This is a genomic window from Lacticaseibacillus daqingensis, from assembly GCF_003946115.1.
Taxonomy (GTDB): Bacteria; Bacillota; Bacilli; order Lactobacillales; family Lactobacillaceae; genus Lacticaseibacillus; species Lacticaseibacillus daqingensis.
In genome coordinates this window covers 283214-339786 of the sequence record NZ_RHOH01000002.1, presented here as the reverse complement: position 1 = coordinate 339786, position 56573 = coordinate 283214, and the positions used below count along the sequence as shown (strand labels likewise).

Below are 56573 nucleotides of genomic sequence, written 5' to 3'. Positions count from 1 at the left end.
GCACAAATGACCCGCAGTTGCGCGACCATAAACTGGCGTTGAATCAAATCCCGCTGCGCTGCTGTCAAGTCCGCGTGGTAATAGGCCGCCGCTACCCCCTGCGCCTGCAATCGCGCGCTCGTGGCCTCGGCGGTCGCCTTGCGGTCAAAATACACGATCACCGGCCCGGCCACCGCCTGCACAAGCGCGTCCAGCCGGGCGTCTTTGGCGTGCGCTGAACCAACGGTTTCCACGCCTAAAAACACGTTAGGCCGATCCACGGACGCGATCTGCATCAGGGGGTCACGCAACCCAAGCCCCTGCGTGATGTCGCGTTGCACCGCGGCCGGGGCCGTGGCGGTCAGTGCCAAAACGCTGCGCGGATTGAGCTGCTGAATCGCTGCGCCGAGCTGCAGGTACGCCGGGCGAAAGTCTGGGCCCCACTGCGAAATGCAGTGCGCTTCATCCACGACAAACAGGCTGAGCGGCACATGGGCCAACCGTTGCAATACGGCTGGCTTCATCAGGGTCTCCGGCGCCACGAACACAAACCGATAGCTCGCCAACTGCGCCAGCACCTGCGCCATATCCGCTGCGTCAAGGCGACTGGACAAGGCGACCACGCGTTTTTCGCCACTCGCCTGCAAACGCGCCACTTGGTCCTCCATCAAGGCCAGCAGGGGCTCCACCACCAGCACGGTGCCAGGCAGTAGCCGCCCTGGCAGCTGATAACACAGCGTTTTGCCGCTTCCCGTGGGCAGCACCCCCAACGCATCACGACCCGCCATGACCGCCGCGATCAGCGGTCGCTGCCCCGGCCGAAACGCGGTGAAGCCAAAGTGCGCCGTCAGCGCTTCGTCAAGCTCAGTCATTTGGCCACCTCCCTTGAAGCATCAAGATCTGAAACAACCGAACGGCAAAGAAATCGCTGGTCGGCACCGCCGCCAGCAACTTCTGATAGTCCTGTTCGTGCGGATCAGATTGGCCGGCGAGGGCTGCACGAACCGGTGCCGGGATCAATTGGGCGATGGGCGGCTGCCACCCCATGATCGTGGCGGCCAGTAGGTGTTCGTTGACTGTGCTGGGCTTCAGCCGTAACTGCGCCGCGATAGCAGCACGCGCCACGCCTTGGTCGGCCAGTGCTACCGCCTGATAGCTGCTGGGTGAAAAAAGCGCCACTGGCCCGCCCCACAAGGCGTTGAGCTGTGCCCACTCCGGGTGTGCCACCAACTGAGCGATCAACGCACTCACGGCGTCTAAGTCAGCCAAGTGCGCCGCCAGCCCGTCTGCGCGCGCATCCCCCACGAAGCCGTGCGCCACAAATCGCCGTGCGAGACGATCGGCCTGGGCCGTGGGCAGCGCCGCAAAAGCGGCTGTCAGTTCGGCAACGACCGCTTTGGCGTTCACGTGCCGGGTCCACTGACGCACGCGCTGTTGTGTGTGCCAATCATTCGTCACAGGCTGATACCGCCGGTTTTTGAACTGCGCCTCCGACAGGACCTGCACCGCCAAACTCAGCCGTTGATCAAAGGCCGAGGCGCCCCACTCAGCCCGAAAGGCCTGTGGCAACGGCACCCGCTGCCGAGCCTCAGCCTGCCGGGCTGGGTCAGTCAGCACGATACCGCTTGCTTGGCGGGCCACCGCCCGTTGCGCCACCAGCCGCGCCACCGCCGCCTGGTACTCATCGCGCCCCAAGTCGGGCAGCAGCTGCAGCCACTGCAACTGGTTGTGTTGAAGCGCAGAATACAGCGTCGACAGTGTTTTTTTGCCGGTCAAAAGCAGATAAACCGCCACTTCACGGCGGGGGTGCAAAGAGAAGAATTGAATCACCAAGTCGTCGAGCATGCGCGCCTCCTTTGAACTCGCTTTGACTTCTCATTATACGCCTTTGCCCCTCAGCGTCCACGGCCCCGGCGCACAAGGTGTATACTGAAGGGACTGATCCCTTCAAGGAGGTAAAGTATGCCACTATACGCCAAGGTCGACCGCGAGGCCTGCATCGCCTGCGGCCTGTGCCAGATGCTGGCACCGACGCTGTTTGATTACGATGCCGATGGGCTCGCCAGCTACACCCCCGATCACAACACCGGCACCACCCCACTGACTGGCGCGCAGGCGATCGTGTTCAGACGCGCCTACACGCGCTGTCCAACTGGCGCGATTCACCGCCAAGCCGCCCCATTTTCGTCCGATGAACCGTGATCATCACACCGACGTTGTCTGACGCTTCAGCCGGCTCACCGCACTGCGCGCAAAAAAAATCGCCGACCGCAGTCGACGATTTTTTTTGCGTTAACGCAGATGTGGCACTTGTGCCGCACGCTGTTGCTTTTCCAGCCACGGCATGAGCGCCTTGGCAAGGACGAAGAAGACCACCGACACCACGATCCCCTTGATCAGGTTGAATGGCACGACTCCGATCAGGACGTACTTCGTGGTGGACATGCCCAGCTGGAAGTTCATCATCGCCAGATACATCGGCATGATCAAGACCCAGTTCAGAAAGCTCATGATCACCGTCAAGCTGAGCGTCCCACCCAGCAGGCCCGTGATTTGGCGGCCGAGTGAGTTCTTGTTTTTCATCACCATCACCACCGGCCACATGAAGCCGCAACTGGCCACGAAGGACGCCGCGTCGCCGATCAAATTGATGACGCCACCACCCGTCAAAACATAATGCAACAGGCTGCGGACGAAGGCAACCATCACGCCGCCCACCGGCCCGTACAGCAAACCACCCAGCAGAACCGTCAGATCAGAGAGATCCAACTTCAAAAACGGAAAGGCCGGTAGAATCGGAAACGCAAGAAACATCTGCAACACGAAGCCAACTGCCGCCAGCAAGGCGACCCCAACCAACCGGTGCAACTTAGAACTTGACATGAAAAACCCTCCAAGTGGTTGCTTCAGAGGAGCAAAAAAAGACCCACTACCCCCGGGGAGATAATGAGCCTTCGTCTTGAATTCGAGTATTCAAAATAAAGCCCCATCTTCTTTATCTAGACTTTAACTATCGGTTCCGGAATCGCACCGGATCAGCCGCGTTGCCGCGGGTCGTGGACTTTCACCACCGGTCGGGAATTGCACCCTGCCCCTGAAGACGAACCAAGTTTATTTAATTACTCACTTATTGTAACCACCGACTCCTAGTGTGTCAAGCCCTTTTGTGCGAACGTTTTCAGCACCTGGATCTCGATCGGCTTCAACGGCCGGTGTTCTCCTGATTGCAGCCCCTCCAGCGTCAGTGGGCCGTACTCGGTTCGAGAGAGCTTCATCACGGGGAACCCGAGCGCCTGAAACATTTTTTTGACCTGGTGATTGATCCCTTGGTGAATGGTCAGGGCCACGATCGCGGTTTTTTTGGCCTTATCCGTGGAAATGATGGTGAAGCGCGCCGGGGCCAGCTTCTTGCCCGCCACCACGAGGCCGTCACGCATCGGCATCAGCTGCGCCCGGGTCGGGATCCCTTGCACCTTGGCCACATACTTCTTATCCACCTTAAAGCTGGGGTGCATCAGCATGTTGGCAAACTCACCGTCATTGGTCATCAAAAGTAATCCTGAGGTGTCATAGTCCAACCGGCCGACTGGATAAAGGTGTTCCTGAACGTCCTCAAAGTAATCCGTGACAACGGCACGCTTCTTGTCGTCCGTCACAGCGGTAATGACGCCGCGCGGCTTGTAGAACAGGAAGTAGCGCTTGCGCTCCTTGCCCAGCGGCACGCCGTCTACCAACACCTCATCGCGGTCGGTGACTTTAACGCCCATTTCGGTCACCACCACACCGTTCACTTCAACGTGGCCAGTGCGGATCAGATCCTCGGCGTGGCGACGGGAGGCGACCCCCGCGTTGGCGATCACCTTTTGGAGTCGTTCTTCATTCTGTTGTGGCATCTGTCTCTCCTTCTGTTGGGTCCAGTGCGGCATCAAAGTCCGCGAACAAGTCAACCTCTGCAGGGGCTTCGGCCTCACCCAACACGGGGAGGTCATCGAGTGTTTCCAGCCCGAAGTAATCGAGGAAAAATGGCGTCGTCGCGTACAAAATCGGGCGCCCCGGGGCCTCTTTACGCCCCGCTTCCTTGACCAGCCGCCGGGCGGCCAGCGTGGTCAAGGCGCCAGTGCTCTGCACCCCGCGCACCTCATCGATTTCGATGCGCGTGATCGGCTGCTGATAGGCAATGATGGCCAGCACTTCCAGCGCTGCCTGGGATAGCCCCTGCGCCGGGGGGCCAGCGAAGTACTTCTTGAGGGTTTCGCCGAACTCGGGCTTGGACACCAGGAAGTACCGCTCGTCGGACTGGCGCACGAGCAAGCCGCGGCTGGCGTCATCGGCCAAGGCCTGGCTGTATGTCGCCAACTGTTGGCGCATGGCGGCTGGGCTGATACCCAGCAGCTGGGCGAAGGTCTCCAGCGCAACCCCCGCCTCGCCGGCCGTATACAAAACGGCTTCGATCAACGGCTGCATCACGCCACCTCCTTCATCATCACAGTGATCGGCGCGAATGGCTCCGGCTGTTCGCACTCGATCTGATCGTTTTTCATTAACTCTAAAATGGCCAAAAACGTGGTCACCACGCCTTCCACCGTATGGGCGGCAATCAGCCGCTCAAAGTTGCAGGTGTGCCACCGGGCCAGCTCGGCCAGCACCTCGTTGATGCGTTCAGCGATCGAGATGGGCTCGGCCTCAATGTGCGCGATGGTTTGCGCCGTGGCCAGCTGCCGTTGCATCACTGCAGTCATTGCGGCGGTCAGGTCGCGAAGCTTGACCGCCCCAGGGCTCATTGGCACCTGCACATCCGCGCTCGGCAGCGTTTCGGGTTTGGCGTATGAGCGCGCCCGGGCCTGTTCGTAGGCCTTCAGGTCGCCAGCAGCCTCCTGGTACACCTGGTAAGTCAAGAGTTGGGCAACCAAGTCCGCGCGGGGATCCACATAATCGGTGTCCGCCGGTTCCTCAGGCGCGGCCTGTGGCAGCAACAGCTTACTCTTCAGCGCCATCAGGCTTGCCGCCATGACAAAATAATCACCAGCCACATCCAACCGCAAGTCCTGCATCTGGTGCAGATAGTCGAGGTATTGGCTAGTGATCTGAGCGATTGGAATGTCGTAGATATCCACTTCGTTGGTACGGATCAGGTGCCAGAGTAAATCCAGCGGCCCGGAAAAATCATTCAGCACGAGTGTCAGTGCCATTGGCAGTCTCTTTTCTCTGTTGATTAAACGCGGCAATCAGCGGGGCCGTCTCTAGCGTCCCCATCAGCTTGACGCCCGCGTACTGGGCCTGAAGGTCGCTGAGGACCGCGAACTGCGTTGCAGTATCCCGAAACGCAGGCGAAAGCGACAGGTGCCGGATCAGCACAAAGTCAGCCCCGGTTTCCACGCCCACCACGCCTTCAAAATCACCGCCGGCCGTTTCACGGTACAGGTACAGCAGGTGGGCGTTGTCTTCGGTGTACAGCTTGAGCTCCGTCTGCAAGTGATCCATGTCTTTCAGATCAGGGACAAACGACAGGAACCCCATTGCGATTTTGGCATAATCGTTCTTGTATTTTGTCAGCATCAAAAAAGCCTCCACAATTAACTACTCTCACCCGCTACGATACCATATGCACGCCGCGCCGGCAATCAGAACCGCTAGCCGCGCGGGTGCGTGGCGTGATACACCGCCACGATCTTCTTGTTGCTCAAGTGCGTGTAGATTTGCGTAGTACTGATATCGCTGTGGCCCAGCAGCTCCTGCACCACGCGCAAGTCCGCGCCGTTTTCGAGTAAGTGAGTCGCAAAGCTGTGGCGCAGGGTGTGCGGCGTCACGTTCTTCTGAATCCCCAGCGCTTCAATATAGGCCTTCAAGTTCTTCCAGATCCCTTGGCGGGTCAGTGGCCGCCCGTGGAAGTTCACAAACACAGTCGGCGGTGCGGGCTGCTTCGTCAGCTGAGGGCGAGCGGTGCTGAGGTACTGGCTCATCCAGGTGACCGCCTGTGGTGAGATCGGGACGATGCGTTCCTTGTCCCCCTTCCCCGTCACCTGTAACAAGTTCAGCGTCAAGTGAAGTTGGTCCAAGCGCAGGGTCACCACCTCCGACACCCGCAAGCCCGTGGCGTACATCAGTTCAAAAATGGCGCGATCGCGCAACCCCAGCGGCTTGGTCGTATCCGGTGCCGCCATCAGCCGGTCTATTTCGGTGCTCGACAGTGTCGCCGGCAGGTGCTGGGCTGGCTTCGGCGAATCGATCAGGGTCATTGGGTCGCTGGTGATAACGGTTTCCTGCATCAGGTAGCGATAAAAGCGGCGCATTGCGCTGATCATACGGCTCATGGAACTAGCCGCCTTCAGCGAGGTCTGCGCGCTCAAGAAGTCCTGAATGACAGCGAGCTCCTCGGGAAACGCTGCGAGTTGCTGGGTCGTCAACCAGGCAGCAAACTCGCGCAGGTCCTGCTGATAGCTGGCCTGCGTTGTGGCGGCCAGCCCCCGCTCCACATCCAAATAATGGCCGAAGTCTAAAATTAGCTCGTCCATGTGTCGCCTCCTAGTGCTCGAGCAACTCGGTGACCCCATCGTGCTGGCGAATCGCCTTGGCCTTCAGCAAGTGCCCCAACGCGCGCTTGAACGCGCCCTTGCTGATGCCAAAGGCTTGCTGGATCGCAGCTGGATCACTTTTGTCCGTGTACGGCATTTGGTGGTTCGGGCTGTGCTCGAGCACCGCCAGCACCATCGCCGCGTCATCCGAGATCGCTTCATAGGCGCGCGGCTTGAGCGACAGGTTCAGCGTGCCATCGTCGCGCACCCCGATCACGCGTGCGTGCACGACCTCACCCAAGCGTGGCTCCACTTCACGCTCATTCGGATGGATGAAACCCAGGTAAAAATCATCCGTCAGCACGTGCGTCCCCGCCATTTTCAGGCGGTACACCGTGGCAGTCACATCTTGGTTTTTCATCGCGGGCTTCGCGTGGTTGGCCACGGCTTGAATGATCGATTCATCCGCCAGATTTCCCCACAACCGGTGCTTCTTGTCGATCATCAGGTCGACCATCAGGCGATCGCCACGGGCCGGCCACAAGCGGCCCAGCTCTGGCAGCTGGTCAAGGGACACCACAATGTCCTTGTCCGGCAAGCCGATGTTCACAAACACCCCGAGGTCGCGCCGCACCTCAACTACCGTCCCAAAGGCGTAGTGGTCGTGGCCGATCGTCGGCAGCTTCGTGGTCAGCCGAGCGTTGCCTTGCGTGTTGTCGTACGCAAACCCGGTGAGGGGCGTGCCCACCGCCGGCGTGGTGTCAAACTCCGTGCCGTCGATGGCCATCGTGACCCCATCGTACTGTGCGAACACCTGCGTCTCATTGCTATCCGTGACCGTCGCTTCGACGATCTGACCGTTAAACTTCATACTTATCCTCCGTCCCTATTTCACAGGGAGTAAATTGAATACTGTCAGTAACACATACGTCATCCCGCTGGCGATCACGGGGCCGGCCGCGATGCCGCGCAGCAGCACCACCCCCATGATGGTGCCAAACACCAGCGCCACCGTCATCTCAGGACTTTGCGCCAAAAGCCCGACCCCCTTGGCAGACAGCACCGCCACGAGGACCCCCATGCTGATGGCGATCCATCCGGCCGGGCTGCGTAAGACGCGCGCCAGCTCCGCAAACCCGATCTCACCGGTGGCGATGGGTACCATGATAGCGGCTGAGATCACCGTGACCCCCCAATTGATGCCCTGGCCCTGCAGCAACTTCAGGACCGGGTGAAATGCGGGGATCAGCTTCAGCAGCATGACGGCCCCCACCCCGATCAGCAGGGATTGATTCTTCGCCAATGCGGCGATCACAAAAACCGCCCCCAAAAAAAACCAGCTTTCCATACGCACCCTCCTCAAAATTTCTCTATTCAGTCTACCCGAGTTGACATAAAAAAGCAATGCACGCCCTCAGCCGCCGGTCGCTGGCCACACAAAAAGACGCGCGGCAAGTCGCACGTCTTTTTGTGTTCAGTCAATGGTTTAAAGGGCGTTAGTCGCACCCTTGTAGATGATCCCACGACGGGAGTCAACCGTGATCACTTGACCATCGGTGATCGCGTCCAAGGCACCGGCCGCACCGACAACCACTGGAATGCCCATGGCGATCCCAACGACTGCGGCATGGCTCGTCAGCCCACCGTTTTCAACGACCAAAGCGGCCGCCTTTTCGATGGCTGGCAGGTAGTCCTTGTCCGTGGTCTTGACAACCAGGATGTCACCCTTTTGCATCTTCGCAGCAGCTTCCTGCGCGTTGGTGGCCAAAACAGCCTTCCCAACCGTAGATTCGTCGCCGACACCGGAGCCTTCAACCAGCTTGGAGCCGATCAGTTGAACCTTCATGACGTTGGTCGTCCCGGTTTCGCCCACTGGCACCCCGGCCGTGATCAGGATCAGGTCGCCTTCTTCCGCGAAGCCCAGTTCTTGGGCCTTCTTGGTGGCCAGGTCGAACATGTCATCGGTGGATTCTGGTGCATCGGCGATGATTGGGTAAACGCCCCAGTTGATCATCAGCCCCCGCTGGGTCTTCTCGTCGAACGTGATGGCAAGAATGTCAGCCTTTGGCCGGTACTTGCTGATCATGCGGGCCGTGAAGCCAGACTTGGTCGCCGCAACGATGGTCTTAACGCCCAAGTTGCGCGCGGTGTGGGCCACAGCCTGACCAACGGATTCCGTGATGTTCGCGTTGCTGTAGGCCTTGAGCGCAAAGGCGTCCTGGTCCTGCATCGCTTTTTCGGTGTACTCGTCGATCCGGGCCATTGCGGCAACGGATTCAACCGGGTAGTCCCCGTTGGCGGATTCGCCGGACAGCATCGTGGCATCGGTCCCATCAAAGACCGCGTTAGCCACGTCGTTCACTTCAGCACGCGTTGGCCGTGGGTTTTCCTGCATGGAGTCCAGCATCTGAGTGGCCGTGATCACCGGCTTGCCCAGCGCGTTGCACTTCTTGATCAGGGACTTTTGAACCAGTGGCACGTGTTCAAACGGAATTTCAACCCCCATGTCCCCACGGGCGATCATCAGACCATCGGAGACCTTAATGATGTCATCGAAGTTGTCGATCCCTTCTTGAGATTCGATCTTTGGGAAGATCTGGACGTTCAGGGCATCCTTTTCTTCGAGCAGTTCACGAATATCCAAGACGTCTTGCGGCTTCCGAACAAAGGAGGCTGCAATGAAGTTAATGCCGCTGTCCAGGCCGAAGCGGATGTCATCGGCATCCTTTTCGGTGATCCCAGGCAGGTTGATGGAGACGCCAGGGGCGTTCACCCCTTTACGGCTCCCAAGCAGACCATCGTTTTGAACGGTGGTCACCAGTTCGCGGTTGGCTTCGTCTTTTTCGGTGATCAAGACGTCGATCAACCCATCGTCAAACAGAACGTGGCCCCCAACGTGGGTGTCGTCGTAGAGCCCTGGGTAGGTCACGGCGACCTTGTCCTTGTTCCCGTCAAGGCTAGCATCCATCGAGATCCGCAGCACGTCGCCGGTGTGGAGTTCGATCTTGCCGTTGTCGGTTGCCTGAACGGTCGTGCGGATCTCCGCACCCTTCGTGTCAAGCATGATCCCAACCGTCTTGCCCGTGATCTTTTCGGCTTCATGCACCATGTTCATGCGTGACAGGTGTTCCTCATGGTCACCGTGGGAGAAGTTAAACCGGAATACGTTAGCCCCCGCCTCGATCAACTTAACGATGATGTCTGTTGTGTTACTTGCTGGTCCAAGCGTGCTAACGATCTTGGTCTTTTTCATAAATGAAATCGCTCCTTTGACAATTTTTTAATACCGACTTTAACGTCAGAATTAACTAAGTTAGTAGGACAGATCTTCCGCCAGGTCGTACAGGGAAAGCTCTGTCTCGTGCTTCGAGTTGAAGAGGTCTGTCATCGGGTGATTAACCAGTTGGTTGTTCTGGATCCCGATGGCCAAACCGCCCTTGCCTGCCATCAGTAGTTCAACGGCGTAGGCGCCCATCTTCGACGCCAAAACGCGGTCCTTAGCCGTTGGCCGCCCCCCACGTTGCACGTGGCCGAGGATAGTGGCACGCGTCTGGAAGTCGCCGTAAGCGTTGAGCTTCTTCGCGAATTCGTCGGCATGCATCACGCCTTCTGCCAGCACGATGATGGCGTGCTTTTGGCCGCGTTCGCGAGAGGACTTCAGCTTGTTGGCGACTGCTTCAACGTCGAATTCATGTTCAGGGATGATGACGTCAGAAGCGCCCCCAGCAACCCCGGCCCACAGCGCGATGTCGCCAGCACCACGGCCCATCACTTCCACGACGAAGGTCCGTTCGTGGGAAGCAGCGGTGTCGCGCAGCTTATCAATGGCGTCCAGTGCGGTGTTCACCGCAGTGTCAAACCCGATCGTGAAGTCCGTGTAAGGAATGTCGTTATCGATCGTCCCTGGCAGGCCGACCGCATTGTAACCGTGTTCGGTCAGGCGCAGGGCGCCATGGTAGGAGCCATCGCCACCGATCACGACCAGGGCGTCGATCCCGAATTTGTTCAGCTGTGCGATCCCCTTGAGTTGGGTCTCTTCCTCTGCAAATTCAGGGTAGCGTGCGGAGAAGAGCATGGTCCCCCCGCGGTTGATCACGTCGCTGACCGTCAAAGCGTCCATCTGGAAGATGTCGCCGGCAACCAGCCCAGCAAATCCGTAATTGATCCCGAAGACTTCAAGGCCTTCAGCCATCGCCTTGCGCGCAACGGCACGAACGGCTGCGTTCATGCCTGGTGCGTCGCCGCCACTGGTCATAATCCCAATGCGTTTCATCATTTCACCTCATGCGTTTTCTTTTAGGGACCATAATTGCCCCCAAATACTGATTAAGCATATCACTTTTCAGAAAAAAAGTCCCGTGCAAAGCCAAAAAAACCGTTTTTTCCTAGTGACCCGTCACACCTTGTACGACGGCATTCTCTTCCCCAACTAGACCACGGACTGCCGCCAAGAGTGCCGGGTCCAGGTCAACCCAGTAGGCTTTGGCCAACAGCACGCTTTCACGCGTCGCCGGGGCCACCGTGATCACCGGGGTAGCGCCGTGGTGCGCCGCCAACGCTTTCAGCAAGGTGGTCTTCACGGTGTCCGGCATTTCCGCGGGAAGGCGGATGAAGAGCTTCTGGGCTGGCAGGGCCGCCACTGCGGCTTCTGCGGTTGTCACTTGATTGGCGATCAGCTGAATCCCATCGCGGGATTCAGCACGGCCACTGACCACGATCACCGCGTTCGTCGCGAGGTCGGCGATCGTGGGGTAAAGCTTCGGAAACACGGTCACCGACAGTGTGCCGGTGGCGTCTTGACCATCGATGAAGGCCATCTCCTGCCCCTTTTTGGTCCGGATACGCTTGATTCGGCGCACTACCAGCACCACCGTGACAGTGCGCCCAGCAGTGACGGCCGTCGCCGTGGTGAGCGGGCGAAACGGCGCAAGCTGATTGACGTAGCGATCAACGGGATGGCCCGACAGGTACACACCCAGCACCGCTGCCTCTTGATCGAGTCGTTCGGTCGGCGCAAACTCCGGCACTGCCACCGGCTTAGGGGCCAATAGCGCGAACAGGCCGACATCGTTTCCTGAAAGTTTGACCGAGTCGATCAGTTCCCCCAAGTTGGCCAACGTCTGCGCCCGATTGGCATCAAACCGATCAAAGACGCCGGCATAGACCAATGGCGTGAAGGGTTCCGGTTTGAGCCATTTGGGATCGAGGCGCTGCATCAGCTCTTGCAAAGATTTGAACGGGCCGTTCGCCCGGGCTGCCAAAATCGCGTCCACGAAGTCTCGCCGCACCCCACTAATGGACAGGAGGCCAAAGCGCAACCCCTGCCCTTCAATGCGAAAGACGCGGCCCGACCGGTTGATGTCCGGCCCCAGCAGCGGCACATGGCGGGCTTTGAGTTCCACCACGTACTGCCGCAGTTTTGCGGTGTTGCTCAGGCTCGCATTCATCAGCGCCGCGTAAAAGGCGGTGGGGTAATGTTCCTTGATGTACGCCAGCCAAAAGGCGATCTTGGAGTAGGCCACAGAGTGGCTCCGGTTGAAGCCGTAGTGCGCGAACTGCTCGATGTATGCGTACACCGTGGTGGCGGTCGCCTCATCGTACCCTTTTTGCTTCGCCCCTTGGATGAAGCGCACGCGCTCCCGCTCGATGACGGCCTGTTTCTTCTTGGACATCGCGCGCCGCAGCAAGTCCGCTTCGCCAAGGCTCAGGCCCCCCATGACGCTGGCCACCTGCATGACCTGCTCCTGATACACCAGCACCCCGTACGTCGAATTGAGGATCGGTTCAAGCGCCGGCACGGGGTAGGTGATGGGCGCCTGGCCATTCTTGCGGGCGATGAACGTGTCGATCTGCTCCATCGGCCCTGGCCGGTACAGCGCGTTGACCGCCACCACGTCCTCAAACCGCGTCGGCTTCATTCGGCGCAGCACGCTTCGGATGCCATTGCTTTCGAACTGGAACACGCCGTTTGTGTCGCCGCGGGCAAACAGCGCGAGGGTCGCCGCGTCGTCCAGTGGGATCTGCTTGGGGTCAAACGGCTTGCCGGTTTGGCGCGTGATCGACGCGGCGGCGCTGGCCAAAATACTCAGGTTGCGCAGCCCCAGAAAGTCCATCTTGAGCAATCCTAGCGCTTCCACGTCACCCATCGGCACTTGCGTCTGCGCGATGCCATCACCACCGTCCTGCAGCGCCACGGTGTCCGTCAGCGGTTCCTGCGCCAGCACGATCCCGGCTGCGTGCGTGGAGTCGTGCCGCGGCAGGCCCTCAATGGCCAAGGCCGTGCTGAACAACGCACGGTGGTCATCCGCGTCTTTGACCAAGTTCTGCAGCGCCTGCGATTGATCGTAGGCCGTTTTCAGATCAATGTGAAATTGGTTGGGGATCGCGGCGCTCCACTTGTTGCTTTCGAACTGACTGAGCCCGAACACCCGTGCACAGTCTCGCAACGCCTGCTTAGCGCCAAACGTCCCGAAGGTGATGATCTGCGCCATGTGCTCGGCCCCGTAGCGGTCGTGCACGTACTGAATCAGCTCGCCGCGGCGGTTATCGGGAATGTCGAGGTCGATATCCGGCATGTTCGCGCGCGCCGGGTTCAGGAACCGTTCAAACAGCAGGTCGTACTGCAGGGGGTCCACTTCGGTGATCGCGAGCGCGTAGGACACCAGCGCCCCCGCGGCGGAACCCCGCCCCGGCCCCGTCATGATGCCCACCTCATGGGCATGGTTCATCACGTCCCAGACCACTAAGAAGTAATCGGCGAAGCCCATCTTGTCGATCACGCCCAACTCATAGGTCAAGCGTTCGGTGTAAGCCGCAGGCACCGGCTGACCAGCAAAGCGCGCCGTCAATCCGACCGTGGCCAGGTCAGCCAAGTAGGCGGGCGCCGATTGTGCGGTGGGCACCGGATAGTGCGGCAGCTGCGGCTGACGAAAGGCGATGGTGGCCGCCGCGCGCGCCACTAAGGCGGCTTGATTCGCCAGCGCGGCGTCCAGCCCTGCCGCTTGGTAAGGCGCGGCGGCAGTGTCTGGCGGGGTCAGCCAGTCGGTCCCCGCATCCATCAGCGCCGGATCACGCAAGTTAAGCTGCGTGCCGGCACCGATGGCCTGCAGCGCTTTTTGCGTGAACGCATCGGTCGGGTCTTGGTAGCTGACGCGATCCATGGCGATCAGCGGCAAGTTTTGCGCGGCGGCCACCGCCGGCAAGGCGCTGCCGATCGCCACAGGTTCAAGTCCCACCGCAAGAGTCGCCGGCGCTTTGGCGGCAAAGCCCGCCGCGTACTGGGCCAAATCGCCGTGAACTGCCGCAAAATCTGCCTGAAGTAGCGTGCTGCTCGGTAGCAAGACCGCTAACCCCGTGAACTGCGGTAACGCCGCCAGCGCCGGTGGTGTCTCGGCCAGCTTGATCGCGCTGGACAACCGCAGGAGCTGGTGGTACCCCGCCGTTGTCTCCGCAATCAGCACCGCGGTGGCGTCGGGCAACGCCAGCCGCATCCCCAACAGTGGCTTGATGCCCGCTGCCGTCGCTTGCCGATAAAAGTCGACCACCCCGTACATCACGTTCGTATCGGTCAGGGCGATCGCCGAAAAACCGCGCTGCTTGGCGGTTGTAACGATGCTTTGAATCGTCAGCGGGCTTTGCAGCAGGCTGAAGCTACTTTGAACTTGTAAATGCGTAAACATGATTGGCCACCTCACTTTCATTATACCTGAACCCAGCCCCCCCTGCAGGCCCTTCACCCCTGCGGTTTGTGGTTGCAATTCCCGTTGGCCGTGTTAAGATGTCTATGAAAAGAGGGATTCTATGCGCTATATTGTCACAATGGTGTGGGGTGTTCTGCTGGGCGAGGTCGTAGGCTTCTTAGTCAGCGCCTTGGCCGGCGGCACCTTCGACCCCATCTTAAGTATGTATGCCGGGTTGGCCTTTGCCGTCATCCTGTTCATCATGCCAGTTATCATGAAGCACTTCGACCCCGAAGCAAGCAAAAAAGCGTGATCGCGATCACGCTTTTTATTTTGCGCTAGAATGGGGTCGTCCCACTCGCAAGGGAGCCGAGACATAATTAACGGCCCAAGGAGCCACGACGATTCTAGGACAGTACGAGACGAAAAGCGGTTTTAGCCGCTTATTCAATTATTTCGTGATGTAAATGTACAGCGCCGTCGTGGAGAAGCCGACGTCGAACTTTACCCCGTGGCTCGTGATGGTGTCGATCGTCGTCGAGCTGCTGTCCTTATCCGACGTGGCTTTTTGAAAGGCCGTGCCGACCTTCTTGGCGTCCGCACCCACCGCGTTGGCGAGCAGGCCAAACTGGGTGGCAAACTGCGCCTGCAGTTTTTTGGTCTTCATGGCCTTGATCGGCACGATCTCGGTGATCCCCATCAACTGACCCGCCTGCACGTTCAAGCGCACGGTGCCCGCCGCAGATTTCAGGACCTGCTTGAGCCCCGTGACGGACGCCGGCAGCTGCTGGACCTTCGTCTGTTTCTGCGCCGTTGCCATGGCAGCAGCGAGCGCTTGCTGCTGCTGGGCGGCCGCAAGCTTCTCGGCTGGGCTCAGCTTGCTGATATCCACGCTTTGCGCCTGCTTGAGCTGGGCCTGTGTTTCGGCCGGCAGCGCCATCGCCACCACGGCTTGGTTGTAGGCCTTCGCGACCGCCGAATAGGTGCCAAGCGACTTGGCCGCCTGGACCGTCACGCGGTGGGTCAGGTCGCCTGCCTTCAGCGTCACTGTCTGGGCCTTGGGCGCCACTGGGACGCTGACCACAAAACTATCCCCGCTCACCTTCACCGTCCCGGTTGCGGCGGGCGCCTGATACCGCACCTGCTGAGTCCCCTTAGCGGTGCCCTTGATGACGGCCACCATGCCGGTTTGCTTGTAGGTCGTCTTGCCGGTCGTCAGGCTTTGGCCACACCCTGCCAGCATCAAAAGACTGCCCAGTGCCAGCGTTAACTTTCCAATCTGTTTCATATGTTCAACATCCTTGTCTTAGGTTTTCCGCCGGTTCCGTGAACCGATCACGCAACCCAAGTCTACGCGCCACCGAAACGCCTTGGCAAGGCAAAAGTGACTGAGTGTCACATTTAGGCCTGCACCCGAAAGTTGTCGTCGGTCGTGGCCGTGATCACCGGATTGGCGCGCAGGTAGTCGGCGATCAGCTCGGTCATATCCTTTTGGTTCTCCCGGATCACCTTGCTGGGGTCAAACATGGCAAAGTTGCCCCCACCCGCTGCCCGGTACTGATTGACGGTCACTTCGAGCTGGTCAGTTGCCTTCACCGGTGCCCCGTGATACACCAAGCGCGTCACGCGCTGGCCTACCGGTTGCGTGATATCCAACGTGTAGTCGATGCCATCGTACATGTCGTAGTTGTAATGCTGGGGCTTAGGTTCGGCAAAGCGCGGCGTCACCATCAGCTGACCCGCGTCATCCAGGCTGAAGTACTCAGCGTCTTGCTCCAAGGCCGCCTTGAGGTCGGCCCCGGAAAGCGCCATGACGGCCAGGGTATTGGGGTAAATGTAGTTCGTGACGACATCGCGCATTGTGATCAGCGCCCCAAAGCCGCGCCCCTCGTTATTGAACAGCGCCGTCCCCGCAATGTCCGTGCCGGTGGCCGCCTGCTGAACGCAATTGATGAATTCGATGTAGGGATGCTCCCGCAACCGGGCCGCTGCCGGGTCCTGAATCGTCATGTCCCCAGTCACCCGGCCCAGTGGCGCATCCAGCCAGTCTTCCACCGCGGCACTGGTCTCAGCTACCGTGTTAAGAACGGCTGGCGTGGCTGACGCGGCTGCGGTCGCCGCCAAGGCCGCAGTGGCCGCCGTCACGTGCACGCCTTGGTCATCGCGCGCCAGCGTCAGGGTGATGACGCCAACGTTGGCGCCGCGATAGCCCGGCTGATTGACCGGCACCCCGTTCACCACGCCTGCCAGCTCCCGGTGCTGGTGGCCGGTGATCAATGCGTCCACGCCGGGCACCTGGGTCAGCGCATAGGCCACGTTTTCGCCGGTCAGCGCCTCTGTTGGCGCGCCGGTTTCAAGGTCCCGCTCAAAGCCGCCGTGGTACGCGACCACCACGACATCCGCGAGCTCATGCAGACGTGGCACCCACCGCTTGGCCGTTTCGACCACATCCGCGAAGGTCAGCCCCGCAATGTTGGCGTGACCCTCCCAGTGCGGGATGTAAGCCGTCGTCAGCCCCAGCACCGCCACCGTCACGCCGGCGCGCACGAACAACTGGTACGGCTGGCCGAACGCAGGCTGACCGGCCGCCAGAATGTTCGCGCATAAAATGGGGTAGTCAAGCGTGGCAATGGCGGCTTTGAGGTAGTCACTGCCGTAGTTGAACTCGTGGTTGCCGATGATCCCGGCATCATAGCCGACCGTGTTGTAGGCCGCCGTTTCAAGCGCCGGCTGGGTTTTCACCCGCGCGGCGTAATACGCCAGCGGCGACCCCTGAAGGAAGTCGCCGTTTTCGATCGTCAACACCGGCCCGGTGGCGGCCTGCTTCAACTGGTCGATAACGGTCTTGGCCTTGCTCAGCGAAAACGGCAGATCCATGTCGCGCTGCACGTAATTGGTTGGGGTGATAAACCCGTGGGTGTCACTGGTGGAAAGTAGTGTGAGTTGCATGTTAATCCTTCTTCTTGGCGGTTGGGATCGCGGTTGGGCGCGTCATCTGGGTCATCGCCTCAACCAGCATTTTTTGGAGCACAGCGTTGATGGCCAGATTGACCATCGCATTTTGAATATTGGTCGTGTCAGCCTTGTTGACCTTGTTGATCAAAACGGTGCCCGTGAAGTCCGAGTTCACCTGCTGCACCGCGCCGATGAACGCGAGTATGAAGGCGTCAAAGGCCTGCTGCTTCTCGCGCCCGCGCAACTGATAGTCGATGCCGCTGGCGATCGTGTCCAGCGCAAACACCGGCTTGAGCATCGCAATGACCAAAATGTTGGCGATCTGCCCCTTGTGGTACTTCTTCTTGATGGGGCTGGTGATCACCCCTTTTTTGACATAGTTGTTGACCATGGTCGGTGTCAGCTCATCCAGCCCCAGCGGGGTAATGATCTCGTTGACGAACTGCACGACTTGATCCATATACAGATCAAACTGCGGCAAGTCTGTCCAACGCGGCAATTGCGCCTGCTGTAAGCGGGCCAGGTACGCGGTAAAAATCTCTTCTTCAGCCATAACGATCCCTCCTTCCCTCAGTATACCACGAGAGCTGGTCCTCGAAACCAGCAAATCCGGTCAGCGGCAAACAAATAGCCCCACACATGGTGTAGGACTACCTGGGTTACGCGTTAGCGTCTGACTTCTTGACCACTTGGGCGCCTTTGTAGAAGCCCTTTGGAGAAACGTGGTGAGATACGCGGTATTCGCCGGTCGTTGCGTCGAATTGCAGGTTAGGCACATTCAACTTGATGTGACCGCGGCGCATACGCTTCTTGGTTTTTGAAGTTCTGCGTGCTGGAACTGCCATGAGCGGAAAACCCCTTTGTTTTAGATTTCTTTTCTACTATACCGGACATCCCAGAAATTGCAAGGCAAAATCCGCGTCCGATGCCTTGGGTAGCGAACTACCACAGCACGTCTTATCTTACTAAAAAACTGGCGTCAAGGCAAGACCTTAACAGGAGATTTTTGTCAGGCCGGCGGATTCGCGGCACTCGTGAAGGTCAGCTGGCCGGCTGTCACGCCGATAGTGACGGTGCTTTGCGGCAGGATGGTGCCGGCGATCAGCTGCTTGGCCAGCGGCGTTTCCACCGCGGTCGTGATCAGACGCTGCAACGGCCGCGCGCCGTACGCCGGCTCATAGCCCTTGTGTGCCAGCCACTCCTGGGCCGCCGGCGTCACGGTCAGCGTGATGTCCTGCTGGCTCAGGCGCGCGCCAAGGCGGTCGAGGTCCTTGACCGCGATCTGTTCTACATCTTCAAGGCGCAGCGGGTTGAAAAGGATGATGTCATCGATGCGGTTCAGGAACTCCGGCTTGAAGTGCCCCCGGATCAGTTGCATTACCTGATCCTTCACCGTGTCACTGACCGTTCCGGTAGCCGCTACCCCATCCAGCAAGACATCAGAGCCGAGGTTGGAGGTCATGATGATGATGGTGTTCTTAAAATCCACCGTCCGGCCCTGGCTGTCCGTCAGCCGCCCGTCATCGAGCACCTGCAGAAGGATGTTGAAGACATCGGGGTGCGCCTTTTCGATCTCATCCAGCAACACAATGGTGTACGGGTTGCGACGCACCGCTTCGGTCAGCTGGCCGCCTTCCTCGTACCCGACGTAGCCCGGCGCAGCCCCGACCAACCGCGACACGCTGATCTTGTCCATGTACTCGGACATATCCAGGCGCACCATGTGCTTTTCGGCGTCAAACAGCGAGGCGGCAAGCGTCTTGGCCAGCTCAGTTTTCCCCACCCCAGTCGGGCCGAGGAATAAGAAGCTTCCCAGCGGGCGGCTCGGGTCCTGCAGACCGGCGCGGGACCGCAGCACGGCATCGGCCACTGCACTGACCGCCGCGTCTTGGCCGATCACCCGCTCGTGCAAGTGGTCGGCGAGGTGCATCAGCTTTTCGCGGTCCCCTTCGACGAGCTTGGCGACCGGAATACCGGTTTGCCGGGAAATGACGGCCGCGATCTCATTTTCTGTCACGCTTTCTTGCACCAGCCAGCTCGCGGGCCGCTCACTGGCCTCTAAGTCCTTGAGTTCCTTCTCCAGCGCAGGGATCGTGCCATGCTGAAGGCGGGCGGCGGTTTCCAGATCGTACTTAGCCTGCGCGTCTTCCAGCGCGTGCTTCGCCTGATCGATTGCCGCCTTCTTCTCGTTCAACGTTGCGATATCGTGCTTCTCTGCGTCCCATTGCGCCTTCAGTCGGCTGGTTTCTTCTTTGAGGTCGGCCAGCTCCTGTTGCAGTTGGCTCAGCCGCTTGGCCGACGCGGGATCGCTTTCCTTGGTCAGTGCCGCCGCCTCGATTTCCAGTTGCATCTGCCGGCGCAAGGCGACATCAAGCTCAGTGGGCCGGGAGTTCATTTCAACGTTGATGTTGGCACTTGCCTCATCCACCAGATCGATGGCCTTGTCCGGCAGAAAGCGGTCCGTGATGTAGCGATCCGACAGCGTGGCGGCGGCCACCAGAGCGTTGTCGTGAATGCGCACGCCGTGAAACAGCTCAAAGCGCTCCTTGAGCCCGCGCAGGATCGAGATCGTGTCCGCCACGGTCGGCTCCTGCACCAGCACCCGCTGGAAGCGGCGCTCCAGGGCTTTATCTTTTTCGATGTTCTCGCGGTACTCGTCCAGCGTTGTGGCGCCGATCAGGTGCAGCTCGCCGCGTGCCAGCATTGGCTTGAGCAGGTTGCCGGCGTCCATCGCGCCTTCCGCCTTGCCGGCCCCCACGATGGTGTGGATCTCATCAATGAAGAGAATGATTTGACCTTCTGACGCCTTAACTTCCTTCAGGACCGCCTTCAGCCGCTCCTCAAACTCACCACGGTACTTGGCGCCGGCAAGCAGACTGCCCATATCCAGGCTGATGATTGTTTTATTTTTCAGGTTGTCGGGGACATCCTGGCGCACAATGCGCTGGGCCAGCCCCTCCACGATGGCCGTCTTGCCGACCCCGGGCTCCCCGATCAGCACCGGATTATTCTTGGTCTTACGCGACAGAATCCGAATAACGTTGCGGATCTCCTCATCCCGCCCAATGATCGGGTCCATCTTGCCACTGCGCGCCGCCTTCACCAGATCGGTGCCGTACTTCTTGAGGCTTTGGTAGGTGTTCTCCGCCGTCTTTGAGGTGACCCTGGCCCCACCGCGCACCTTGTCGACCACCGCCGCCAGCTGCTTTTGGGTCAGTCCGCTTGCGGTCAGGAACTTGGTGATCGGGTTGTACTGCTGGTCAAACAGGGCCAAAAGCACCGCCTCGGTGGCGATGTACGTGTCCCCCAGCTGCGCTTGCACCTTCCCCGCCGCTTGGATCAGCTGATACAGCGGCTGACTCAAATTCTGGCCGTAACTAGCGGCACCTTCTACCACCGGCTCGGCCTCAAGCGCCTGATCGATCGCCGCGGTCAACCCGTCCAGGTTCACGCCAGCTTCCTTGAACAGTGACGTCGCAAAGCTATTGGGTTGCACCATCGCCTTCAGCAGGTGCGGAATGTCGACCTCTTGGTGATGCCGGACACTGGCGATCTGTTGCGCCGCGCCAAGCGCATCGCTCACGGCCTGAGTAAACTGCTCTGGATTCATCCTGATTCCTCCATTTCTAGCGGCAGGTCACCCTGCCGATCCGCTAGCTTCATCTTACCAAGTCGGCTTTGGTCAGTAAAGGTCAACGTCGCCTGCGCTCCCAAAATCGGGCGCAGGACCGAGCCGTAAAAACGCCCGCCGTTGGCCGGCGGGCGTTGGGGTTACTTAGATTCATCGGGCGTTGGTGCTGAAGTCTCGGCCTTAGCCGCCAGTTGCGCCTTGAGCGATGCAATTTCTTCGCTTGCCTGCTTCGTTGCCGTCGCAATTGCGTCTTCTTGCGCCTGCGTCAGCTGCTGGTTCTCGGCTTCTAAAGCCTTGAGTTGCTTGTGCGTCTTGGCGAGGCTTGCAGTTGAGACCAGCAACGTGACCAGTGCACCAAGGAGCAGGCACACGACGATCACCACGATCAGCGGCCACTGAAATGCGGCGCCAAAGAAGTTCACCGCGACCGGTTGCCCGTTCAGCAGAGCGAAGATAATAACGATCAGGGCAAGGACCAGCCCCACAATTAAACGTTGTTGATTTTTCATCGGCTTTCCCTACTTTCGATTGAAGATACCGCCAGCCAGCCAGTCGCCCACGTGTGGGGCCAACGTATAAAAGGTCGCGCCCACGCTCATCAGCCACGGCGCGTTGATCTCACGCACCGGGTGGTTGAAGCTGTCCACGATGCGCGCGGCAAGCTTGACCGGATCCAGCACGATCCAGTTGACGCGCTTGAGGTAATCGTTCGCCTCCGCCACGCTGAAGAAAGCCGTGTCGATTGGGCCCGGGCAGACGGTGGTCACGCGGACCCCAAACGGTTTGAGCTCCAGGCGTAACCCGTTGCTGTACCCGACTACCGCAAACTTGGTGGCGGAGTAGACAGCCGACTTCGGGGTCGCCATTTTGCCCGCCATCGAGGCGATGTTGATGATGTGCCCGCGCCGGCGCGCCACCATCTGCCGGCCAATCAGCTGCGTCATGTACATCGTGCCCAGCACGTTGACGCGCATCATCCGCTCCACGGTAGTCATCGAAGTCGCCAGCGCATCCTCGAAATGGCCAAACCCGGCCGCGTTGACCAAGACGTCGACCGCCCCGACCTCACGCGCGATGCGCGCCACAACCGCCTCGATGGCCACCGGATCGGCGACGTCACACACGTACGCGTAGGCGGGCTGCCCGGACAGTGCCGTGGCTTCTGCCTGCGCCGCCAGCAGTTTGTCCTGACGCCGCGCTAGGAACACCACCGTGGCACCGCGCTTGGCGGCGGTTAACCCGATGGCCCGGCCGAGGCCACTTGAGCCGCCTGTGACAACGACAATCTGATTCGCAAGACTCGACATTTCACACGCTCCTTTACTTGACGAATGGAATCACGATCTCCTCGAGGTCGCGTACCACATGGGTGTTAGCAAAAATCTTCTGGGCACTGGCCTGCAGCTGCATCACCGCGCGCCCGACATAGCGCGCCGAAATGTGGTTCAACAGCAGCTGGTGTGCCCCGGCCGCCTTGGCCAGCTTGGCCGCCTGCAGGTTGGTGGCGTGGTAATACTGGCGCGCCAGCTTCGCCTCGTCCGGGCCAAAGGTGGCCTCATGCACCATCACCGTTGCATCCTTCGCCAACGCGAGGGTTTCGTCGGTCGCCCGGGTGTCGCCAAAAATCGCAACGGTTCGGCCCGGCTGTGCGGCCCCAATGAAGTCCTGCCCGGCAAATGTGCGACCGTCTGGCAAGGTGATGACCTCACCGCGCTTGAGCTGCGCGTACAAGGGGCCGGCAGGGATCCCCGCGGCCCGCACCTTATCGATCAACAGCTCGCCGGGGTGCGCCTTTTCCTCGATGCGATAACCCAGGCTGGTGATGCGGTGGGTCAAGTGACCAAAGCTGACGCGGAACGTCGCATCGTCAAAGATGACCCCGGGGGTTTCCAGCAACACGAAGTTCAACTTGTACGGTAACCGGGTCTGCGTGACCTGCAGGCTGGTGCGCACAAAGCGCTCGATCCCACTTGGGCCATAAATGGTCAGAGGCGCCTCGCCACCTTGGTTCGCCCGACTCGCCAAGAAGCCCGGCAAGCCGAAGATGTGATCCCCATGCAGGTGAGTCAAGAAGATCTTAGTGACCTTACGGGGCCGAATGGTGGTTTGCAAAATTTGGTGTTGGGTCCCTTCACCGCAGTCAAACAACCAGACCTCATTGCGTTCGTCCAGCAGTTTCAGCGCCAGACTGGAAACGTTGCGCGTTTTGGATGGCGAGCCCGCGCCGGTGCCCAAAAATAAAAGTTCCATTTGCGTTTCTTCCTCACTATGCATGCGAACATGCAGACTACGGCTAAGTGTACCACATTTACGCCCCCAGCTGGGACCATCCCGGCCCAAACCAAAGGCGCCCTGGCATAAGCCGGACGCCTTGGGATCACTTCAGGTGCTGAACGATTTGGTTGACCACCAGCGCCGCGTAGTACTTATTCCCGGTCGGATTCATGTGCACCTGATCGTCATAGAACCACTCCGCATGCGCATCGGCCACGCCACACCAGTCAATGATCGTCAGGTTACTGTACCGCTTCGCCGCCGTATCCAGCAACTGATTCACCGCGTTTTGCCACGGCCGTGTTGGCACATGCGCGTTGATCCAAAACACCTGGCGATCCGTTCCCACGGCGGTCATCACCTGATCCAGTTGGTTCGTGGTGAACGCCCCGTTCGTCCCTGAGCCGATCACAACCACTTTGGCCAGCGCACCACTTTGCGCGTAGCCTTGGATCAGATCAAGCCCTTGATACATCTGGCGGGAAATGCCGGCATCGATGTACGCGTGCGGGAGCAGTTCGGCCAGCGTTGGCTTCGCATCTAGCATGACGGAATCGCCCACCGCAGTCACCGTGAGGCCCTGGGCCACCGTCAACGCCGCCGTGTCGATGCCATAGGCGGTGTACGCGCTGACGGCCTCAGGCAGCGTTGCGGCCGAAGACTGACTCGCCGCACTGGCCGCCGACTTCGAGCTGGCCGCGCGACTCGACTGGTCAGCCGCGATCCGCCGCTTGATCGTCGCCAGGCTGGCCTTGTCGTCCGCCGCCGTAGCTTCATTCGCACGTAAGGCTTTGGCAACCGCACTGTCGTTGGCCTGATCTTTGACACCGGGGGCGAGAAACAGTGCGACCGTCCCCAACCCCAGCACCATCAGGAGCACTGCGCGGCCCGTCACCCGCGGCCAAGTCCACTGTGCCGGGCGCAGATGCCACTGCCGATGCGCGATGGGTTGCTCCAAGAAGCGGTACGACAGCGCACTGATCGCCAGGATCAACGCCACCTCGATCACGGGGTACAACACCGGATGGGCGGCAACGTTGCGCACGCCCACCTCCCAAAGGATCATGACGGGAAACTGGTACAGGTAGATGCCGTAACTGCGCGCCCCCACCCAGTGAAAGGCGCGATTGGTGAACAGCTTCCCCCACAACGTTGCGGGGGAAGCGACCACGGCAACCAACACCGTGGTCGCACAGGTGAAGGCAAACATCCCGCCTTCATACACGACGTCCCCCTGCGCATTCAGGCTCAGCAGTCCCCACACCAGTGCCAGTGCCGCCAGCGTGCCCGCCGCATCCAGAAACCACCGCGCAGAACGACTCAAGTTCACCGCCAGCCGGTCGCTGGGCCAGACAAACGCCAGTGCCGCCCCCAGCAACAGGGCAAACGCCCGTGTGTCCGTTCCATAATAAAGCCGACTGGGATCGGCCGCAGGGTGCAGCGCACAGAGCACCGCCATCCAGATGGCACTGGCCAACGCCAACCCCAACGTAACGCCCAGCGCCCGGGTACGCTTGCCCCCCCGGCGCATCAGTAGCAGAAACAGCACCGGCCAGAGCAGGTAAAACTGCCCCTCGATCGAAAGCGTCCACAGGTGTGTGAACGGGGACTCGTTATTGGCAAAACGATCAAAGTACGACTGGCCATTGGCAATTTGCCACCAGTTGTAGGTGAACGTCAGGTTGGTCAAAACGATCTTGTGAAAGTTTGCCAGCAACTGGCGCGCAAACAGGACCATGAGCGCCCCGGTACCGAACAGCACCGCAACAAGCGCCGGGTATAGCCGGCGCACCCGCCGGCCCCAAAATGCCCGTAACGACAGGCGACCGGTCTGCGCGTACTCCCGCAAAAAACCATCCGTCAGCAGGTACCCCGAGATGACCATAAAAATCAGCACCCCAAGGTAACCGCCGCGAAACAGTTCCGGCCGCAGGTGATACAGGATCACACCGATCACGCCGAGGGTGCGCAGCCCATCAAAGCCGCCGATATAACGCCTTGATGTCGTTGTCTGACTTGCCATGTCAGTTTCCTCCCGCCGCCAAGGTTGGCGTCAGTTATTCCACGAACTCGAAGGTGAAGTCATCAATTGCCACGAGGTCCCCGGTTTCCGCCCCGGCTTCCCGCAGCGCATCGTCTACACCAAGGCTCCGCAGTTGCCGGGCAAACCGAATCGCGCCGTCATCGTGGTCCAGGTTGGCCATCTTGAACAGCCGCTCGACCTTAGCGCCACCGAGAATAAAGGTGCCGTCCGCATCGCGCGTCACTTGAACCTCTTCTGGCTTTGGCGCAAAGGTGTAGGTCGCTGAATCCAGCGCCTTGGACTTCGGTGTGAAGACTGGCGCACTCGCCAGGGCTTTGGCCGTATCCTGCATCAGCTGTTGCACGCCGGTGTGCGTAATGCTGGAGATCGCGTACAGGTCAGCTTCGGCCACTCCTTCGGCCAGCACGGCCGCTTTGAACGCCGCGAAGCGCTCCTGGGCCCCTGGCATGTCCATCTTGGTCGCCACGACCAGCTGCGGCCGCGACAGAATGGTCGGGTCATACGACTCAAGCTCCGTGCGAATCTGGTGGTAATCTTCCAGCGGATCACGGCCGTTGTCCGGGTCCATCTCCACTAAATGAAGAATGACCCGCGTGCGTTCAACGTGGCGCAGGAACTGGAAGCCCAGTCCGACCCCATTGCTGGCGCCTTCGATCAAGCCCGGGAGATCCGCCATCACAAAATCGGTGCCGTCTGCCAACTGCACCATCCCCAAATTCGGCACCAGCGTGGTGAACTGGTAGGCCGCAATTTTGGGCTTTGCCTTGGTGACCACAGACAACAGGGTGGACTTGCCCACCGACGGAAAACCGACGAGGCCGACATCCGCCAGCACCTTCAGCTCCAGGGTAACGAACCGATGCTGGCCGGGTTCCCCGTTTTCGGCAATTTCCGGTGCGGTGTTTTTAGGGGAGACAAAATGGACGTTGCCGCGGCCGCCGCGGCCGCCGCGGGCCACCACCAGCTCCTCGCCGGGGTGCGTCAGGTCCCCGACCTCTTCATGGGTATCCGCGTCAAAAACGGTCGTCCCGGCCGGTACCGCCAGCCGGACGTCTTCGGCCCCGCGCCCGTACATCTGCTTGCCCTGACCGTTACCGCCCGCCTTCGCCTTGAAGTGGCGCTGATAACGAAAGTCCATCAGGGTGCGCAGGCCCGCATCCACATAAAAGATGATCGAGCCCCCTTTACCGCCGTCACCACCGGCAGGGCCACCGAACGGCACGAACTTTTCGTGCCGGAACGCCACCATCCCATCGCCGCCTTTACCGGCCTGTACTTCTACTGTCACTTGATCGACAAACATTGCGTCCTCCTTGGTTGACTCGGGTCAAAACATAGTCTTCCTATTGTACGGGTCATGCGCGCAAAATGCAACGCGACTGTTGCGATCATTATACCAATTTTCACCGCTGGATGCGCGGTGCCCGGAACCCGGCGTGAAAATTAATCTTTTTCCATGAAAAGATAATTATTACCTTTCACTCATCCCCCATTTCGGCTAGTATTTACTCATGACACGACAGCTTCTTTAGTCGGTTAAGGGGGGAAACTAACATGGCACATTGGCACTCACGCGCACTCGCCGAGCTTTTGTGCACGCTCACGATCGGCAGATTTGCCTGGGCCGCACTGAAACCGCAAACGCCGCAAACTGCGGCGTACACGTTGGACGACCAACAGATTCGGTATACGGGCCAGGTCTTCAAGGACCAGTTCAGCGGCACGGGCACTCTCACTTTCAAAAATGGGGATCGCTACACGGGGCACTTCAAGGCTGGCCGCTTCAACGGGGAAGGCACCTTCACCTCACACTCAGGCTGGCAATACCAGGGTCACTTTAAGGCTGGCGCCGTTTCAGGGGCGGGAGTTTTGACCACCGCCAAGCATCAGACATATCGGGGGACATTTGCAAATGGGCAATACCGTCAAGCACACACATCAACGCATTAAGTGGTTCAGTCTGGTGCGCATCACCGGGCTGGTGCTGGTGCTCACTTATCACTTCTTTCAGACCAGTTTTACCGGTGGGTTCATCGGCGTGGACGTTTTTTTCACCTTTTCAGGCTTCCTGATCACCAGCCTGATGGTGGACGAGTTCGTCCGCGCTGACCACTTCGCCCTGTTGGCGTTTTACAAGCGCCGCTTCTACCGGATCGTCCCGCCGCTTGTCTTGGCTGTCTTACTGGTCGTGCCGTTCACGTTTCTGGTGGGGCCCGATTTCATCACCGGCCTTGGCAAGCAGATCGCGGCGGCCCTCGGCTTCGTCACGAACTACTTCGAAATCAACACAGGCGGGAGCTACGAGACGCATTTTATCCCCCACCTGTTCGTGCACACCTGGTCATTAGCCGTTGAGATGCACTTTTACCTCATTTGGGGGGTGCTGGTCTTCGGCCTCTCCCAGTGCGTGCGCCACTTCGGCGGTCGGCGCAGTGCCCAAGCGGCCTCCTTCCGCAGCAGCATCGCCTTGTTCGCCCTCATTCTGAGCATTGCAAGCTACCTGACCCTAGTGATCCGGGCCAACGGTTTGCACGAATTTTCGCCGGTGTACTTCGCGACGGTGACGCATTCATTTCCATTCTTCATCGGCGCGTTTCTGGCCACGCTGACCGGGATCAACACGCAGCCGGCCGCCTTCACGCGCTTCAGTGCCCGGTGGACCGCTTCGACCGCGGCCTTGGTAATGGGGATCAGCGCGCTGGGGTTACTCGGCTTAGGCTTGACCCTGAAGTTCGACCAGCTAATCACCTACCGCTTCGGCATGCTTGCCGCCGTCCTACTAGCCTGCCTCATGATCCTGGCCGCCCGGATTCTCCACGATCACACTAAGACGTTGCGCGAGCCAAAAGTCGTCAGTTTTCTCGCGGACACCTCCTACAGCCTCTACCTGTACCATTGGCCACTGTACGTGGTATTTGCCCACACCATGCCCCACACACTGGCCGTCATCGCGACGGTGGGGCTGGGCCTTTTGTTCTCCGCCTTGTCTTACTATCTGATCGAGCCCACACTGGCCGGCCGCAAGGGGCATCTGTTTGCCCGCCTGGTCACCTGGCCTCAAATTGCGCCGGCCGTGCTCACACTGGCGGCCGTGTTAAGCCTGACGACAGTCTGGCGCGTGCACGCGGCCCCCACCATGTCACACCTCGAGCAAACGCTCTGGATCGGTAGCTTGTATCAGGACCAAGATCAGCTTTACGATGCCGACCGAGCCGTCATGGCGGTCCACCAACCCAAGCCCAAAGCCGTGACGCAAACCACGGCCCCTACCGTCACGGATTACCGCGCCTACGCACACAAAAGCACGGCGGCCAAGCATCACATTCCCGCTGGGGTCTCCATCATCGGCGATTCCGTCACACTCGGCACCAGGCGCTACCTCGGCCCCCATGTGGCGGATTCAAGCATTGATGCCGCCGGCGAGCGCACAATGAACCTCGCCTACGATGTCATGATGGCGCAACAAAAAGCGAATACGTTGCGCGAATTCGTCGTCATTTGCATCGGCACGAACGCGCTAGACGATTACGCCGAACAGCTCAACAAAGTGCTCAATGATCTCGCCCCCGGCCACAAGCTCGTGTTGATGACCCCGTACAATGGTCAGGCCGGGCCGACTTGGAACTCCACCAAGCTGGGCGAGTTGGAGCGCACCCTGCCCGCCAGCTACAAGTGGCTCACCATCGCAGACTGGGGCAAAATTGCGCCGCAACACCCGCATGTATTCCAAGGTACCGATGGCGTTCACTTCGGCGGCCACGATGACGGTGATGTCTTGTACGCTCAGGTCATCAATCAGGCCCTGATCGAAGCGGCCAAGAAACCCGCCAAGAAATAACCACCGACAAAAATGAGGCTGAGACGAAAAGCGGTTTTAGCCCAGAATATACGCAAGGCCTCCTGCAAAACCCGAACTTAGGTTTTGTGGGAGGCCTTGCGTATACGGCTAGGGCGTCGCTTTTCGTCTCGTACTGTCCTAGAATAGTCGCGGCTCATTCTTGGGCCGTTAATTATGTCTCGGCCCCATTTTTATCCGTGCGCGGTCAGCCGCGCACCATCCTGAAGCCGCTCCACGGTGTCAGGTAGTCAAGCAAGAAGGCCTCGTCGGGGTGAATGTGGCCAACCACATTGACGCGTCCATCGTTCGGCATTGCCTGTAGCGCGATCTGGGTTTCCCCTTTGTACTGACCGAACCCATTGTTATCGATCAGTACGTCCCCGCGCGTGATCGGTTGCGTATTGTGCGCCGGAAAATCCCGTTCGGCGTACTTGACCCGCGTCTGCGTGCTACGCAACAGGTACTCGCTGCGGTCCCCACGATAGCTATGCGGGTTATCAAACAGCAGCTCTTGCTCCAGTGCAGTGCTGTCCGCGGCCGGCACCACCCGCAGCGCTGGATACGGCGCCACGAAGGCCTCGTGCGCCGCCTTTAACTCTGCCTCACTCGCATAAGCGTTCCCGATGATCACATCGTTGATGTTGTCCATCAACTGGTAATGCTTCACCTGTGTCGCCAACGGCAGGCTGCGGTGACTTTCGAGCGTGCACAGCCCGTCTTGGGTCGGCCACGGGCCAAAGGTCGCCGCCTGCGAGTTGACGAACGCGGCCGTATTCAAGTTGTAGCGGGTGTACATCGCCGTTGCCAGGTCAAAGAACTGCTGCCCCAGGCCCGAGAAGCGGTGGGGGTAAAAGTTGTGCGACCCCAGCAGATTGTCACGATTGGGTGAAAACGACATGATGTTGTCGATATAGTGTGTCCCCTGCGACATGTTGACTTCGATCTTGATGCCGCATGGATTGCGCGTCATCTTCGCCTCTTCGGCACCAGTGAAGCCCAGATCCAACCGGACGCCCCAGGCCCCTAGGTCATGGAAGAAGGACAGGTCGTCGTAAGTGACCCCCAGCTGATCAAACAGCGCCGGGTTAATGTCGACCATCACTTCCATGCCAAGTGCGTTGGCGTGCGTGATCACGCGCTTGAAGCTGGCCACCACGGCGTCTTTATCGCCTTTGATTTCGAGCAGTGAGGTAAACACGCGCTTGAAGCCGTACGTCGCGGCCAAGTCGAGATACGCCGCGTCTTTTTCAAATGTTGAACGTTCTGGATAAACGGAAACACCAAGTTTTCCCATGAATCAATTCCCCCTTTACCGTTCCAGTCTAGCATAGCGGTTCAGCTCAATGAAAGGGGTTTCTCTAGATTTGTAGGAACAATTTATGAATTGTTCGCACCAATCAACCCACACAACTTTTTTGACTGTTTTTGAACGTTTTAGGTTGATTGTGGATGGTTTTGGCGTATAATTCAAATCGAGGTGATGGAAATGCTTACAGAAGAACGGCAGCGCTACATCAAAACCGCCCTGACCCAGCAACCGATCGTGACCGCCAAAGACCTGATGACGGCGCTTCAAGCGTCGGAGTCCACGATTCGGCGCGATCTTGCCGAGCTTGAGGCCAGCGGCGTGCTTCGCCGGATTCATGGCGGCGCCGAGCGCCTGTCACAGCCGCAAAGCGAACCCAGTGTTCAGGAAAAGGCCACGCAGGCGCTTCAAGAGAAACAATGGATCGCCCAAGCCGCAGCAGCGATGATCGCCCCGCACAGCACCCTGTTTTTGGATGCCGGCACGACCACAGCCCAGCTGATCCCGCTGCTGCAAGACTTGGCGGTGACGGTGGTGACCACCGGCGTCGACAACGCAAGCCAGCTGGCCGACTACGGCATTCCCACGCACATGCCCGGTGGGCGCATCAAAGCGGCCACCAAGGCCACCGTGGGCGCCAGCACCGTGGCTGCCCTTGAGACCCTACACTTTGACATCGCCTTCATCGGGACCAACGGCGTGCATCCCAAGTTTGGCCTGACCACGCCGGATGCCGAAGAGGCGCAAGTGAAAAGAGCCGTCATCGCCCACGCCCGTCAAACCGTGATCCTGGCAGATCCCGCCAAGTTCGGGCAGGTCAGCTTCGCCCAATTTGCGCCGCTGACCACCGGCCTTTTGCTCACCACCAGCCTGGCCGGGCTTTCCCCTGACTACGCCGCGCATTCCAACATTCAGGAGGTCCACCCTTGATCTATTCAATCACCCTTAACCCGTCCATCGACTACGTGGTCACCCTCGATCAGCTACAGCTCGGCCAGGTCAACCGCCTGGCGACTGCCGTCAAACTCCCGGGAGGCAAAGGCATCAACGTCAGCCGCATTCTGCAGGCGCTGGCGCTGCCAACCACCGCGCTGGGGTTCGTCGGCGGCTTCACCGGCCAGTTCATTGAAGCCGAGCTGACGGCCCGCGGCCTGGCCCACGCCTTCACCCCGATCGCGGCAGACACGCGCATCAACGTCAAGCTCAAAGGCGAAGCGGAAACCGAGCTCAACGCGCCGGGGCCACACGTCATCGAGGCTGAGCAAGCCGCATTCTGTCAGGCGCTACAAGACCAGTTGTGCCCCGGGGATGTCGTCGTGATGGCCGGTAGCCTCCCAACCGGCCTGCCCGTCAGCTTCTACCGCGACTTGATCCCGATGATCCGCGCGGCGCACGCCGACTTTGTCATCGACACCACCGGGCAGGCCTTGCTGGAGACGCTGAGCCAACACCCGCTGGTCGTGAAGCCGAACCACCATGAGCTGGCCGCCCTGTTCAACGTGCCAGAATACCCCGACCTGCCCAGCATTGTTGCGGCCGGCCGAGACCTGCTGACGCGCGGCGCCCAGCATGTGCTGGTGTCCATGGCCGGCAAAGGCGCCTTGATGATCACCCCAGAACACGCCTACCACGGGACCGTGCCGGCCGGGCAGGTCGTCAACTCAGTGGGCGCCGGCGATTCCATGCTGGCCGGCTTCACCGGCACGCTGACCCGCACCGGGGATGCGCTGGAAGCGTTCAAAGTCGGGATCGCGTGCGGTAGCGCAACTGCCTTCACGCAGGACCTGGCCACCCGCGCGCAGATCGACGCAGTTTATCACACAATCAGTTTGGAGGAGATCTAATGGATATTCGTGACCTGTTACGCCCAGAAGTGATGATCATGGCTTTGGCGGCCCACGACAAGGCCGGGGCCATCGACGAAATGGTGCAAAAATACGCCGACACCGGAGTCATCACTGATGCCACGCTGTACAAACAAGACATCTTGCGCCGCGAAAGTGAGTCCACCACCGGCATTGGGGACGGTATCGCCATGCCGCACGCCAAGGACGCCGCGGTCACGCGCCCAACCGTGCTTTTCGCCAAAAGCGCCGCTGGGGTCGACTTCGACGCGCTGGATGGCCAGCCGGTCCACCTGTTCTTCATGATCGCCGCTCCGGAAGGCGCCAATAATACGCACCTCGCCGCCCTCGCCGCGCTGTCTTCCCTCCTGATCGAGCCCCAGCTGGTCGCGGCCCTGAAAGAGGCGCAGACGCCGGAACAAGTTGTCCAGCTGTTCACCGCGGCTCAAGCCGCCAAGGACGCAAAGGACGCCGCAGCCGCAACACCCGCCCCGACTCAGGCGGCTTCCTCCGACCAACCGTTCATCGTCGCGGTCACGGCCTGCCCCACCGGCATCGCGCACACCTACATGGCCGAGGCCGCGCTGAAGGAAACCGCCGAGAAAATGGGCGTCGCGATCAAGGTCGAAACCAACGGGTCTGAAGGCGTTAAGCACCGCCTGAGTGCGGTAGACATCGAACGCGCTGTCGGGGTCATCATCGCCGCCGACAAGAAAGTCGACATGCCGCGGTTTGCAGGCAAGCACCTGCTGAACCGGCCGGTCATTGATGGCATCAAAAAACCCGCCGAACTGATTCAGGCCACGCTTGAGAAACAGGGGCCGCTGTACCAAGCCGACGGGGCCCCCGCCAGCACCGAGCCGACTCAAAAGGGCCTGTGGAACCGCATCTACCAGGACCTGATGAACGGCGTGTCCAACATGTTACCGTTCGTCGTGGGCGGCGGGATCATCATGGCGCTGTCCTTCATCTTCGAAAATGCCTTCGGGGCCAAGTCCATGGCCTTCACCTTCACCAACAACCTCGGCAACTACGCCTTCAGTTTTCTCGTTCCGGTACTCGCTGCCTATATCGCGGTATCCATCGGCGACCGACCAGCCCTGATGCCCGGGTTTGTCGGCGGCTACATGGCGACGCTTGCCACCGCTTCGGTGGTGCACGCGCAAAATCCGGCCGGCTTCATCGGTGGGCTCGCCGCGGGGTTCATCGCCGGTTGGCTGATCGTCGGGCTCAAGAAGCTACTCGCCCCGATGCCGCACAGCCTGGATGGGCTCAAAACCATCCTGATCTATCCGGTCATCGGGCTCGCCTTGATGGGCCTGATCATGTTCTTTGCGGTCAACCCGCTGTTTGCTGCCCTCAACGGCGCGCTGATCAACTTCTTGGAAGGCATGGGCACCGGTAACGCCATTCTTGTCGGCGTCATCCTCGCCGCGATGATGAGCATCGACATGGGCGGCCCCTTCAACAAGGCGGCGTACACCTTTGCCATCGGGATCTACCAGGCCTCTAACTTCACCGACGGCCGCTGGATGGCCGCGGTCATGATCGGGGGAATGATCCCGCCGCTGGCCATTGCCATCGCGTCCACCTTCTTTCCTGCCAAGTTCACCGCCACGGAACGCAACTCTGGCCTGTCCAACTACGTGCTCGGGCTGACCTTCATCACGGAAGGCGCCATTCCGTTTGCTGCCACCGATCCGGTGCACGTCATCGGCAGCTCGGTCATCGGCAGCGCCATCGCCGGTGGGCTAACTCAGGTCTTCGGCGTGAACGTGCCCGCCCCACACGGCGGCATCGTCGCCTTGGCGCTCACGAACCAGAAGCTGGGCTTCATCGTCAGCCTGCTGGTCGGCGCCATCATCGCCGGCGTCTTGCTCGGCCTGTGGCGGCCAGCGGCGCAACAGGACTAACGCAAACGGCAGCGCGCAAATAAACGGCGGCGGTAGCACTCCTCAATGGGGCGATCGCCGCCGTTTTAGTCGCCGCCGGGAACGCTTGCGATCATCGCCGCTTTGGCGCTCGGTTTAGGTACACTTTTGCGCCAAAGTTGGTATACTGAAGGGGAAACACACTGAAGGGAGCGCTGACATTTGGATGCCACTCGCTACGAAAAACTGACCGACCATGAGGCGGCCGGCCGTAAATACTTTATCGATCACTGGTTGAGCGAGACGCTGATCGTCTCCTCGGGGGACTACCACTTCGCCGACCTGAACGGCCTGATCGCGCTTGAGCCGGATGACACCGTGGTGGGCCTCATCACCTTCGCGATCCACGGCAACGCCATGGCGATCGTGAGCCTCAACAGCGTCCGCGGTGGCCGCGGCATCGGCAAGCGGCTGTTGGCCCTGGCGGAGAACCGCGCCCGCATGATCGGCCTCACCAAGATGGATGTCTCCGTCATGAATGATAACCTGCAGGCGCTCGGCTTTTTCCAGCGCCAGGGCTACCGCCTGACCAAGATCATCCGCGGCTCCATCGACATCGCGCGGCAGCGCAAACCCGAGATTCCCTTCATCGGCGCAGATGACATTCCCTTGCACGATGAGGTGCTGATGTCCAAGCTGCTGGTGCAACCCAAGTAACCGGCCACGCAAACATGCGCCCAACTGACGATAACGTCAATTGGGCGCATGTTTGGCTTACGGTCAAAGCGAGAGCTTGATCGCCTGGGCCGTGGTTTTGCTGATCCCCAACGCCGTCAGCTCCTCGAGGCTGGCCGCCTTGATGTGCGGAATCGTTTTGAACTCCCGCAAGAGCTTCGTGCGCGTCTTGGGGCCGACGCCCTGGATCGTTTCCAGCCGGCTGGCCAGCGAGTTCTTATTGTGCAGCTGCCGGTGGAACGTGATGGCGAAGCGGTGCACCTCGTCTTGGATCCGCGTCAGCAGGAAGAAGCCCTGCGACTGCGGGTCCAGGTTGATCGGGGTGTCATCATCGCCGAACAGCAGCGCCGCGGTTTGGTGCTTATCGTTTTTGACCATCCCCGCCACCGGAATATCGAGGTTCAGCTCGTTTTCCAGCACGTCTTTGACCGCATTCATTTCAATGGCGCCACCGTCCATCAGGATCAGATCTGGCAGTGGGGCATTCTCCTTCAACAGGCGCGTGTAGCGGCGGCGAATCACCTCGCGCGTGTTCGCGTCTTCGTTGGCGCTGTGGTGGTCTTCGGCGGCGGCCAGCTTATACTTGCGGTAGTTGGTTTTGGCTGCCTGCCCATCGACAAAAGACACCATCGCAGACACCGGCTCCGCGCCCTGAATGTGGCTGTGGTCGAAGGCCTCGATCGTGTGGCCAAACGGCAGACCGAGGGCAGCAAACAGCTCCGCTTGCGCCCCCACGGTGGTCCGGTTATCCAGCTCCATCAGCCGGAACTTCTCCTCCAGCTTGATCTTCGCGTTCTTGTGCGCCAGTTCCATCAGTTGCCGCTTCTCACCGCGCTGTGGGGTCCGCACCGGTAGCCCCAGCACGGATTCCAGCAGCGCGTTGTCCAGCCCGGCCGGCACCAAGACCTCCTTGGGCCGGACATTGTTCTTGCGGTCGTAAAACTGCAGGATGAACGTTTCAAACTCTTCAGCCGTCGAATTGACGATCGGAAACAGCCGGGACTCGCGCTTCATCAGCCGCGCCTGGCGAATGAAGAAGACCTGGATCGATAACCAGCCCTTATCCATGTAAAAATTGAAGATGTCGCGCTGCGTCTTATCCGTTGAAATGATCTTTTGCTTCTCGACCGTCACATCGATGTAGTGCAGCTGGTCGCGCAACTCGGCGGCGCGCTCGAACTCGAGGTGTTCGGCGGCCGTCTGCATCTTGTGGGTCAGCTCGCGAGTCACTTTGCCCGTGTTGCCGTCCAAGAAGCTGCGGATCTTGGCGATCTGCGCGGCGTACTCCGCCTCAGGCACCGTGCGCCAGCAGGGGCCCAGGCACTGCCCCATGTGGTAGTACAGGCACGGCCGCCCCTGGAACCCGTTGCAGCGCCGCAGCGGGTAGACCTTTTGGAGGAAGTGCATGGTTTCTTGTGCGGCGTAGACGTTCGGATACGGCCCGAAGTAATAGGCCCCGTCCTTGCGAATGTCACCGGTGATCAAGATCTTGGGGTCGCGCTCGTTGGTGATCTTGATGTACGGGTAACCGGTCCCCTTCTTCAGCTTGATATTGTAGTACGGCTGCCACTTCTGGATCAGTGTGATCTCAAGTAGAAAGGCCTCCTTGTCCGAGCTCGTGACGATGTAGTCAAAGTCCGCGATTTCGGCAACGAGCTTGGCGGTTTTGCCATCGTGACTGCTTTTGAAGTACGAGCGCACCCGATTCTTGAGGTTCTTGGCTTTACCGACGTAGATGATCTTCCCGTTCAGGTTCTTCATCTGGTAACACCCCGGCAGATCGGGGAGCAAGGCCAGCTTGTGTTCAATGTGTTCCGATGCCACGCGCGTGACCTCCTTTCAAAACAAACGTTCGCCCTCTATTGTACTGATGTTCTAGCCCCCCTGCAAGCACCAGCGACCGCACCGCCGAGCAGACTCAAGCGCGCGTCGCACCAGACCCCGACGGCCCTGAGCCGCCCTGCCCTTTTCACGAGAAACAAAAACGACCTGTCAGAAATCGACAGGTCGCGAGTCGGCAGCGCCTTATTGGGCCAGCACCTTGCTCAAGAAGTCCTTAGTGCGCGCTTCCTTCGGCGCGGTGAAGATCTGCTCCGGGTCGCCTTTTTCGGCAATGATCCCCTGGTCCATGAACCACACCTGATCTGCCACTTCACGGGCGAAGCCCATTTCGTGGGTGACCACGACCATGGTCATCCCAGACTTGGCGAGGTCTTGCATGACCTTCAGCACTTCCCCGACCATTTCAGGGTCCAGCGCACTGGTGGGCTCATCAAACAGCATCACGTCAGGCTCCATGGCCAGCGCGCGGGCGATGGCCACACGCTGCATCTGACCCCCAGACAGACTCGCCGGGTAAGCGTCGGCCTTGTCCGCCAGACCGACCTGCGCAAGCAACTTCTGGGCCTTCGCCGTTGCGTTCGCATCACTGGTGGCCTTGACTTTCATCGGGGCCAGCTTGATGTTTTCCAGGACGGTCATGTTCGGGAACAGGTTGAACTGCTGGAACACCATGCCCATCTTTTCGCGCACGGCGTCGAGCTGCTTTTCAGACAGGCCGACCAGGTTGGTGCCTTCAAATTCGATCTCGCCACTGGTCGGTTGGTTCAGCAGATTCAGGCTGCGCAAGAAGGTGGACTTCCCACCGCCAGACGCCCCGATCACAACGATGACGTCGCCTTGGTTGATGGTTTCGGTAATGTCGTTCAGCACGACATTATCGCCGAACTTCTTCACGAGGTGGTTGATTTGAATCAATGGCTTACTCATGTTTCATCTTCCTTTCAAAGTGACCGAGCAGTTTGGACAGCCCGAATGTGAGGACAAAGTAAATGACCATGGCGACAACGATCGGCTGAACGCCTTTGTACGTCGCGGTTTGAACGACTTTCAGCTGGTAGATCAGGTCCGTCACCCCGATGATGGAGACAATGGAGGACTCCTTGATCAGGGAAATGAATTCGTTGCCCAGCGCCGGCCAGATGTTCTTGATCGCCTGCGGCAGGATGACGCTTTGCATCGTGTCTCGCTGCGACAGCCCCAGCGAGCGCGCCGCCTCAGTTTGACCGGCCGGAATGCTTTCGATCCCCCCGCGGATGATCTCGGCGACGTAGGCCCCGGAGTTCAGGGCCACCGCGATGATCCCGGCGATCAGCGCCGGAATGTCAATGAACATCCCGATACCGAAGTAGACGAACATCACCTGGATCATCAGTGGCGTGCCGCGGACGAACTCGATGTACGCCACGGCCAAGGCTTTAAGCACCTTCACGTGCCCGAGGCGCATCAGGGCGAGCAGCGTCCCTAGCGCAACCCCGATGACCACGGCCACGGCCGTGATCAGCAACGTGTAGCCGATCCCTTTGGCAAAGAAGCGCCAGTAGTGGAACATGGAAGTGTTGGCCGTGTTTTGGGTCATGTACTTGCCGGCAGTCTTCATGTAGGACTTGATCAGGCCTTGTTTCTTGATCTCGGCAATCGACTGGTTGGCCTGGGCCACCAAGGCGTCAGCACCCTTGGCAAACCCGATGGCCTGCCCGTTTTCCTCAGGATCCAGCGACCAGCCGGATTTGATCAGCGCCAGCTGCGAATCGTTTTGCACGTACGCGGTGGCCACCGGTTCCTCGGCAACGACCCCTTCCACCTTGTGCGACTTCAGGGCCAAGATGAGGTCGGTCACCTTGGTCAGCCCCAAGAGCTTGGAGTCCGTCATCTTTTCCTTGACCAAGTCGGCCTGCATGGACCCGGTTTGGGCCCCCACCTGCTTGCCGACAAAGGACTCTGCGCTCTTGTACAGCTTAGCGTCTGCCTTGTTGACGATGATGTCCTGGTTGGCGGTGTAGTAGATGGTGGAAAAATCCACGCTTTGCTTCCGCTCCGCCGTTGGAGTCATGGCGCTCAGCACCATATCGACCTTGCCGGTTTGCAACCCGACCAGTAGTGAGTCAAAGTCCATCTGTTTGATGACTAATTTGACGCCCATGTCGGCCGCGATCTTCTTCGCAATTTCAACGTCGATCCCAACAACTTTGTTCTTCCCGTTCTCATTCACCAAAAACTCGTATGGCGCGTAGTCTGGGCTGGTCCCCATCACCAGGGTGCCTTTGGCCTTAACTTTTTGCAGGCTGTCATCCGCTGCATGGACCGGTGTGGCCGCGGCGGTAAAAGCAGCGGCGAACCCGAGGATCATCAGCATGACCCAGCGCAAGTACTTCTTCATTTGTATAACGTCCCCCTGACAATTTATCATGCTTTAAACAATACACCCTGATTTATTTTTATGCAAGTAATATTCAATTATTTTCAGTCTTGGTTGCCACTGCCCGCAGCCGTCGCCAAATGCGCGCGTGCATGCTATAATGCGAGCAGTTAGTGGCATCCGCCACCGGACAAGGAGATGAACCCAATGGCATTGAAAGTGAATACCAAAAACGACTGGGGCGAGATGTTCGACAAGTTCGCCACCATGCCGGAAGTCGAAAAAAAGGCGGCGGGCGGCCCGGACCCGAAAAAGCAGCCGGACCAGGCCAAGCCAGCCGCACAACCCGCCAAAAAAGACTAGTCACACAAAAACGCCGCCCGCCTCAGCAATTCGAGACGGGCGGTATTTTTGGCGCCTAAAGCTTCACGTTCGGGTACTTCTTCTTGAGTGTCGTCAGGTTCGCCTGTGCCACATCCTCCAGCGGAATATCCGCCCACAGCGCGATCTGCGAGAGGTACCACAGCACATCCCCGAGATCCGCCTTGAGGGCTTCCTTGTCGAGATCATAGCCCTGGAAGGTGTACTTCTTAATGCGGTCCACGACCTTGCCGCCGTCTGAGGCCAGCCCAAGCGTCAAATTCGTCAGCACATTTTCGTTGCCGGCCAATGTCTTATTGGCCTGTTGTTGATAGGTGTTCAGCTCCACGTTTAATCCTCCACTTTCGACTCACCGGTCACGCCGGCGGTTGTTTCCAGCCACTGCCAAACCTGCGCCTTGCCCTCGCCGGTTTCTGCTGAGAACAGCACCAGCTCATCGGTTTGATTGAGATCCAGCGTCTTTTTGATCTGGTTAATGGTCTGCGCCCGCTTTGCGCGGCTGGTCTTGTCGACCTTCGTACCGACGACCAGCACCTTGATGTTGAAGTACTTCAGGTACTGGTACATGCTGACATCATCTTCACTCGGGGCGTGGCGGCTGTCGACCAGTAGCACGGCGCCGCGCAACGGCTTGCGCGTGCTCAGGTACTCCTCGATCATCGCCGCAAACTTCATGCGCGCGGCCTTGGAGACCTTGGCGTACCCGTAACCGGGCACATCAACAAAGTACAGCTTGGCTTCGATGTCATAAAAATTCAGCGTCTGGGTCTTCCCCGGCACGCTGGACGTCCGCGCCATGCTCTTGCGGTCGATCAACCGGTTGATGAGGCTCGACTTGCCAACATTACTGCGGCCGACAAAGGTGATTTCCGGATACGCGGTGGTGGGATACTGCGCAGCACTGGCCGCACTAATTTCTAGGTCAACTTGATTCACTTTCACGGGGGCTTCCCCTCCTTAACTGCATTTAGTTTATCATAGAATGCCTGACATGGGGGCCATCGGTCGCATTACAATTCTGTGGCGCGCCCAAAAAAAGAAGCTGCCAAGCAGCTCCTTAACGGTCTCCTATGAGGCTTTGCGGCCATCCGCCAGCTCCATCTCTGGGCTCCCAGTACCGTCAACGGCGGCCTTGGTCACGATCGCCTTCTTGACCTCTGGCCGACTCGGCAAGTCGAACATTAGGTCCTGCATCACGGCTTCAATGATCGAGCGCAGGCCACGGGCACCCGTGTCGCGCTCGATCGCCTTGTGGGCGATCGCGTGCAAGGCAGGGCTCGTAAACTCAAGCGCCGTGTCATCGAGACTCAGCAGCTTCTGGTACTGCTTCACCAGCGCATTCTTGGGCTCGGTCAGGATCTTGACCAGATCGTTCTCAGTCAGCTTTTCGAGCGCTGCGATAATCGGGATCCGGCCGATGAACTCAGGGATGATCCCGAACTTCATCAAGTCTTCCGGCACGATCTGCTGCATCACTGACTTGTCGGCATCGTAACCCGTTTCAGGGGTGCTGGCACCAAACCCGATGGTCTTCTCGCCCATGCGGTTCTTCACGATCGTCTCAATGCCGTCAAAGGCCCCCCCGACGATGAACAGGATATTCGTGGTGTCGATCTGAATGAACTCCTGTTGCGGGTGCTTACGCCCACCCTGTGGTGGCACGTTAGCGATCGTGCCTTCGAGAATCTTCAGCAGGGCCTGCTGGACCCCTTCACCGGACACGTCCCGTGTGATCGAGACGTTCTCCGACTTTTTGGCGATCTTATCGATTTCATCGATGTAAACGATCCCCTTCTCGGCGCGTTCAACATCGTAGTCCGCGTTTTGCAGGAGCTTCAATAGAATGTTCTCGACGTCTTCGCCGACATAGCCGGCCTCAGTCAGGGTCGTGGCATCCGCAATGGCAAACGGTACGTTCAGGATCCGCGCCAGGCTCTGGGCCAGGAAGGTCTTCCCAGAACCCGTCGGCCCGATCAGGGCGATGTTGGACTTTTGCAGCTCCGTCTCGCCTTCCTCGGCCACTTCCATCTGGTTGACCCGCTTGTAGTGGTTGTACACGGCCACGGCCAGCGCGCGCTTGGCCGCGTCTTGACCAATCACATAATCGTTCAGGATACTGAGGATCTCGGCTGGCTTTGGCACTTCAAGCTGATTTTGGGCCGCCTCTTCCTTGAACTCAGAATCGATGATCTCTTTGCACAGGTCGATACATTCATTACAAATATATACCCCAGGGCCAGCAACGATTTTCTTCACCTGGTCTTGCGACTTGCCGCAAAACGAGCAGGTCACTGGACCGGTGGTTTCAACGTTGTCAAACATGTTTAAGCACCCCTTCTTGTTCCCTCAATGATACCAAAGATAGGCCGGTTTGCCTATCAGACTTGGTCTAGCCTATCATACTGGCGCAAGGGGTGCAAGCCACCGCCTGCGCCCCTGATCGCGACTCGATTGCCCGCCTCGGGCCAAACCAAAGAAGCGCCACCCACGAAGGGTGACGCTTCTTTGAGTCAGCACGTCCGCGCCGACCGTGAACGCCTTTAAGCTTCCTTGGCGGCGTCCGTGATGATCTTGATGGCCTTCTTCACGCCGATATCGTGCTTCAGCATGTCGTCAGAAAGCGCACGCCGAACGGCACTCTCTTCCATGTTGTACTCGCCGGCCAGATCCTTGATCTCAGCGTTGATTTCATCCTCGCTTGGTTCGATCTTTTCAGCGGCCACGATGGCTTCAAGCACCAGGTTTGTCTTGACGCGGGTCTCGGCATTCGCCGCGAACTGCTTCTTCAAGTCATCTTCACTGGTCCCTGTCAGCTGGAAGTACATCTGTGGGTTGATACCCTGTTGCTGCATGTTGCCCATGTACTGGTCGTACTGGTTTTGCGTCTCGGTGTCGACCATCGCTTGCGGGATCTCTTCGATCGTGGCGTTCTCAACCGCCTTCGCAATGGCTTGTTCCTGCAACGCGTCCTCAGCGGCTTCGACCTTCTTTTGCTGCAGGTCAGACTTGATCTTCAGCTTCAGTTCGTCGAGCGTGTCCACGTCTTCATCGAGGTCCTTAGCAAAATCATCGTCCAGTTCAGGCAATTCCTTACCCTTGACTTCGTGGATGGTGGTCTTGAATTCGGCTTCCTTGCCTGCCAGATCCTTGGCTTGGTAGTCTTCTGGGAAGGTGACCTTGACCGTCACGTCCTCGTCTGCCTTGTGGCCCACAAGCTGGTCTTCAAAGCCTGGGATGAAGGAACCGGAGCCCAATTCAAGGGCGTAGTTCTTTGCGGAACCGCCTTCGAATTCTTCCCCGTCAACCGTCCCCACGTAATCGATGGTGACAGTATCGCCGGTTTCAGCGGCTGCGTCTTCCTTCAAAACCAATTCAGCCTGGCCTTCACGCTTGGTTTCAAGTTCCTTGGCCACTTCTTCATCGGTCACATCACGGTCTTGCTTATCAACCGTCAGGCCCTTGTAGTCACCGAGCGTTACTTCTGGCTTAACGGTCACTTCGGCCGTGATGACCCAAGGCTTGCCTTCATCCATGGATTCGATGTCGATCTTTGGCTGGTCCACTGGTTCGATCCCAGCTTCATCAACCGCAGCCTCGTAGCTAGTTGGCAACAGGATGTTCAGGGCATCTTCGTACAGGGCGGATTCGCCGTACATCCGGTTGAAAACCGTGCGGGACACGTGGCCCTTCCGGAACCCTGGAACGTTCAGGTTCTTCTTGACACGGTCGAACGCTTTGCTCAAGCCTTCTTTGATTTTGTCTTGTTCGATTTCAAAGGTCAAAACACCGGTGTTGGTGTCTTTCTTTTCCCATTTTGCAGCCATGCTGTACCTCCGACATAAGTTTTCGCAATTCGTATTGCATACCTGTCCATGATACTAGAAATGCCGCGCATTGTAAACGACCGCCAAGGGTTTTTACTTTGCAACCCATCGCGACACCCACCGGCCACTAGATCAGGCCAAAGTGGCGCAGGCCCTGCGCGATGCCGTCCGCATCATTGGTGCCCGTGATGTACGCGGCATGGGCCTTGGCCGCATCGCTCCCATTGCCCATCACAATCGGGTGGGCCAACTGGTCCAGCATTTCCAAGTCATTCAGCGCATCACCGAAGCCATACGTCGGGACCCCGGCCAGCGCCGCATGCTGCAGCAGGTGCGCGATGCCGCTGCGCTTTGAGACCCCCGCGCGCATGGTGTCTAGCCCGTAGTGCGAGTTGCGCACGAAGGTCAGTGTCTCGGCAAACGCCTGCTGGTACAATGCATCGCGGTCGCGGTTAAAGACAAACATAAAGTTGATGGCGCGCTGGTCGGCCCAAGTCGCCGTGACGGCTGGCGTTAGGCCCTGCGCCCGGTATGCTGCCCGCGTCTCCGGTGACGGCTGCGATACGCCGCACGCTTGTGGCGTGTACCAAGCAATCGGATCGCCTTGCGCCGTCGCAAAGTCACTCACCGCTTGCACCGTGCGTTGTGGCACCACCTCATTGACCAGCGTTCGTCCCCGGTACTGCACATTGCTCCCATTGGCGCTGACCACCGTATCAATGCCGGTCAGCGCCAGTAGTGGCTGAATTGCAAACAGGCTTTTGCCCGTCGCAATCACCGGGAGGATCTCGTTGGCCTGCAGTTGCTTGATCGCGGCGAGCGCACTCGGCTGCACCTGCTGGCGTGACGTCAATAACGTTCCCCCAAGATCAAAAAAGACAATGGCTTGTGTCATCAGATCGCTTCCTTTCCCTCGTCCATCCTAGCTACCGACACGCGCTTTTTCAACCGAAACGCAAAAAAACACTCCCGAGGGAGTGTTTTTGCGTGCACGTGTCAGTCTTAGTCGAGGATTTCGGAAACGACACCGGCACCAACGGTACGGCCACCTTCACGAACGGTGAACTTGGTACCCTTTTCGATTGCGACAGGGCTAATCATGTCGACTTCGAAGGTCACGTTATCGCCAGGCATAACCATTTCAACGCCTTCTGGCAGCTGGATAACGCCCGTAACGTCCGTTGTGTGGAAGTAGAACTGAGGACGGTAGTTGGAGAAGAATGGCGTGTGACGGCCACCTTCGTCCTTGCTCAGAACATAAACTTCACCCTTAAACTTGGAGTGGGTTTCGATGGAACCTGGCTTAGCCAAAACTTGGCCACGTTCGATCTGGTCGCGGGCAACCCCACGAAGCAGAACCCCAACGTTATCGCCGGCTTCACCCAAGTCAAGCGTCTTACGGAACATTTCAAGCCCAGTAACGGTGGACTTAACGATTTCTTCCTTCAGACCAACGATGGCAACTTCATCGCCAACCTTAACGGTCCCACGGTCGATACGACCGGAAGCAACGGTCCCACGGCCAGTGATGGTGAAGACATCTTCAACAGGCATCAGGAAAGGCTTGTCGGTGTCACGAACTGGGGTTGGGATGTATTCGTCAACCGTGTCCATGAGTTCTTCGATGACCTTACGCTGTTCAGCGTCGCCTTCAAGTGCCTTGAGGGCGGAACCGCGGAGAACAGGAATGTCGTCACCAGGGAAATCGTATTCGGACAAGAGTTCACGAACTTCCATTTCGACAAGGTCGGTCAGCTCTTCGTCGTCCACGAGGTCGGTCTTGTTCAGGAAGACGATCAGGTAGTCAACACCAACCTGGCGAGCCAGAAGGATGTGTTCGCGCGTCTGTGGCATTGGGCCGTCAGTCGCGGCAACAACCAAGATCGCACCGTCCATCTGAGCCGCACCGGTGATCATGTTCTTAACGTAGTCCGCGTGCCCTGGCGCATCGATGTGAGCGTAGTGGCGCTTTTCGGTTTCGTATTCAACGTGGGCGGTGTTGATGGTGATACCACGTTCCTTTTCTTCCGGAGCAGCATCGATGGATGCGTAGTCTTGCGCCTTGGCAAGGCCCTTTTCTGCAAGTACGGAAGTGATCGCCGCGGTCAGGGTAGTCTTACCGTGGTCAACGTGCCCGATCGTACCAATGTTTACGTGGGGCTTAGTGCGTTCATAGTGTTCTTTTTCAGCCATGAAAAAACGAACCTCCTGTATATTTTCGTAAAGACGCAAAGCCAAGACCCTGCAATCCTTTACGTTCTAGTGTACTACATTTAAGCCAAAATACCAAAGTAAATATTTCGGCTGGAAATGAATTCCGAAAATGATTATATCGAGAATCCATCACTTTGTAAACCGGCAACGTCAACTTTTTTCCCTTTACACTAAAAAGCCGTCATTTCGCCATATTCATCAATTGCGCCGTCTGGTTGGCTAACCAAGTGAACAAGTCGCGCTCGGCTGGTGTCACCGCGTCCCCTGTTTTGTTCAGGTAGCTGGTGGCGAAGTGTTTCGGGTCCGGGATCACCTGGTCGATGAAGGGATACAGATAGCCCAGCTCGAAGCGAAGCACCTCAACCGTGGCCCGCATCAGCTCTGGATCGTTCAAGCCGATTTGCAACTGCACTTGGTTCAACACCTGCAGTAAGGTGGGGTCGTTCAAAACGCCTGGCAGCGCACTCGGCGTCACCGTGCCGCTCGTTGCGTAACCGATCACCGTCACCGGTGTCTGATCATCCACCGCAGTCAGCGCGTCAAGCAGGCTGATGCGGATCGCGGGATGAACGTCCGGATCGGTCAAGTTGGGCCGGGCTGCCGCCATCATCTCAGTCCGCGGCAGTCGTCCGATCGTATTGATCAATTGCTCCTGCTTTTGCGGCTCAAATCCGCCGAGGTGGCGCAGCTCACGCGCAATATCGGCGATGGCCGCGGCGTTCGCCGTTCGGTCGGCCGCCTCAGCGGCAACGATCCGGGCCTTGAGCGCTGAGGCGGCAGCGGGCCTCACGTGGTGCAAGACTGCCCACGCAAACCGGTAGTCCGGTAAGGCCAAGAGAATGTCGAACAGCAGCGAGGTACCGGCTTCATCTGCCAGAAAATCTTCCATAAACTGGCTAACGTACGGCACCGCAGCCCGCGGCTGATGTAGCCCGGCGTACGCCTGTGTCAGTGGCAGGGCCACCTCAAAGGCCGGCGTCAGCTTGAACGCCTTTTCGAGGTGCGCGACCGCACTCGCATAATTTTGTTGCTTCAGCGCCTGCAACCCCACCGTCAAGTGGCGATTACCATTATTCGGCAACGCAACGATTTTTCCCATGATGTCCCCTCGCTTCCACATTGTGCCTTAATCATACCAAAAACGGCACCCGAAGATGCCGCTTCCATTCAAATCTGTCGGTCTTTCCGGTTAAGCCTTACTGTCGCTTCGCACTGTTCTGGTTCACTTCCATGATGACCGGCAGGATCACCGGCCGACGCTTTGTCTGGTCAAACAAGAAGCGACTCAGATCATCGCGGACGCTTTGCTTCAGCGTGCTCCAATCGAACTCTTTGTTGTCGAGGTTCTTTTGGACCGTCGCCGCCACCAGGTTACCCGCCTCGGTCAGCAAGTCCTTGGCCGTCTTCGCGTAAACGAACCCGCGGCTTTGAATCTTTGGCTTGGCCACAATGCGCTTCTTCTTGCGGTCGATGGTGACCACCGCAATGAAGATCCCATCCTCGGCCAGCATCTTGCGGTCACGCAAGACGATGTTGCCGATGTCGCCGACGCCGATCCCGTCGATCATCGTGTTCCCGGCGTCCACATGGCCGGCGTTGTACATCTTACCCTTTTCGTAGCTCAAAATATCGCCGATGTTCGGGATCAGGATGTGGTCGTACGGTAACCCCGTTTCGTGCGCGATCTCAGCATGCGCGGCGAGCAAGCGGTATTCGCCCTGCACCGGAATCACATAACGCGGCCGCAACAAGTTGATCATCAGTTGCAGGTCGGGCTTGTTCGCATGGCCAGAGGCGTGAAGGTCATCGCCGATCGCCTTGACCTCACCGCCGGCCCGGTAAATCATGTCACGCGTCTTCGCTGCCATGGTTTCCATCGCGTGCGAGATCGATGTCGTGATGAACACGAGGTCCCCTTCGTGGATGTGAATCAGACGGTGCTTATTCGTTGCCATGCGCTGCAGGGACTTAAGGGGCTCACCCATCCGGCCGGTTTCAAGGATGACGACCTTGTCATCATCGAGAGTCCGTAACTCCTTGGTGGTGGCCAGGATATCCTCGGATGGTAACACGATGTCCTTCAATCGAATGGCCGTCTTCACGACCCGCTCGACCTCTCGGCCCGTCAGCACCACGCGCCGGTCGTTCTTCGCCGCGGCATTCAGCACCTGCTGAATGCGCTCGATGTTCGACGCAACGCTGGCCACGATGATCCGCCCGTTGTGGTACTTGAAGGCTTCTTCAATGTAGGTGTAGATCTCGTGCTCGCTGGCGTTTTGGTACGGGGACTCCGCATTGGTGGAATCGGACAGCAACGCCAACACCTTGCGATCCCCGATCTTGGCCAGCCGCGACAGGTCTGAGCTGTACTGCGGCGCAGCGCTTTGGTCAAACTTAAAGTCCCCGGTGTACACCACTGCCCCATTCGGGGTATCAATAACGATCCCCAATGATCCCGGGATACTGTGAGTCGTTGGGAAGAAGGAGACTTTGATCTTGCCAAACTCGACGACCGACTTGGCCGTCACAACGTGAAAGTCCTTGAACTTCTTGGCCTTCGGGTTGCTGGTCATGTTCAGCTTCGCCAGCGCGACCGTCAGCTCGGAGCCAAAGACCGGTACCGGGTGCTCCGCCAGGAAGTACGGTAGGGCCCCAACGGCATCCGCGTGACCATGGGACAGGAAGATCCCCTCGATCCGGTCCGCGTTTTCTTCCAGGTACGTCAAATCTGGGATCACAATATCGATCCCCAGTAGTTCATTGTCCGGGTACTTCAACCCGAAATCACATACAAAAATTCGGTCGTCCACTTCGACTGCGTACATGTTTTTACCGTTCTCACGTACGCCACCGAGGGCGACCACCTTGATCTTACTCATGGGTTCACCTCTACGAAATATTTACGTTTTCGCCGCAAACACCGCGGCAACGAATAAATCCTTCTTTCAGTGTACCACACCCCTGCGCCACACGCGACTGCCTCTCGCAATATGGGCAAGGCCTACGCCGGATGCACGGCGGTTCTGGCGCTGCACAGCGTCCTTAGCGGAACGGGTCGCTTCGCTCTGGGCAACAAAAAACCGCCTCCCGAGGGAAGCGGCATGGTTTTTAGCGACGCAGACCAAGAGCCTTGATCAGATCGCGGTAGCGGGTAACGTCCTTGTTACGCAGGTAACGCAACAGGTTACGACGCTGACCGATCTTCTTCATCAGACCAACATAAGAGTGGTGGTCCTTCTTGTGAACACCCAAGTGGGCGTTCAGGTTCTTGATGTCGGCGGTCAGAACAGCGATCTGGACTTCAGGTGAGCCAGTGTCGCCTTCGTGACGCGCAAACTTTGCGATGATTTCGTTCTTTTCAGTTTGAGAAACAGCCATGAGCTTATTTCCACCTTTCTATAAATTGCCCGAAACTGCGGGAGACGACGGTGAACCGTCAGGCGAAGAAACGGGTTCAAAACTTGACCACGTCCCAGGCGCAAGCGCCCGGTCATCCGAGGTCGCAATAAGAATCACGACCCCGGGTGATTACTTAGCCAAAAGCGCAGACAGACGGCTCTTGTCGCGGCCGGCCTTGTTCTTGTGGATCAGGCCCTTGCTAGCAGCCATGTCGATGGCACGCGTTGCAGCCTTGAACAAGTCCTGCTTGTTGTCAGCGTTGGACGCAGCAGCAACCTTGAACTTCTTGACGGAAGTGCGCAGTGCGCTCACTTGGGCAATGTTGCGTTCGCGGTTGGCAGCCTGTGTCTTCACACGCTTGATCGCAGATTTGATTTGTGGCATAAGAGTTTCACCTCCGGGGATTAATTGGTTGTTAAACAACACTCAACAATTATAGCGAAGCGGTTGTCACTTTGCAATAAAAACTTGTCAAGCCTCGCGCCTTGATAGGGCGCCGCCCCCACAATAGCGCAGGACAAACAGCTCAAACGCAAGTGCCTTGTCCACCCGCCCGGTTTTCATCGCGGTTTCCGTCTCGACAAGGCCCTGATAAGCGGCCCGTAATGCGGTGCCACTCACCCGGTTGACTTGCTGTAGTGCCAGCTTCACCCGGTACGGATGCACCTTGAGCGTGGTGGCCAAGCTGCCCTGGCTGTAGCCCTGCTGCGCCAGGATCTGCGTTTGCAGCAGGAGCCGAAACTGACTGATCAGCAAACTGTTGAGGCGGATCGGTTCCTCTTTTTGGAGGAGCAGGTCGCGGTACAGGCTCAGTGCCAGCGTCGCGTTTTGCGCCACTACGGCCGCCACCAGGTCGAAAACGCGGTCAGTCAGGTGCTTGGGCACCAAGGCATCAATCGCCGCTTCATCAAGCGGTGACCCACCTTGACCATAAAGCGCCAGCTTCGGCAGCTCGCGCATCATCACGCTGTAATCCCCCGCCGTGCGCTGCACCAGCGCAGCCAGCGCGGCCGGGGTGATCTCACTTTTTTGCTGCTTCAGCGCCTGCCGGACCGCGTTTTGCGCAGCCCGCTGGTCGAGTGGCTTCACATCGACGATTGTGGCCACCTTCTTGAGCGCCTTGGTCAGCCGCTTGCGCTCATCCAGCTTGGCGTATGGCGCGACTAGCACCATCAGGGTGGACTCAACCGGGTGCTGCAGGTACGCGGTGAGCCCATCCAGGTCATGGGTCACCGCCACCTTCGGACTCTCGCCGGTCAAAAAGAACGGGTCGGTGATCACCACTTCGCGAAAGTCTCCGAAAAATGGTGGCGACATCGCATCATCCAGCGCCACGGCCACCGGGGTCTGGCGCATATCGTAGCGGGCGAGGTTCATCGTCACTTGGTCGTCTGGCACCACCGCAGCCAGCGCGGCCAGTGCGCGGTCGACCAGCGCTTGCTCGGTGCCAAGAAGCACCACTACCGGTGGGCGCACGCCCTGTTTTAGCTGGCGAATCAATTCATCAACTTGCATGCCTAGGGTCCTTTCAAAAACGTGTGGAGCGTCGTACCTTCACGCCAGATCATCCCGCGCTCGGCGGTCACCAACCACGGCACGCCTTGCGCGGCAAAGGTGGCGAGCGTTTCCGGGTGCGGGTGTCCGTAGCGGTTGGCCACCCCGGCCGAGATCAGCGCAAGCGTCGGCTGGATCTGGGCAATGAACGCTGGCGCGCTTGAGGTGCCTGAGCCGTGGTGCCCCACCTTGAGATAGTCCACAGTCAGGTGTTGCGGCATCAGCTCCCGAGTTTCGACGCCGACGTCCGCATCCCCCGTGAACAACCAATTGCTATCCCCAATCTTACCATAGACGACGAGGGAGTCCGCATTCTTTTCGCTGGCGGTCGCGGCCGCCGGCGCCACCACCCGCAACTGAATGGCCTTGACCGCGAGCACGGCACCTGCCAAAACAGTCCGTGCCTGGGTCACCTGCCCTGCCTTCGCAGCGACAACGTAAGGGTGATCCGCAGCCAGCGGGGTGGTGTACAGGGTCGTCACCGGCATCAGCTGCGTCAACAAGCCCGCGTCCCCCACATGATCCGCGTCTGCATGGGTCAACGCCAGCGCGTCCAGCCGGGCGACGCCGCGCGCGTGCAGGTAGTTGACGATCGCGCTTTTGACCGGTGGGTTGCGGGTGGTACCAAAGCCCCGGCCGCCGGTGTCGATCAGCAGCGTGCCCTGCTTGAACGGCGCTTCGATCAAGATGGCGTCGCCTTGTCCGACATCAAACACAGTCACCCGCCACTGCGGATGCACGTTGACCACCAGCCAGCTGCCGACCAACCAAACGCCGACCAACCGCCACCGGCGATGCACCAAGGCACCAAGAATCAGTCCCACCCCTAGGACCGCCAGCCCAGATGGTAACGCGCCAAAAATCACCTGCCCGGGCAAGTGGCTGGCGCCGGTCAACCCGGCTTCACCCCACCGCAGCCCCCACTCGAGCCAACCGGTCAGTGGGCTTTGCGGCCAGAGGCAAACAATCACCAGCGCCGGCATGATGCCGAGCTCAAAGACGGGCATCAGCAACCAGTTGAAGACGCTGGTCAGCAGGTGGAGCCGAAACGTATTGGCCAGGACGACGGGCGCGGACACCGCGGCCAGCCGCCAGGTCGTCCCCCATCGCGTCGGCGCCGGCGCCAGCATCAGGACACCGGTCAGCAGATACGTCAGCTGGCCCCCGAACGTGTGCAACACCAGCGGCTGAATGATCAGGTTAAGGCCCAGCACCGCGCTGAAACAGTCCAGCCGACTCAACTGCCACTTCAGTCGCTCGTTCAAGATCAAGGCCAGGCGCAGATAGACGGCGCGCATGATGCCAGCACCGGGCGGGATCAGCACCAACAGCGTCGGCAACGCCGCCACCAATCCCCAGTCCACCGCCTCCTTTGGCAGGCGCAGCCGGTCGGTCAGCGCGTACAGGGAGCCGATGAGCGCAAACAGATGTAACCCCGACACAGAAAACAGATGAAAGATGCCCAGATCCACAAAGGTCTGCCGCTGGCTGTCAAAATCTTCGTCCAGCTGCCCCAGCAGTAGCCCCTTGGCGTAGGCACGCACCTTGCTGGGCAGCGTCTGCAGGTGCAGGAGAAACCGCGCGCGTAACCCGTGCAGCCACTCGCTGAGCGTACGCACGCGCGCCACCCGCATCACCAGCGCCTGCTTGGGGCTTTGGTAGGCGAGCCGCGTCTGGGCCCAGACGTATTGGGCATAGTCAAACTCAAACTCATTGCGGGCCCCGGTGATGCGCGTGAGCGGCCCCTGCCACTGCACCGCCACTGGCACCGTCAGTTGCCTGAGCTGATCGATCTGTGCCGGCGTCACGGTGACGCTGCCGCTGATGGGCACACCGTTGGCCGCCACCCCCGTATAACGGGCCAGCCCCTCGTAAAAGGTCCATGCGGTCGGCATGACGCGCACCGCGCCCACTGGCTGAGGGGGCGCCGCAGCCAGGCGATGCGCCTGCCACCCCACGGCTAACCCGACGGTGGCGCTCACTACGATCAGCGGCGCCGCGAAGCGCCAGGCCTTCCAGCCCGCCCAGCCCAGCAGCAGCGCGCCCAGCCACCAGGGTTGCAGCCACACCAACAGGCCGCCCAGCAAGGCGGCCACCCCGAACACACCGCGCCGGCTCATGGGCCAACGGTCACGAACGGGGTCAACTTTTCAACCGTTTTGGCGCCAATACCGCTGACGTTTGCCAGGTCACCGACGCTTTGAAAACTGCCGTTGGCCTCGCGGTAAGCGATGATGTCGGCAGCCTTTTTGGGGCCGACCCCGCTAAGGGTTTGCAACTCGGCTAAGGTTGCCGTGTTCAGGTTGATCAGGCCGCCGCTTGCCCCTGCCGCGGAGGTGGGACCGCCCGTGTCTGGGGCCGGCGGGGCTTGGGCCACCGTTTCCCCCTTGGCGGGAATGTAGAGACTCTCCTGATCCACCGCAATCTTGGCCAGGTTGATCTGCGTGATGTCCGCCTCTGCCGTCAACCCACCGGCTGCCTTAACGACTGCGTCCCAGCGGGTCTCCCCCGTCACTGGGTAGAGCCCCGGGCGGGCAACGGCACCCTTGAGGTGCACATAGCCTGACTGAGGGCGGCTGTTGCTTGAACTGGCGCTGCTCGATGCAGGGACCGTGCTACTGACCGCACTGCTGCTAGCGACCAGCGGCTCGATGGGCGCTGCCACCGGCCGATTTTGCCACCACCAGAATCCGGCGGCCAAAACGATGAGCAGCGGCACATACCAATACTGACTGAGCCATTCACGCCATTGGGCCATCCCCACCACCTCCTGTTTCCAAAAGATTTCGCGAACCCACGCAAAAACGCCCGCGGAAACGGGCGTTTAATTCAGCGCTGGGTCAGATAGTCAACCGCATCCTGCAGGTGCTTGACCGGCACGATCACCATCTTGGTGCCGATCGCCTTGGCGGTGCGCTTGGCCACGGCGTAATTGTTCTGATAAGTCGGGTCAAGCTTCAGCAGCGCCTTGGTCGCCGGTTGGTTCGGGGCAAAAAAGACCTTCGCGCCGGTTTTGGCCGCGATGACCACCTTCTTATCGATGCCGCCGATCTGACCGACGGTGCCGGTCCCGTCAATGGTACCCGTACCGGCAATAGCCTGACCGCGGCGCAACTGCTGGTGAGTGATGAGCGTGTAGGTTTGCAGGGCAAACATCAGCCCCGCGCTGGGCCCTCCAATTTCACCGGCATCGATGGTCACTTTCGGCGTGGTCGTAACGGTGGTGTGTTCCGTCAGCGTGATGCCAATGCCCGCCTTTTTCGTGCCAGGCAGACGCATCAGCTTACCGGTGGCGTGCCGGGTTTGGCCGGCGCGCGTGTAGGTCAGCGTCAGGGTTGACCCCACTTTGCGGGCCGCGATCGCCTTCACGTAGGCGTCCGCCGTCTGGTAGTGGTGCCCGTCCAGTGCGGTGATGGTATCGCCGAGCTTCAGCTTACCCTTGAACGGCGAGTCCGCAAGCAACGACATCACATAGATCCCGAGGTGATTCACCGCCACTGGTTGCTTGGCGAGCGTGAAGGCCGCCTGAATTGCGTTCGTGCCGGCGCTTTGAATGTAGTAGCGCTGCAACAAATCGTACTCGGCACTGCTGTCGCTCCCCATCAGCTCGGCCTTCGTCAACGTCTCCGCGTAGGGCTGAAACTGGGCCCACAACAGAACAGCAGGACTGGCGGGGCCAACGATACCAACCGTGGTCAGCATGTACTGCCCCTTCTCTCGGTCCTTAATGCCGCGCACGGTGACATAGGGCTTTAGCGACTCGGCGGAGCCTGGCACCTCCACGTAGCGGTTGGTGGGCAAAAAGCACAGGGCCAGCAGCCCCGCGAGCGCAATGCCAAGCCCCAGTGCCCAGCGCCAACCGCGATGCCGGCGCGCCGGCATCAGGCCCGCCCCGCAAACTTGGCGGCCAACGCTTCGGCCACGTTAGCCGGCACCAAGGCCGACACATCACCCCCAAAGCTGGCCACTTCCTTGATCAGGCTGGAGGAAATGAAGCGGTAGCGCTTATCCCCAAACAACAAGACGGTTTCGATGGCCGGAGCGAGGTTGGCATTCATGTCCGCGATCCCGCTTTCGTAGTTGTAATCCGCGGTGTTGCGCACGCCGCGGATCAAGGCAGTGGCCCCGATCTGCCGCGCGTAATCGACGGTCAACATCGCCGGCTGCGCGACCACCCGCACATTGGGCAGCGGGGCCACCGCCGCTTCGATCAGCGCCTGCTTTTCGGCCGCGTTAAACAGCGACTGCTTGCTCGTATTGGTCATGGCCGCGATCACCACCTCATCAAACAGACGGCTGGCCCGCGTCACGGTGTCCAGGTGCCCGTTTGTGAAGGGATCAAAGCTGCCGGGAAATAACGCAATTTTTGCCATGTGCTCACTCACTCCGCTTTAGAATTAGAACCTGTGCCACGCCGTAGGTTTGGTGGCGCAACTGGGTGTACCCGGGGATCACCGCGGGATAATCGACATCAAGGCCCGTTTCAAGCATCACGCGGCCGGTCGGGGCAATCAAGTCATGCGCCAAAAATGCCGCCAGTTGATTCAATACTTCCTGCTTCGCGTACGGCGGGTCGGCCATGATCAGGTCAAACTGCTGATGCTCAGCGCCGAGCCGTTCGATGGCGCGGTCGACCGGTGCCTTCAGCACCGTGAAGCGTTCCGGGGCCTTGGTCAGCGCAATGTTCGCCTGAATCGTCCGAATAGCCGCATACTGCTTATCGACGAGTGTTGCGTGCGCCATCCCGCGCGACACCGCTTCGATGCCTAGCGCCCCGGTCCCGGCGTAGAGGTCAAGCGCGGTGCCGCCAAAGAACTGCTGGCCCAGCATGTTGAACATCGATTCCTTGACCTTATCGGCGGTCGGCCGGGTTTGGTCACCGGGCACGGCGGTCAACCGGCGTCCTCGGAATTCCCCACTAATGATGCGCATTCGGGCCTCCTTTCGGGGCGTCGTCGTCCTCATCGTCCTCAAGTGCGGCCAAGCTACTTTGGCCGCCGTAAGTCGTTTCAAGCAGCGGTTGGGCAGACGGCTCAACCGCCTTAACGAACCGGAGCTTCGTCAACTTGGCGACCGCCGCGGGAATTTGATCTGCATCCAAATAGAGATACACGTACTTCATCCGCTTAGACACGTACAGCACGCTGCCGTAATGACGCAGGGCCTTGATCTGTTTTAACGAGTAGACCCAGACCACTAAGCCTTGGCGCTTGGTGATTTCAAGCATGGCACGCCTCCTCACAATTATCGTTTAATTCGTCGCTGCCGGTTTCAAAATCGCCAGCATCTCCTGACTCTGCACCAAATCGCCAGCCGCGACATAAAGGTGGCTGACCTGGCCGGTGAACGGCGCGTGAACCGTGGTTTCCATTTTCATGGCCTCGGTGACAAACAGTGGTGCCCCTTCCTGAACCGTTTCGCCCACCGTGACCAGCACACTGAGGATCCGGCCCCCCATCGGCGCCGGGATCTGGGTATTGTCGGTTGGCTCGGCCAGCTGGTGGCTGACCCCAGCGTGTTGCACGCTGGCATCGCGCACCTGCACCTCACGCTTTTGCCCGTTGACCGTGAAGTACAGGGTCCGCAGGCCGCTGGCATCGGGCTCCCCGATGGCATCCAGCTGCATAATGATCATGGTCCCGGGGCGCAGGGTGACGCGCACCCGTTCGCCAACGCGCATCCCCTGGAAGTAGGTCGGGCTGTCCAGCGTTGCCACCGGGCCGTATTTGGCCTGGTTTTGCTGGAACTGCTTGAACACCTCGGGGTACAAGATCGCCGACAGCACTTGCTCGTCTGTCGGATGTGGCAGCCCCGCTTGTTTCAGTTGCGCGCGCACCACCGCAAAATCCACCGGCTCGGCCAGGCTGCCCGGGCGCACCGTCAGCGGCGCTTGCCCCTTGAGGATCTTGGCCTGCAAGTCGGCTGGGAAGCCGCCGACCGGTTGGCCGAGGTCGCCGCGGAAGAAGTCCACCACGGACTGCGGGAAGTCCAGCGTCTCACCGTGCGCCAGCACAGCTTCCGGCGTCAGCTCGTTTTGGAGCATGAACAGCGCCATGTCCCCGACGACTTTCGAGGACGGGGTCACCTTGATCAAGTCCCCAAACAACGTGTTGACCATGGCGTACATGCGCTTGACCGCCTCAAAGTCGGTCAGGCCCATGCTCTTAGCCTGCTGCTGCAAGTTGGAGTACTGGCCCCCTGGCATCTGAACGGTGTAGATGTCCGTCAGTGGCCCGGTCACATGGTTGGCAAAGTCGGCGTAGTACGGCCGGATCGCCTGGAAGTACTGGTTCAGGTGCTCCGCATGGTCGATGTCCAGATTCGGCTGACGCTCA

The 56573-nt window shown here is 59.4% G+C and carries 54 protein-coding genes and 1 riboswitch (2 of these 55 running past the window's edge); of the genes, 9 read left to right on the top strand and 45 right to left on the bottom strand.

The features are described 5' to 3' along the window. Positions 1 to 851, bottom strand: partial view of a RecQ family ATP-dependent DNA helicase gene (locus EKM88_RS03810; protein WP_125703288.1) — the 5' portion only. Its footprint begins 565 nt before the window's first position; 851 of the gene's 1416 nt are visible here — the first part of the coding sequence; it begins with the start codon at positions 849 to 851; the stop codon falls past the left edge of the window. Continuing rightward, positions 844 to 1824: a hypothetical protein gene (locus tag EKM88_RS03805; protein WP_125703286.1), complete on the bottom strand. Its 981-nt coding sequence runs from the start codon at positions 1822 to 1824 to the stop codon at positions 844 to 846. Before EKM88_RS03805 ends, EKM88_RS03810 begins: the two co-directional genes overlap by 8 nt. A gap of 117 nt (positions 1825 to 1941) precedes the next feature. Between EKM88_RS03805 and EKM88_RS03800 the strand changes: the two genes are divergently transcribed. Then, the gene (locus EKM88_RS03800) at positions 1942 to 2181 is read left to right on the top strand and encodes a ferredoxin (RefSeq protein ID WP_125703284.1); all 240 of its coding nucleotides are present in this window, start codon (positions 1942 to 1944) and stop codon (positions 2179 to 2181) included. Between the two features lie 90 nt (positions 2182 to 2271). Here the strand turns inward: EKM88_RS03800 and EKM88_RS03795 are convergent, their stop codons facing one another. From EKM88_RS03795 to EKM88_RS03745, 11 genes are all read right to left on the bottom strand, one after another. Next, positions 2272 to 2862, bottom strand: coding sequence for an ECF transporter S component (locus EKM88_RS03795; RefSeq protein ID WP_125703282.1), 591 nt, complete (start codon positions 2860 to 2862; stop codon positions 2272 to 2274). Between the two features lie 101 nt (positions 2863 to 2963). Further along, positions 2964 to 3085, bottom strand: a riboswitch (FMN riboswitch). A gap of 40 nt (positions 3086 to 3125) precedes the next feature. Next, the gene (locus EKM88_RS03790) at positions 3126 to 3872 is read right to left on the bottom strand and encodes a pseudouridine synthase (protein WP_125703280.1); all 747 of its coding nucleotides are present in this window, start codon (positions 3870 to 3872) and stop codon (positions 3126 to 3128) included. After that, positions 3856 to 4443 carry an SMC-Scp complex subunit ScpB gene (gene scpB / locus EKM88_RS03785; RefSeq protein WP_125703278.1) on the bottom strand — a complete coding sequence of 196 codons (588 nt, stop codon included), beginning with the start codon at positions 4441 to 4443 and terminating at the stop codon, positions 3856 to 3858. The genes EKM88_RS03790 and scpB overlap by 17 nt, the downstream gene beginning before the upstream one ends. Further along, positions 4443 to 5168 carry a segregation and condensation protein A gene (locus EKM88_RS03780; protein ID WP_125703276.1) on the bottom strand — a complete coding sequence of 242 codons (726 nt, stop codon included), beginning with the start codon at positions 5166 to 5168 and terminating at the stop codon, positions 4443 to 4445. The genes scpB and EKM88_RS03780 overlap by 1 nt, the downstream gene beginning before the upstream one ends. After that, a complete protein-coding gene (locus EKM88_RS03775) occupies positions 5143 to 5535 on the bottom strand; it encodes an N-acetyltransferase (protein ID WP_125703274.1) in 393 nt (130 codons plus the stop codon). Before EKM88_RS03775 ends, EKM88_RS03780 begins: the two co-directional genes overlap by 26 nt. Positions 5536 to 5609: 74 nt before the next feature. Next, positions 5610 to 6491 carry a site-specific tyrosine recombinase XerD gene (gene xerD, locus EKM88_RS03770; RefSeq protein WP_125703272.1) on the bottom strand — a complete coding sequence of 294 codons (882 nt, stop codon included), beginning with the start codon at positions 6489 to 6491 and terminating at the stop codon, positions 5610 to 5612. Positions 6492 to 6501: 10 nt separating this feature from the next. Further along, positions 6502 to 7362 (bottom strand): CvfB family protein, encoded by an 861-nt coding sequence (locus EKM88_RS03765; RefSeq protein ID WP_125703270.1) that lies wholly within the window; start codon positions 7360 to 7362, stop codon positions 6502 to 6504. A 15-nt stretch (positions 7363 to 7377) separates the two neighbouring features. Beyond that, positions 7378 to 7839: a DUF441 domain-containing protein gene (locus tag EKM88_RS03760; RefSeq protein WP_125703268.1), complete on the bottom strand. Its 462-nt coding sequence runs from the start codon at positions 7837 to 7839 to the stop codon at positions 7378 to 7380. 138 nt (positions 7840 to 7977) lie between these two features. Beyond that, positions 7978 to 9744 (bottom strand): pyruvate kinase, encoded by a 1767-nt coding sequence (gene pyk, locus EKM88_RS03755; protein WP_125703266.1) that lies wholly within the window; start codon positions 9742 to 9744, stop codon positions 7978 to 7980. Between the two features lie 60 nt (positions 9745 to 9804). Then, entirely contained in the window at positions 9805 to 10764 is a 960-nt protein-coding gene (gene pfkA / locus EKM88_RS03750; protein WP_125703650.1) for a 6-phosphofructokinase, read from the bottom strand. Between the two features lie 112 nt (positions 10765 to 10876). Continuing rightward, a complete protein-coding gene (locus EKM88_RS03745) occupies positions 10877 to 14173 on the bottom strand; it encodes a DNA polymerase III subunit alpha (RefSeq protein WP_125703648.1) in 3297 nt (1098 codons plus the stop codon). Between the two features lie 118 nt (positions 14174 to 14291). Between EKM88_RS03745 and EKM88_RS03740 the strand changes: the two genes are divergently transcribed. Continuing rightward, entirely contained in the window at positions 14292 to 14483 is a 192-nt protein-coding gene (locus tag EKM88_RS03740) for a YjzD family protein (RefSeq protein WP_125703264.1), read from the top strand. A 138-nt stretch (positions 14484 to 14621) separates the two neighbouring features. On the opposite strand, the gene EKM88_RS03735 is transcribed toward EKM88_RS03740, so the two are convergent. The 10 genes from EKM88_RS03735 to obgE all read right to left on the bottom strand — a co-directional run bounded on the left by EKM88_RS03735 (position 14622) and on the right by obgE (position 26377). Then, on the bottom strand, positions 14622 to 15458 hold the full coding sequence (locus tag EKM88_RS03735; protein WP_225418427.1) for a hypothetical protein: 837 nt from the start codon (positions 15456 to 15458) through the stop codon (positions 14622 to 14624). 113 nt (positions 15459 to 15571) lie between these two features. Then, a complete protein-coding gene (locus tag EKM88_RS03730) occupies positions 15572 to 17119 on the bottom strand; it encodes a bifunctional metallophosphatase/5'-nucleotidase (protein WP_125703262.1) in 1548 nt (515 codons plus the stop codon). Position 17120: 1 nt separating this feature from the next. Next, entirely contained in the window at positions 17121 to 17678 is a 558-nt protein-coding gene (locus EKM88_RS03725; RefSeq protein ID WP_125703260.1) for a DUF1836 domain-containing protein, read from the bottom strand. A gap of 106 nt (positions 17679 to 17784) precedes the next feature. Beyond that, positions 17785 to 17970 (bottom strand): 50S ribosomal protein L32, encoded by a 186-nt coding sequence (rpmF, locus tag EKM88_RS03720; protein ID WP_125703258.1) that lies wholly within the window; start codon positions 17968 to 17970, stop codon positions 17785 to 17787. Positions 17971 to 18134: 164 nt separating this feature from the next. Next, complete coding sequence (gene clpB, locus EKM88_RS03715; protein ID WP_125703256.1) at positions 18135 to 20735, bottom strand: ATP-dependent chaperone ClpB; 2601 nt, start codon at positions 20733 to 20735, stop codon at positions 18135 to 18137. Positions 20736 to 20896: 161 nt separating this feature from the next. Further along, positions 20897 to 21265 carry a LapA family protein gene (locus EKM88_RS03710; RefSeq protein WP_125703253.1) on the bottom strand — a complete coding sequence of 123 codons (369 nt, stop codon included), beginning with the start codon at positions 21263 to 21265 and terminating at the stop codon, positions 20897 to 20899. Between the two features lie 9 nt (positions 21266 to 21274). Next, on the bottom strand, positions 21275 to 22063 hold the full coding sequence (locus EKM88_RS03705; protein WP_125703251.1) for an SDR family NAD(P)-dependent oxidoreductase: 789 nt from the start codon (positions 22061 to 22063) through the stop codon (positions 21275 to 21277). 13 nt (positions 22064 to 22076) lie between these two features. Next, on the bottom strand, positions 22077 to 23006 hold the full coding sequence (gene rnz / locus EKM88_RS03700; RefSeq protein WP_125703249.1) for a ribonuclease Z: 930 nt from the start codon (positions 23004 to 23006) through the stop codon (positions 22077 to 22079). A gap of 127 nt (positions 23007 to 23133) precedes the next feature. Further along, a complete protein-coding gene (locus EKM88_RS03695; protein WP_125703247.1) occupies positions 23134 to 25053 on the bottom strand; it encodes an acyltransferase family protein in 1920 nt (639 codons plus the stop codon). A gap of 34 nt (positions 25054 to 25087) precedes the next feature. Beyond that, on the bottom strand, positions 25088 to 26377 hold the full coding sequence (gene obgE / locus EKM88_RS03690; protein ID WP_125703245.1) for a GTPase ObgE: 1290 nt from the start codon (positions 26375 to 26377) through the stop codon (positions 25088 to 25090). 251 nt (positions 26378 to 26628) lie between these two features. Here obgE and EKM88_RS03685 point away from each other — a divergent pair, with 251 nt between their 5' ends. Both EKM88_RS03685 and EKM88_RS03680 read left to right on the top strand, forming a co-directional pair. Then, positions 26629 to 27024, top strand: a complete 396-nt coding sequence (locus EKM88_RS03685) for an MORN repeat-containing protein (RefSeq protein ID WP_125703243.1) — start codon at positions 26629 to 26631, stop codon at positions 27022 to 27024. Further along, entirely contained in the window at positions 26987 to 28912 is a 1926-nt protein-coding gene (locus EKM88_RS03680; RefSeq protein ID WP_125703241.1) for an acyltransferase family protein, read from the top strand. Before EKM88_RS03685 ends, EKM88_RS03680 begins: the two co-directional genes overlap by 38 nt. 205 nt (positions 28913 to 29117) lie before the next feature. Here the strand turns inward: EKM88_RS03680 and EKM88_RS03675 are convergent, their stop codons facing one another. Then, entirely contained in the window at positions 29118 to 30206 is a 1089-nt protein-coding gene (locus tag EKM88_RS03675; RefSeq protein WP_125703239.1) for a DUF871 domain-containing protein, read from the bottom strand. A 192-nt stretch (positions 30207 to 30398) separates the two neighbouring features. On the opposite strand from EKM88_RS03675, the gene EKM88_RS03670 reads away from it, so the two are divergent. The 4 genes from EKM88_RS03670 (at position 30399) to EKM88_RS03655 (ending at position 34650) form a co-directional block, all read left to right on the top strand. Next, positions 30399 to 31148, top strand: coding sequence for a DeoR/GlpR family DNA-binding transcription regulator (locus EKM88_RS03670; protein ID WP_125703237.1), 750 nt, complete (start codon positions 30399 to 30401; stop codon positions 31146 to 31148). After that, positions 31145 to 32062: a 1-phosphofructokinase gene (pfkB, locus tag EKM88_RS03665; RefSeq protein WP_125703235.1), complete on the top strand. Its 918-nt coding sequence runs from the start codon at positions 31145 to 31147 to the stop codon at positions 32060 to 32062. Before EKM88_RS03670 ends, pfkB begins: the two co-directional genes overlap by 4 nt. Further along, positions 32062 to 33975 (top strand): PTS fructose transporter subunit IIABC, encoded by a 1914-nt coding sequence (locus EKM88_RS03660; protein ID WP_125703233.1) that lies wholly within the window; start codon positions 32062 to 32064, stop codon positions 33973 to 33975. Before pfkB ends, EKM88_RS03660 begins: the two co-directional genes overlap by 1 nt. 180 nt (positions 33976 to 34155) lie before the next feature. After that, positions 34156 to 34650: a GNAT family N-acetyltransferase gene (locus EKM88_RS03655; RefSeq protein ID WP_125703231.1), complete on the top strand. Its 495-nt coding sequence runs from the start codon at positions 34156 to 34158 to the stop codon at positions 34648 to 34650. A gap of 63 nt (positions 34651 to 34713) precedes the next feature. On the opposite strand, the gene uvrC is transcribed toward EKM88_RS03655, so the two are convergent. The 3 genes from uvrC to EKM88_RS03640 all read right to left on the bottom strand — a co-directional run bounded on the left by uvrC (position 34714) and on the right by EKM88_RS03640 (position 38887). Continuing rightward, positions 34714 to 36492 (bottom strand): excinuclease ABC subunit UvrC, encoded by a 1779-nt coding sequence (gene uvrC / locus EKM88_RS03650; protein ID WP_125703229.1) that lies wholly within the window; start codon positions 36490 to 36492, stop codon positions 34714 to 34716. Between the two features lie 201 nt (positions 36493 to 36693). Continuing rightward, positions 36694 to 37437, bottom strand: a complete 744-nt coding sequence (locus EKM88_RS03645; protein ID WP_125703227.1) for an amino acid ABC transporter ATP-binding protein — start codon at positions 37435 to 37437, stop codon at positions 36694 to 36696. After that, positions 37430 to 38887, bottom strand: a complete 1458-nt coding sequence (locus EKM88_RS03640) for an ABC transporter substrate-binding protein/permease (RefSeq protein ID WP_125703225.1) — start codon at positions 38885 to 38887, stop codon at positions 37430 to 37432. The genes EKM88_RS03645 and EKM88_RS03640 overlap by 8 nt, the downstream gene beginning before the upstream one ends. A 186-nt stretch (positions 38888 to 39073) precedes the next feature. Here EKM88_RS03640 and EKM88_RS13225 point away from each other — a divergent pair, with 186 nt between their 5' ends. Then, the gene (locus tag EKM88_RS13225; RefSeq protein WP_164511985.1) at positions 39074 to 39229 is read left to right on the top strand and encodes an SPJ_0845 family protein; all 156 of its coding nucleotides are present in this window, start codon (positions 39074 to 39076) and stop codon (positions 39227 to 39229) included. A gap of 55 nt (positions 39230 to 39284) precedes the next feature. Here EKM88_RS13225 and EKM88_RS03635 read toward each other — a convergent pair whose 3' ends face one another. The 18 genes from EKM88_RS03635 to EKM88_RS03550 form a co-directional block, all read right to left on the bottom strand. Continuing rightward, the gene (locus EKM88_RS03635) at positions 39285 to 39575 is read right to left on the bottom strand and encodes a nucleoside triphosphate pyrophosphohydrolase family protein (protein ID WP_125703223.1); all 291 of its coding nucleotides are present in this window, start codon (positions 39573 to 39575) and stop codon (positions 39285 to 39287) included. A gap of 2 nt (positions 39576 to 39577) precedes the next feature. Then, positions 39578 to 40189: a ribosome biogenesis GTP-binding protein YihA/YsxC gene (gene yihA / locus EKM88_RS03630; protein WP_125703221.1), complete on the bottom strand. Its 612-nt coding sequence runs from the start codon at positions 40187 to 40189 to the stop codon at positions 39578 to 39580. A 126-nt stretch (positions 40190 to 40315) separates the two neighbouring features. Continuing rightward, positions 40316 to 41569: an ATP-dependent Clp protease ATP-binding subunit ClpX gene (clpX, locus tag EKM88_RS03625; RefSeq protein ID WP_125703219.1), complete on the bottom strand. Its 1254-nt coding sequence runs from the start codon at positions 41567 to 41569 to the stop codon at positions 40316 to 40318. Between the two features lie 218 nt (positions 41570 to 41787). After that, on the bottom strand, positions 41788 to 43071 hold the full coding sequence (gene tig, locus EKM88_RS03620) for a trigger factor (RefSeq protein ID WP_125703217.1): 1284 nt from the start codon (positions 43069 to 43071) through the stop codon (positions 41788 to 41790). Positions 43072 to 43198: 127 nt separating this feature from the next. Further along, a complete protein-coding gene (locus tag EKM88_RS03615) occupies positions 43199 to 43966 on the bottom strand; it encodes a Cof-type HAD-IIB family hydrolase (protein ID WP_125703215.1) in 768 nt (255 codons plus the stop codon). 107 nt (positions 43967 to 44073) lie between these two features. After that, on the bottom strand, positions 44074 to 45264 hold the full coding sequence (gene tuf, locus EKM88_RS03610) for an elongation factor Tu (protein WP_125703213.1): 1191 nt from the start codon (positions 45262 to 45264) through the stop codon (positions 44074 to 44076). Between the two features lie 202 nt (positions 45265 to 45466). Then, entirely contained in the window at positions 45467 to 46384 is a 918-nt protein-coding gene (locus EKM88_RS03605; protein ID WP_125703211.1) for a hypothetical protein, read from the bottom strand. A 97-nt stretch (positions 46385 to 46481) separates the two neighbouring features. Then, positions 46482 to 48164: a ribonuclease J gene (locus tag EKM88_RS03600; protein ID WP_125703209.1), complete on the bottom strand. Its 1683-nt coding sequence runs from the start codon at positions 48162 to 48164 to the stop codon at positions 46482 to 46484. A gap of 229 nt (positions 48165 to 48393) precedes the next feature. Beyond that, on the bottom strand, positions 48394 to 48663 hold the full coding sequence (gene rpsO / locus EKM88_RS03595; protein WP_125703207.1) for a 30S ribosomal protein S15: 270 nt from the start codon (positions 48661 to 48663) through the stop codon (positions 48394 to 48396). A gap of 150 nt (positions 48664 to 48813) precedes the next feature. Continuing rightward, complete coding sequence (gene rpsT / locus EKM88_RS03590) at positions 48814 to 49068, bottom strand: 30S ribosomal protein S20 (RefSeq protein ID WP_125703205.1); 255 nt, start codon at positions 49066 to 49068, stop codon at positions 48814 to 48816. 87 nt (positions 49069 to 49155) lie between these two features. Beyond that, complete coding sequence (gene holA / locus EKM88_RS03585; protein WP_125703203.1) at positions 49156 to 50199, bottom strand: DNA polymerase III subunit delta; 1044 nt, start codon at positions 50197 to 50199, stop codon at positions 49156 to 49158. A gap of 2 nt (positions 50200 to 50201) precedes the next feature. Beyond that, positions 50202 to 52358 (bottom strand): ComEC/Rec2 family competence protein, encoded by a 2157-nt coding sequence (locus EKM88_RS03580; RefSeq protein WP_125703201.1) that lies wholly within the window; start codon positions 52356 to 52358, stop codon positions 50202 to 50204. Beyond that, positions 52355 to 52996, bottom strand: a complete 642-nt coding sequence (locus EKM88_RS03575; protein WP_125703199.1) for a helix-hairpin-helix domain-containing protein — start codon at positions 52994 to 52996, stop codon at positions 52355 to 52357. The genes EKM88_RS03580 and EKM88_RS03575 overlap by 4 nt, the downstream gene beginning before the upstream one ends. Positions 52997 to 53067: 71 nt before the next feature. Continuing rightward, complete coding sequence (locus EKM88_RS03570) at positions 53068 to 54120, bottom strand: SepM family pheromone-processing serine protease (protein WP_125703196.1); 1053 nt, start codon at positions 54118 to 54120, stop codon at positions 53068 to 53070. Next, positions 54120 to 54611: a pantetheine-phosphate adenylyltransferase gene (coaD, locus tag EKM88_RS03565; RefSeq protein WP_125703194.1), complete on the bottom strand. Its 492-nt coding sequence runs from the start codon at positions 54609 to 54611 to the stop codon at positions 54120 to 54122. Before coaD ends, EKM88_RS03570 begins: the two co-directional genes overlap by 1 nt. 4 nt (positions 54612 to 54615) lie before the next feature. Continuing rightward, positions 54616 to 55170 (bottom strand): 16S rRNA (guanine(966)-N(2))-methyltransferase RsmD, encoded by a 555-nt coding sequence (rsmD, locus tag EKM88_RS03560; RefSeq protein ID WP_125703192.1) that lies wholly within the window; start codon positions 55168 to 55170, stop codon positions 54616 to 54618. Then, positions 55157 to 55465 carry a YlbG family protein gene (locus EKM88_RS03555; protein ID WP_125703189.1) on the bottom strand — a complete coding sequence of 103 codons (309 nt, stop codon included), beginning with the start codon at positions 55463 to 55465 and terminating at the stop codon, positions 55157 to 55159. Before EKM88_RS03555 ends, rsmD begins: the two co-directional genes overlap by 14 nt. Before the next feature lie 24 nt (positions 55466 to 55489). After that, on the bottom strand, positions 55490 to 56573 hold the 3' end of the coding sequence (locus EKM88_RS03550; protein ID WP_125703186.1) for a pyruvate carboxylase. It continues 2351 nt past the right edge of the window; 1084 of the gene's 3435 nt are visible here — the last part of the coding sequence; its start codon lies off the right edge, out of view — the gene reads right to left on this strand; its stop codon occupies positions 55490 to 55492.

What these genes read in the sequence shown, in the direction of transcription:
- EKM88_RS03795 (WP_125703282.1), bottom strand. Translation starts at nt 2,862, where the DNA reads ATGTCAAGTTCTAAGTTGCACCGGTTGGTTGGGGTCGCCTTGCTGGCG.
- EKM88_RS03575 (WP_125703199.1), bottom strand. Translation starts at nt 52,996, where the DNA reads ATGGCCCAATGGCGTGAATGGCTCAGTCAGTATTGGTATGTGCCGCTG.
- clpB (WP_125703256.1), bottom strand. Translation starts at nt 20,735, where the DNA reads ATGAATCCAGAGCAGTTTACTCAGGCCGTGAGCGATGCGCTTGGCGCG.
- EKM88_RS03760 (WP_125703268.1), bottom strand. Translation starts at nt 7,839, where the DNA reads ATGGAAAGCTGGTTTTTTTTGGGGGCGGTTTTTGTGATCGCCGCATTG.
- EKM88_RS03570 (WP_125703196.1), bottom strand. Translation starts at nt 54,120, where the DNA reads ATGCCGGCGCGCCGGCATCGCGGTTGGCGCTGGGCACTGGGGCTTGGC.
- EKM88_RS03695 (WP_125703247.1), bottom strand. Translation starts at nt 25,053, where the DNA reads ATGGCAAGTCAGACAACGACATCAAGGCGTTATATCGGCGGCTTTGAT.
- EKM88_RS03765 (WP_125703270.1), bottom strand. Translation starts at nt 7,362, where the DNA reads ATGAAGTTTAACGGTCAGATCGTCGAAGCGACGGTCACGGATAGCAAT.
- EKM88_RS03780 (WP_125703276.1), bottom strand. Translation starts at nt 5,168, where the DNA reads ATGGCACTGACACTCGTGCTGAATGATTTTTCCGGGCCGCTGGATTTA.
- EKM88_RS03580 (WP_125703201.1), bottom strand. Translation starts at nt 52,358, where the DNA reads ATGAGCCGGCGCGGTGTGTTCGGGGTGGCCGCCTTGCTGGGCGGCCTG.
- rpsT (WP_125703205.1), bottom strand. Translation starts at nt 49,068, where the DNA reads ATGCCACAAATCAAATCTGCGATCAAGCGTGTGAAGACACAGGCTGCC.
- clpX (WP_125703219.1), bottom strand. Translation starts at nt 41,569, where the DNA reads ATGTTTGACAACGTTGAAACCACCGGTCCAGTGACCTGCTCGTTTTGC.
- EKM88_RS03670 (WP_125703237.1), top strand. Translation starts at nt 30,399, where the DNA reads ATGCTTACAGAAGAACGGCAGCGCTACATCAAAACCGCCCTGACCCAG.
- EKM88_RS03615 (WP_125703215.1), bottom strand. Translation starts at nt 43,966, where the DNA reads ATGACACAAGCCATTGTCTTTTTTGATCTTGGGGGAACGTTATTGACG.
- EKM88_RS03725 (WP_125703260.1), bottom strand. Translation starts at nt 17,678, where the DNA reads ATGGCTGAAGAAGAGATTTTTACCGCGTACCTGGCCCGCTTACAGCAG.
- EKM88_RS03790 (WP_125703280.1), bottom strand. Translation starts at nt 3,872, where the DNA reads ATGCCACAACAGAATGAAGAACGACTCCAAAAGGTGATCGCCAACGCG.
- holA (WP_125703203.1), bottom strand. Translation starts at nt 50,199, where the DNA reads ATGCAAGTTGATGAATTGATTCGCCAGCTAAAACAGGGCGTGCGCCCA.
- EKM88_RS03730 (WP_125703262.1), bottom strand. Translation starts at nt 17,119, where the DNA reads ATGCAACTCACACTACTTTCCACCAGTGACACCCACGGGTTTATCACC.
- rpmF (WP_125703258.1), bottom strand. Translation starts at nt 17,970, where the DNA reads ATGGCAGTTCCAGCACGCAGAACTTCAAAAACCAAGAAGCGTATGCGC.
- rpsO (WP_125703207.1), bottom strand. Translation starts at nt 48,663, where the DNA reads ATGGCTGTTTCTCAAACTGAAAAGAACGAAATCATCGCAAAGTTTGCG.
- EKM88_RS03740 (WP_125703264.1), top strand. Translation starts at nt 14,292, where the DNA reads ATGCGCTATATTGTCACAATGGTGTGGGGTGTTCTGCTGGGCGAGGTC.
- EKM88_RS03640 (WP_125703225.1), bottom strand. Translation starts at nt 38,887, where the DNA reads ATGAAGAAGTACTTGCGCTGGGTCATGCTGATGATCCTCGGGTTCGCC.
- tig (WP_125703217.1), bottom strand. Translation starts at nt 43,071, where the DNA reads ATGGCTGCAAAATGGGAAAAGAAAGACACCAACACCGGTGTTTTGACC.
- EKM88_RS03735 (WP_225418427.1), bottom strand. Translation starts at nt 15,458, where the DNA reads ATGAAACAGATTGGAAAGTTAACGCTGGCACTGGGCAGTCTTTTGATG.
- EKM88_RS13225 (WP_164511985.1), top strand. Translation starts at nt 39,074, where the DNA reads ATGGCATTGAAAGTGAATACCAAAAACGACTGGGGCGAGATGTTCGAC.
- EKM88_RS03705 (WP_125703251.1), bottom strand. Translation starts at nt 22,063, where the DNA reads ATGTCGAGTCTTGCGAATCAGATTGTCGTTGTCACAGGCGGCTCAAGT.
- rnz (WP_125703249.1), bottom strand. Translation starts at nt 23,006, where the DNA reads ATGGAACTTTTATTTTTGGGCACCGGCGCGGGCTCGCCATCCAAAACG.
- EKM88_RS03800 (WP_125703284.1), top strand. Translation starts at nt 1,942, where the DNA reads ATGCCACTATACGCCAAGGTCGACCGCGAGGCCTGCATCGCCTGCGGC.
- pfkA (WP_125703650.1), bottom strand. Translation starts at nt 10,764, where the DNA reads ATGAAACGCATTGGGATTATGACCAGTGGCGGCGACGCACCAGGCATG.
- EKM88_RS03710 (WP_125703253.1), bottom strand. Translation starts at nt 21,265, where the DNA reads ATGAAAAATCAACAACGTTTAATTGTGGGGCTGGTCCTTGCCCTGATC.
- EKM88_RS03685 (WP_125703243.1), top strand. Translation starts at nt 26,629, where the DNA reads ATGGCACATTGGCACTCACGCGCACTCGCCGAGCTTTTGTGCACGCTC.
- EKM88_RS03555 (WP_125703189.1), bottom strand. Translation starts at nt 55,465, where the DNA reads ATGCTTGAAATCACCAAGCGCCAAGGCTTAGTGGTCTGGGTCTACTCG.
- EKM88_RS03645 (WP_125703227.1), bottom strand. Translation starts at nt 37,437, where the DNA reads ATGAGTAAGCCATTGATTCAAATCAACCACCTCGTGAAGAAGTTCGGC.
- EKM88_RS03805 (WP_125703286.1), bottom strand. Translation starts at nt 1,824, where the DNA reads ATGCTCGACGACTTGGTGATTCAATTCTTCTCTTTGCACCCCCGCCGT.
- EKM88_RS03680 (WP_125703241.1), top strand. Translation starts at nt 26,987, where the DNA reads ATGGGCAATACCGTCAAGCACACACATCAACGCATTAAGTGGTTCAGT.
- xerD (WP_125703272.1), bottom strand. Translation starts at nt 6,491, where the DNA reads ATGGACGAGCTAATTTTAGACTTCGGCCATTATTTGGATGTGGAGCGG.
- EKM88_RS03600 (WP_125703209.1), bottom strand. Translation starts at nt 48,164, where the DNA reads ATGAGTAAGATCAAGGTGGTCGCCCTCGGTGGCGTACGTGAGAACGGT.
- EKM88_RS03605 (WP_125703211.1), bottom strand. Translation starts at nt 46,384, where the DNA reads ATGGGAAAAATCGTTGCGTTGCCGAATAATGGTAATCGCCACTTGACG.
- tuf (WP_125703213.1), bottom strand. Translation starts at nt 45,264, where the DNA reads ATGGCTGAAAAAGAACACTATGAACGCACTAAGCCCCACGTAAACATT.
- rsmD (WP_125703192.1), bottom strand. Translation starts at nt 55,170, where the DNA reads ATGCGCATCATTAGTGGGGAATTCCGAGGACGCCGGTTGACCGCCGTG.
- obgE (WP_125703245.1), bottom strand. Translation starts at nt 26,377, where the DNA reads ATGTTTGTCGATCAAGTGACAGTAGAAGTACAGGCCGGTAAAGGCGGC.
- EKM88_RS03660 (WP_125703233.1), top strand. Translation starts at nt 32,062, where the DNA reads ATGGATATTCGTGACCTGTTACGCCCAGAAGTGATGATCATGGCTTTG.
- coaD (WP_125703194.1), bottom strand. Translation starts at nt 54,611, where the DNA reads ATGGCAAAAATTGCGTTATTTCCCGGCAGCTTTGATCCCTTCACAAAC.
- scpB (WP_125703278.1), bottom strand. Translation starts at nt 4,443, where the DNA reads ATGCAGCCGTTGATCGAAGCCGTTTTGTATACGGCCGGCGAGGCGGGG.
- EKM88_RS03775 (WP_125703274.1), bottom strand. Translation starts at nt 5,535, where the DNA reads ATGCTGACAAAATACAAGAACGATTATGCCAAAATCGCAATGGGGTTC.
- EKM88_RS03675 (WP_125703239.1), bottom strand. Translation starts at nt 30,206, where the DNA reads ATGGGAAAACTTGGTGTTTCCGTTTATCCAGAACGTTCAACATTTGAA.
- pyk (WP_125703266.1), bottom strand. Translation starts at nt 9,744, where the DNA reads ATGAAAAAGACCAAGATCGTTAGCACGCTTGGACCAGCAAGTAACACA.